The sequence below is a fragment of the Antrihabitans stalagmiti genome, assembly GCF_016482825.1.
In the GTDB taxonomy this organism is placed as follows: domain Bacteria; phylum Actinomycetota; class Actinomycetes; order Mycobacteriales; family Mycobacteriaceae; genus Antrihabitans; species Antrihabitans stalagmiti.
Window position 1 is genome coordinate 1 of the sequence record NZ_JAEMNV010000013.1, and the last position, 57,671, is coordinate 57,671.

A 57,671-nucleotide genomic window follows, 5' to 3' on the forward strand; every position below is an offset into this window, starting at 1 on the left:
TCGGTCATCTGACGCTCGACCTCACCAAGCGATACCAAGGCAAACTGCACGACGCAGCCTAAAATGTGTCTCGCATGTATCTAGACACATCTGTGCCACATGTATCTAGACAGCACAGAGGTTGGGACCTCCGAAAGGGCTCACGAGGCGCGTAGCGCCCTACAGCGAGCGAGAGATGATTTCCTTCATGATTTCCGTCGTACCTGCATAGATCTGCTGGACGCGGGAATCGACCCAGGCCCGCGAGATCGGGTACTCGGTCATGTAGCCGTAACCACCGAACAGCTGGAGGCAGGTATCCAGCACTGCCGTCGAACGCTCGGTCGTCCACCACTTCGCCATCGCAACGGTCGGGATGTCGAGTTCGCCCTGCAGATGCTTGGCGATGCAGTCGTCGAGGAACACTCGCGCGATCCGCGTTTCGGTGGCAACTTCGGCAAGCTTGAACTTCGTGTTCTGGAAGTTGAAGATCGGCTTCCCGAACGCCTGCCGCTCCTTCGTGTAGCGCAGTGTCTGCTCGAGCGCCGCCTCCATGCCGACAACCGCGCCGATGGCCACGATCAGCCGTTCCTGCGGAAGCTGCTGCATAAGCTGGATGAAGCCCTGGCCCTCGGCCGTGCCGAGCAGGTTCGCGACCGGAATACGGACGTCCTCGAAGAAGAGCTCCGACGTGTCCTGGCCCCGCTGCCCGAGTTTGTCCAGCGCACGGCCACGGCGGAAGCCCTCGCGATCACCCTCGACGAGGATCAGCGAGATGCCCGCTGCGCCCTCGTCGGCGCCGGTCTTGACGACGACGATGATGAGGTCGGCCTGCTGACCGTTGGTGATGAACGTCTTCGAACCGTTGACGACGTAGTTGTCACCGTCACGAACTGCGCGCGTCTTCACGGCCTGCAGGTCGGATCCGGTACCCGGTTCGGTCATGGCGATTGCGCCGACGACCTCGCCGCTGGCCATCTTCGGCAGCCATAGCTTCTTCTGCTCTTCGGTGCCGTACTCCAGCAGGTAGTGCGCGACGATGCCGTTGTGCAGGCTGCCGCCCCACGACGAGTCGCCGACCCGCGCCTGCTCCTCCATCAGCACAGCTTCGTGCGCGAACGTGCCGCCACCGCCGCCGTACTCCTCGGGGATCGACATGCAGAGCAGACCCAGTTCGCCAGCCTTGTTCCAGAGGTCGCGATCGACTTGGTGAGCCTCGAGAAACTTCTCGATGTTCGGCTTGATTTCCTTCTCGACGAACGAGCGTGCGAGGTCGCGCAGCGCGTCCAAGTCCTCGTTCATCCACGCGGACCGGTGTGCGGCCATCGAGATCTCCTAGTCAACAGGTGACACCCGCCACCAACTGGTGACGTAGGTCCTCACATTAGAGTTGTCCTCAGCCGTCGTCAATTTGCGGTACGAATAACGGGCTCGCTCTACGGCCCCGACCAGGAAGGAGTCGCCGGTGGAATCGACGTCAGCAGCACCAACGGAGACCCCGACCCGACTGTGGGCGGGCACGACACTCGACGAACGACGCACGTTCCGCTCGACGGCGTTGCTCGACGCCGCCCTCGACCAGATCGGGGAAAGCGGAAGCGCAGCCGTCACCGTGCGGTCGCTGTGTCGGCAGACCGGCCTCAACGACCGCTACTTCTACGAGAGCTTCGCCAATCGCGACGACCTGCTCGCTCAGCTCTATCGCCGCACGGCGGAAGCCGTGCAGACCGAGTTACTCACGGAGACAACCGATATCGAGCACGACCGCCAAGCGTGGGCGCGGGCTGTCGTCGAACGTTTCGTCGCCATGATGGTCGACGATCCTCGAAAGGCGCGGCTGCTGCTCGTCGAGCCGATGGTCGAGCCGATCCTCGGCGGTATCGGACTCGCGACAGTCCCCGTGTTCACCCGGATGATCCGTACCACCCTGCCGAAAGATGCCACGAAGACGGAACGAACTCTGACAGCAGTCACCGCGGTCGGAGCGTTGAGCGCCGTCCTCGGCGGCTGGTTCTCGGGCAAACTGGACGTCACCAGGGAAGAGTTGGTCGAACATTGCGCCAGGGTTCTCCTGCGCGGACGCACCGACGAGTAGAACGCCTCAACCCGCCCGTAGTTCGAGCGACCGCAGGGCGCTATGTTGCAGCAAACGTACGCGACCTGCGGGTACGTGCAGAACCGTCGCCGTCTGAACAACCGTCAGACCCTCGATGACCCGCAGAATCATGACCTCCTGCGCCACCGGATCGACATTGCCGAACATCGTGTCGGTCAACCCACGATCGTCCACTACCTCGGCGCGAACGACACGGACGACGATCGAGTACATAAAGGTGCGGACGGAGTCGGAATCGAGGTCCGTTTCGACGAAGGCCGCGACGGCAGCGGTATGCGCCGTTCGTGCAATCGAGTCGGCGTAGGCCCACCCGCCCGGACAACCCGGCGTACCAGGCCTGCGCCCTACTCTGGCACGGGTGTACCTGATGATGCGAGGCCACATGATCGACGTCAACCGCGCGACCGATTCACGGAAAGGCTTGGCGCACTCTGCTGTCGTCGGGTCCACAGATCGATTCTGTCGCCTGGTCCACAGCACCACATCAGGAAAAGTACCCATATTCCGGGTGGGGGTAGGTACACCTTTCGGATGACTCGCGCCCTACTTTCGGACCACACGGGCCCCGCGACGAGACCGCCTACGATGCCGGCTGTGTGTAATCGCGAGCGACACGAATCGCTTCGGCCAAAGTCGCGTTGCTCAAGATGACCTTACCGACCGCCTGCACCGTTTCCTGCGGAAACTGTTCCCACAGTTGGTAGATGGGCTGATCGTCCGTACCGGACTGCGCGAACACCAAACCTTTGCTCGCCGTGAGTTCCTGAAGTTCCGCTTCACCTGTCGCGGCCATCGCAACTCCCTCCGTCGGTCGCCGGGTACCCCGTGCCGTGTCATCGAAAACCCCGACGACATCCGCTATCGCCTTGCGGAGCAGAGCCTCGTAATCATCGACGTCGGGCATGACGTCGGGACTGGTCGTGATAGTGACCGTGACCGTGTCCCCTATCCCGTGTATTCCGTGCGTCAGGCCCATGACCGGGGACAACGACGGAAACCCTGCCGTGAACCTGACAATCCCACCGCCGAGTTCCAGGTCGCCCGCACCGCGAAACACACTGGACACGACGGTGTTTCCGCTGACAGTCGGCGGAATGTCGTCGAACGGATAGTTGGCGACCTCGTGCCGCAACATCGGCGCTGCCAGCACGCTGCCGACCCGATTCTGAGCCGCGAACAGCGGATTGTCTGCTCGTGACCGGCGCTCGTCCAATGCAGCAGCAATCCGCTTCGCACGAACGACGAGGTCGGGCTCGTCCGGAAACAAGTCGACACCTACGTTGCGAAAGTTGTTCTTCGCCTTGATTTTTCGACGCGATGCCACCGGCACCTCGGCACCCAATCGGTCGACGGTAACGCCGCGAGCGGTCAGATACGTCGCAAGCGCAGACGATATTGCAGTCAGGACCAAGATCGTGACCGTCGCGTCGGACCTACGCAGCTCCGCGGCGGGCACCACGATCATGCGAACCACACGGCGAGGGCCTGGCCGAACATTGACCTGCGTCAACCTGTGGCCGGTCGTGGGTGCGGGAAATTCGCCTGCAGCTGTCAATCGTTCGATCTCACGCTGTGCTCGAAAAGCTTGGATGCCACGGACGAACGTCATCGCAACGCGGAGCGGCAATCGAGCAAGCCCCCTGGCGACGAGGACTCCATCGGGTAGTCGAGACGATGCGCGGCGACCGGTCGGCACGGGCGGATCCTGCGAACCGAACAATGCCCGTGCGATAGTCGATGCCTGGCGCCCATCGGCCAACGCGTGCGATATCTGCAGTACTGCAATCGATCCCACACTCGACTCGCACCACGGTGCACCTTCGACGCCGCGAAACATGTGCAGCCGCCACGGTGTCGAACGGGCGTCGAGGTCGTCGGTGAGCAATTCACCCATTGCAGCAGTGAATCCACTCCAATCGGAGTCTGGAAGTTGGTGTTCGACTATCTGGTCCGGACCGAACGGCCGCGGTACCCAATAGGGGTAGTCCAGATTGCGCGGTACCTCGCGCAGCTTCACACACAGATCGGGAATCAGAGCGCTGCGACGAGCGACCAACCGGCGCAACGATTCCGGCGTTCCATGGGCACCGTCGAAGCAGTACAGCAGGTACTGATCGTTGCCGATCCTCTCGGTGAGCCAGTACATCTGGGCATCACGCGGCGCGAGCTGCGTCCATCCCGCGGTCATGTCTCGAGTCTAAGAGATCACCTGATCAGCAACCAGGCAGCCAGACCCAAGCCGAGTATCGCCACACCGATGCGGAGCACCTCGGGTGGGATCAGTTTCACGACCGGTGGACCGAACCATCCGCCGACGAGCGCACCCATCGCCAATGCCAGCGTCGCGACCCAGTGCACCGGACCGAACACCGCAAACCCCACTGCCGCGATCAGATTGGCGATCCCGAGCAGGAAGCTTTTCAAGACCGTTGCGCCCCAGACGGTTTCCTTGGTGCAGATCAAGATGAGCGACAGGAAGATCACGCCCGCACCCGCGCCGAAGTAGCCGCCGTAAATGGCGATTGCGAAGATCGAGATCGGGACCAGTCGTGGAAAGTCACGCTCCGCAACGTGTTTGCGAATCACCGGCTGTGCGAGCAACGCCAACGACGCCATCGCGACGAGAAACGGAACGATTGCTTCGAACGTGCCCTCCGGCGCGAGCAGCAGGACGCAGGCACCCGTCAGGCCGCCGAGCGCGGACGCGGCAGCCCACCACACCAGTTTCTGGCCTCGCCCGGACAGTTCCTGTGTCGAATTCGCGGTCGAGCCGACGCCGACCGCAACCATCGCGACGGTGTTGGTGACGTTGGCCGTGACCGGAGGCAACCCGGCCGCAAGTAGAGCCGGATACGAAACGAGCGACGCCATGCCCGTGACGAATCCGACGATGCCTGTGAAGAAGCCCGCGACCACAAGGAGAAGAAATACGAGCGGGCTCACGTCGTCCGACTGTACGGAGCAGCAACTACTGCGGGAAACGCTCCCTGACAGCGACCAAGGTCTCGGGTGCGCGGGCGGCCACCATTCCGGATATCGCCATCACAAAGATGAAGACCATTGCGAGTGTCATGATCAGCATTCGGAGCACCTCTTCGGTTCGGATTGACTTCGATGTTGCCGAACCGAGATTGGACGCGCCTTAGCGGAGATCGTGAGTTTGCTGTGAAAAGGGCGCAGGTCACCGCGAGATGTGCGGGCCGACAGGTGTGTCGCCTCGCAAAGTGATCCGATGCATCACTCGTCGCTGAGTGCCGTAGTCGCGGTTCGCATAGTGGATCGTGCTGCGGTTGTCCCACAACACCAGGTCACCGAGCTGCCACCGGTGCCGAACGATGTGCTCGGGCTTCGTCAGGTGGGCGTACAGGAAATCGAGGATGCCGCGGCTCTCCGCCTCCGAAACCCCGACGATATGCGACGTGAAACCCGGATTGACGAACAAACCCTTACGGCCGCTCTCCGGGTGCACACGAACGACAGGATGGGCGACCGGCGGCAGCGACGTCACCTCTTCGCCCTCCCATACGTTTCCTTTGCCTGCCCGCTTGTGCGCGAGGTAGTAGCCGAACTCGCGGTTGCCGTCGTGGATCGCCGTCAGCCCGTCGACCAAATCTCGAATCGGCGCAGACAGCGACTCGTACGCCAACTGGCTGTCGGCCCAATTTGTGTCGCCACCGTTCGGCGGCAGTACGACGGGTCGCAGTATGGAACCGAGCGGTGGGCGCGGCATGAAGGTCACGTCCGTGTGCCAGACGTCGGCAAAGCCGTTGTCCTGACTGTCGAGCGCATACACCTCAGGAGCAACCTCACCGCTGTCGTGGACAGGATGACCGACAGTGAGATCGCCGAGTCGACGACCGAATTCGATGTGCTGCTCGTCGTCGATGAACTGCTTACGCAACACGAGCACCTTGTTAGCCACCAACGCCGCGCGAACCGCCCGCACCTCGGCGTCGGAGGCGTCGGCTATCTGGAGGCCGAGTACCTCGGCGCCGAGATTGGGTCCGTAGTGGTCAAGAACCAATTCGGCGGTCTCGACGTCGTTCTCGAATGCGATGCTCACTGTTGCTCCCCTCGGACGACAGGTCCGATCGGATCGTGGGTTGCGAACCCAAGGATGGATGCTGGCTGTGGCCGGCTACAGCGCGCGAAAAGTCTGCGCGCGAGCGACGGCAGTCATCATCGACAACAAGAGTTTGCGCACAAACGACACAGGTCGACGGTGGTCCGTCGTACCAATCGGGTCGAGTGCATACGACAATTCCTACCGCAGAAGTAAGGACGCGGCAACTTTCGCCCCTGGTCGGATCGCTTGTGACGATGGCCGTCGACAGCGTCGCGCTCTACACTCGGGCAGAGTTTGCAACGCCAGGAGCCCGAGAGTATTTGACCAGCGCACTAACGACTGACTCGTACCCGCCGCAGGACGGCGGCCGTACGGATTTCCGAACCCCCTTCGACGGGGTCCGGGCCTACGTCGATATCGCGGTCGTCGTTCTCGTCCTGTTGTGCACCAATCTCATCGCCCACTTCACCACGGTGTGGGCCAGCCTTGCCGCCGTTCCAGTCGCAGCACTTGCCCTGGTTGCGCTGACCAGGCACCGCGGGTTGGGGTGGGAGGAACTCGGCCTCGGGCGCGAGCACCTACGACGAGGGGCGCTGTATGCAGTCGCCGCTGTCGGCCTCGTCGTCACCGTTATCGTCATCGGTGTCGCCCTTCCGATCACACGTCCGATGTTCATGGCCGACAGGTACGCCACGATTTCCGGTGCTTTGATCGCGTCGATGATCGTGATCCCGCTACAGACCGTCATTCCCGAAGAACTCGCGTTTCGAGGCGTTCTGCAGGGCACGCTCTCGCGCGTCTACAGCTTCCGCGGTGTAGCGATGGCCGGGTCGCTGCTGTTCGGGCTGTGGCACATCGCCTCCTCGCTCGGTCTGACCGAAGGAAACCGGGGCTTCAGCGCGATACTCGGCGGCGGTGTGGCAGGTCAGGTCATCGGCATTGCCTGCGCGGTGTTCGCTACCGCAGCCGCTGGGCTCGTCTTCACCTGGCTGCGTCGACGCAGCGGCAGCCTGCTCGCACCGATCGCGCTGCACTGGTCGCTCAACGGTGTAGCCGCACTGGCAGCGGCAGCGGTTTTCCACGCCGCGGCTTGATCACGCCAGCATTGCCCTGACCTGCTCCAGATCCGTTCGATGTCCAAGCAGGGTGACGATGTCGCCGGCGTGCAAGGCCACCGCTGCAGCGCCTGGCAACACCGAGTCGCCGCGCAGGATCGACACCACGATCACACCATCGGGAACTGCGTTGTCGCCGAGTTCTCGACCGACCGCAGTCGAGGTCTCGCCGACGCGCACATCGATCAGGTCGGCATTGGCGGACACTTTCCCGAAGCGTTCGACGTCGACCTGCACAGCCGTCCGATATCCGTGCACGATTTCGCGGACGCCGACGATGCCGCGGACCAACCGTTGGTCGTCGACCACCGTCAGCCATCGATGTCCGTCGGGCAGTGCGTCTACGGCGTCGGCGAGTGTTGCCGCCACCGCGACAGTCGGTGCGCTCGCATCCAGCCACCTACCGAGCGACGTGTCGCCCTTCCTCGTCTGGAGTTCCGTCGACAACACATCGGTGAATACGGCACCGACGAACCGCCCGTGTTCGTCGACGACGGGGGCGCCGGGTACCGACGCAGCCGACATGGAATCGAATGCTGCGGCGGCGCGTGTCGATTCGGACAGGACGAGACGAGGTTCGGTCAGCACCGACGCGACGGTGACGCCACCGAGTAGCGGCATGCCACGCTGCATTCGCGCGGCCTGTGCTTCGTCGCGATTCTGCAACTGTGCGCGGTAGATGGTGTCGCCGGAAGCGCGAACGATCAGGTAGGCGAGGCCGACCGCGATCATCGCAGGGGCCAAAATCGTTATACCTCCTGTCATTTCGGCGACCATCAGCATCACCGCAAGCGGGACGCGGGCGATGGCACCGAAGCAGGCCATCATCCCGACTATCACGAACGGTGCAGGACTGTCCGGTACAGCCGGCGCGATGGGTTCGAGCACTCGCCACACTGCTGCGCCGGTGAAGGCTCCGATCACCAACCCCGGCCCGAAGATGCCGCCGGAGCCGCCGGTCCCGATCGACAGCGATGTCGCGACGATCTTGGCGATCGGCAAAACGAGGATCAGCCAGAGTGGCATCGCGAGTAGATCGGTACGGTCGAGTCCCTGCTGCACCCAGCCATAGCCGCTACCGAGAATTTCGGGGATACCGAGTGCGAGCAGACCGACGAGAACCCCGCCGATCGCCGGCTTGATGATCGGGCTTCCCGGCAACCGATGGGTGACGCCGACCGTGAAGTAGAAGGTCCTCGCAAACAGCAGGCCGATGAAGCCCGCGAGGATTCCGATCAGTGCAAACCAAGCCAATTGCAGCGGTTCGTCGAACCGATAGTCGGAACCAGCGAAGCCGAACAACGGCTCGAAACCGAGGATCGCGCCGTAAACCGTGTAGCTCACGATCGACGTGAACAGTCCGGGGATGATGGCCTCGAACTCGAAATCGTCCTTGTAAACGATTGCACCGCAAAGCAAGGCACCGCCGAGTGGTGCGCCGAAGATCGCGCCGATACCGGATCCGATGCCGACCGCAACAGCGATACGGCCATCGCGCGGCGCCAGGTCGAGGGTGCGCGCAAGCAGCGATCCGAAGCCCGCCGAGATCTGCGCGGTCGGTCCTTCGCGGCCTGCAGAGCCGCCCGACCCGATCGTGATGGCGGACGCGACGAGTTTGACGAGCACAGCACGCATACGAATCATGCGGGGGTTCTTGTTGACCGCTTCGATCGCTGCGTCGGTTCCGTGTCCCTCCGCCTCCGGGGCGAGAGTGAAAACGATTATCCCGGAGAGCAATCCACCGAGTCCGACAACGAGCGGGATAGCCCACGGCCGCGAAAAGCCGCTGTCCCCCTTGTGGCCGCCCTCACCGCTCGGAGAAGGCGGGGTGTACCCGCCGAGGAACTCCAGAAAGAATTGGGTCGACTGAGTCAGTGCGACGAAGAAGACGACGGCACCCAGACCGGCAACGATGCCGATCACGGTGCCGAGGACCAACCACTTCTGTAGATAGCTCGCACGTCCGAGCCAACCGCCGGACTGTGTCGCCACGGATAGCAACCTGTGCCGCACCGCCTTCGGCGCGCGGAGATTCAGCGGACCGATCATGATGCACCCTAACCGGGAGCGAGAACTCCTGCGGCTGTTCCGACCCGGCCATACGCTGTCGCGAGCGATTCGACCGTGTCGTGGGCGTTGAGACCGCTCGGATTGGGAACGACCCATAGTTGCGCGCCGGCCAAGTCCTCGGCTTGACGGCCGACCGTCGCTTTACGTCGATCGAATGCGACGCGGTACGCGGTGATGCCTGCGATGGCGACGACCCGGACCTGATTGTCGGCCACCAACTTCTCCAAAGCTATTGGACCGCTTCGCAACTCGTCGGAGGTCAATTCGTCTGCCCGCGCCGTAGCCCGTGGGGCGAGGTTGCTGATTCCGACACCGCGGCGGATCACGTACTCGGCGTCCTCGGGCGACATTCCCTCGGACGGATCGATTGGACGTTCGATGATGCCTGCTCGAAACAACGCGGGCCAGAACCGATTGCCACGTCTGGCGAAATGCGCGCCCGTAGCGGCGGTCCACAAACCGGGATTGATACCGACGAACAGCAGCTTGCACCCTGGGCCGATGAGGTCGGGAACGGTCGTGTCCCGGTAGCTCTCGAGTTCAGCCTTGGTGAAGCCCATGATTCGATCTAAGCGCGCGTCGACTCCGCATCGGTGGTTGGGTCCGATGCGGAGTCGGTGTTCGGTTGTTGTGCTCAGGCAGCCACGGGACTGGCTCGGCCGTGGGCGGGGATGGGTTGTCGGCGTGGGTCGATCCCGGCGGGTGGAATGAACCAGGGATGACGGTCGGTGCCCATCACCACATCCCAGTCGGTGTGATGCATCAGCCGATGATGGAACCGGCACAGCAGCACGAGGTTGTCGAGATCGGTGGGTCCACCGTCGACCCAATGGTGCACATGATGTGCGTCGCACCAGGATTCGGGTCGACCGCAGCCGGGGAAGGCGCACCCGTGATCGCGGGCAGCGACGACTTTGCGGAGCCGTTTCGACACCACCCGAGTGGTACGACCCCGGTCGACGGGGCAGCCGTCCTCGTCCAACACGATGGTGGTGCGCACGCAGTCGCAGGCAAGACGTCGGGTGGAGCGCACGGTCAGTGGACCCATCCACGGCATCCAGCCGGTCTCGGTGTTCTCGAACAACTGCCGGTAGGCAAGGCGGTCGGGTTGCGGCTGTTCCGGGTCGGACAGGTCAGCAGCATTCGGTGCGCATGTGTCGGTGTGGTGATCGATGAGGTCGGCGGCGTTGATGTGCACCGACAGGTGTGGACGGTCCCCACCTTCGGTGGGTCCGGTGGCGGAGTCGAGGTAGCGCCGCAGAATTTCGGCGAATGCGTCGGCGCGGCGTTGCGCGGCACTGCGGGTGTCTCGGTCTCCGGTGGCGGCGTTCGGGTGCGGTGCCGCTAGCGGGGAGAGGGCGGCGAGCAGCATTTCCGCGGTTTCGGCGTCGACGTCACCTTTGATCGCCATGCGACCGTTGAGGCTGGTGGAGGCGTAGAACTCGTTGCGGGCGACATCTTCGGCAGCAGAGGTGTGGTCGGTGTCGAAGATGTGCTCGAGTCGGGCGATGGCCCGACGGACGTCGCGGGTGTCGCCGCCGGCGGCGGTGTCGATCAGGTAGTCCCGCGAGGCGGCGGCAGCTTCTTCGGGCATGCCGGTCGGGGGACGTTCCAGGAACGAGATGATCAGGACGGCGTCGTCGCCGCTGATGCGGCCGGCGTGATAGGCGGCGGCGACGCCTGCGTCGGTGGTCAGGGCGGCGGCGAGTTTGGCGGTGCGGATCGCCGAGCGGAGTGAGGTGCTGGTGGTGAGGTTGTTGAGCCAGGCTGCGGCTCCGTTGGCGCCGCGTCCTTGCGGGATGGCGCGTTCGACAGCTTCGGTGAGCAGCCGAATTCGTATCGATTCCAAGGTGTGGATCGAGGCCGACAGTGCGGGGACAAGGTTTGCGAGTTCGGTGTCGGTGAATCGCCATGGCTCGATCGGGACGTGCCCGTCGATCGTGTCGAGTAGTTCCCCCAGCCCCATGACCCAATTTTAGTTAGAACACCCGTTCGAGTCCAGCAAAATCAGGAACTATTTCCCGGGCTCAGGGGCGTGTTTCAGACCGACGCCATCTCCCGCTCGAGCCGCGCGACGATGTCGCCGGCCGCATCTTCGGTGACCGCACGCCACCCGGTTCCAGCCCACAGATTCGGCACGTCCGCGTCACCGGCTGCAGCCGCCGCAGCTTTCATCGCCTTGGTCAGGTAGAGCACCTCCGGATAGGCCGCAGGTGCGATCACGGTGTTGGCGCGGGCGAACTCGTTGAGCAGACCGCGAGCCGGCCGACCGCTGAAGGCGCGGGTCACGATGGTCTCCGAATAGGTGCGGCTAAGCAGTGCTCTCCGATGGAAATCGGGCGTACCCGCTTCGGGGCAACAGAGAAATGCCGTGCCCAGTTGGGCCGCGACAGCTCCGAGTCGTAACACCGACATCACTGCGGCACCGTCCATTACTCCGCCCGCGCCGATCAGCGGAACGTCTACCGCAGCGCGCACGTCGGTGAGAAGTGTTGCGAGACTTGATGCTGCACCGCCATACGGGTCGGCGGCGTTGTCCGTGAACAGACTTCGATGCCCGCCTGCCTCGATGCCTTGCACCACAAGCAGATCGGCACCGTCTGTAACTGCTGAAACAGCATCGGGAACCGAGGTAACCGTGACGGCGATGGACGCACCGGTGGCGCGACGGACCCGCTCGGAGAGCTCGCGACCAGGCAGACCGAAGGTGAAGCTCACGATGGCCGGGTGGCGTCGAGCGATCAGGTCGATCTTCGTCTCGAGGTAGTCGTCGTTCCACCCCGGTTGGCCTACCTCGACTCCAAGACGCTCGGCGAACGGCGCGATGGCTCGCCGATAGGCCTGCAGGCCAGCAGCATCGGCGCTCGGCGTCGACGGCAGAAAAACATTCACGCCGTAGGGCTGCGACGTCCGACGTTCGACCTCGTCGAGTGCGGTGTCGAGGGCTTCGGGCGTGGTGGACCCGGCGGCGAGGAAGCCGAGTCCACCCGCTTCACCGACTGCGGCTGCCAGGGCGGCGGTCGACGGTCCACCCGCCATCGGAGCGCCGAAGATCGGTAGCCGACATCGAAGTTCGAAGCCCATAGCCGTCTCCTGAAAGAGGTCGGAATGCTGACTACAGCAATCGTCGCACGGCGGTGCGGCAGCCTCAGCTTCGCTCTGTCTTCCGCACAGGGATGCACAGGGTAAGGACGATCGCGGCAATCGCGGCTGCGATCGAGATGCCGAATGCGGTCTGGAAACCCTCGCGCGATGGCAGGAGATGTCCGCCAAGCGAGACCGTCATGTGTGCGAGGACGACGCTCATCACAGCTGCCGACGTCGACGTTCCGACCGAGCGCATCAGCGCGTTCAATCCGTTTGCCGCAGCGGTTTCGCTGATAGGTACCGCACCCATGATCAGTGCAGGCATTGCGGCATAGGCCAATCCGACGCCAGCGGAGATGATCATTCCGGCGACGACGATCTCCCACACACTGTTCATCAGTACAAAAGCACTTACGTAGCCGATGCCGATGATCGACGAGCCGAGCGCAAGCGTGAATTTCGGTCCGCGACGGGCAGACAGTCGCGCCGAGACGGGCGACAACAGCATCATCACAAAACCGCCTGGTGCCATGGCCAATCCGGCCGCGACCATCGATTGACCCAATCCGTAGCCTGTCGCTTCGGGCGCCATCAACAACTGCGGAAACGTCAAAGACGTTCCGTACAAAGCGAACCCAACCGCAATGGATGCGCCGTTGGTGAACAGAACACGGGGGCGCGACGACACCCGAAGGTCGACGAGCGGGGCTCGTGTCCGCAATTCGTATGCGCCCCAGAGCAGAAACACGATCACCGATCCTGCGAACAGCCCGAGGATCGTGCCGCTCCCCCAACCCCAGTCCCCGCCCTTGGTGATGGCGAGCAACAGCGACGTCAGCGCGATCGACAGCCCGATCGCTCCGACGAAGTCGAATCGTGCAGGTGTGCGGATCGGCGACTCCGGCACGAACACGAAAACCAATATTGCGCAGACGATTCCGAGTGCGGCGGAGGTCACGAACAGCACGTGCCAGTTGGAGTGTTGGGCGATCAGGGCAGCAACCGGCAGCCCGATCGCGCCACCGACCCCGAGCGTTGCGCTCATGATCGCCATGGCCGAACCGACACGCTCAGCGGGCAATTCGTCGCGCATGATGCTGATACCGAGCGGAATCGCGCCGACGGCCGCACCCTGCAGCGCACGGCCGATCACCACCGGCAGCAGTGACGAGAACGCCGCGCACAGCACCGATCCGACGATCAGTGCAAGCAGGCTGACGATGAGGATGCGGCGTTTGCCGAACATGTCACCGAGTCGTCCGCTGATCGGTGTGACGACGGCGCCCGCGAGAAGTGTTGCGGTAATCACCCACGATGCGTTGGACGCAGAGGTATCGAGCAGCGTCGGCAGCGACGGGATGATCGGGATGACCAACGTCTGCATCAGCGACACGACGACGCCGACCGTTCCGAGTACCGCGATCAGCACCGACGTCGACGCGACCGGCGCTGCCGCTTCGGGGTCACCAGATTTGGGTGTCGTTGATATTGCCACGAATGTGCACGGTACACATCGTGTGTATGGTGCACAATTTAGTTATGCCCGAGACTGCGCCCGCTCTACAGACTGCCGCCGAGGACCTCGTCGCACTCACCCGACTCGAATACGAACTGACACTGTTCTCGCGGCACTACCTCGCCTCGGCGAAATACCGGCCCAACCAGCAGCTCGACCGTTCCGCGTACCTGATTCTGGTGCGCTTGGAACTAGACAGCCCGCTAAGCCTCAAAGAGCTCGCGGAGGCGTTCCGGCTCGACATCTCGACGATCAATCGCCAGGTCGGTGCCATGCGGAAACAAGGCCTGGTCGAACGGGTAGCCGATCCCGACGGGGGCATCGCACGAAAGGTTCGTGCGACGGCGAAGGGTTTGGAGATGCTTGTTGCAGACCGCACGCACAGCCGCAGCGGAGTCATCAAGGTTCTTGCCGAATGGCAGGACGACGACATCGAGAAGATGGCCTCGTTGATCGCCAAATTCAACGAATCGATCGAGAATCTGGAAGGTAACCCCTGGCCGCGGCCCGCGGGCTGACTCTGCTCGTCCGGCGTCACCATCCGAGCCCGTTTACGCTCGTAACGTGACGTCGACCGTTTCTCGCCGCTTGCTCGGCGCGCCGATTCTTGCAGCACTGCTGCTTGCGCTCGGCTGCTCGGCGCCGAATACCACGGTCGAGGGTCCAGCTGTTCCGTTCCAGATGGCAGCTCCGAGCCTGCGACTGACAGCACTCGGCGACTCGATTGCTGCCGCGACCAACTGCGACGACTGCGAGTCGTTCGTTGCACTGTTCGGCGTTCGCATCGCTGCTGATCGACAACGTCCAGTCGACGTTGCAAATCTTGGTGTTCCAGGCTGGACCAGCGATGACCTCCTCGACTCCCTCGACGTCGACAGCGACGACGCAGAGACGGTTCGAGATTCGGACGTCGTCACAATCACCATCGGGGCCAACGACTTCTACTCCGACCTCGACACTTACTTCGACGGCGACTGTGGCGGCGACGATCAACTCGAGTGCTTCGATCCTGGACTCGACCGGCTACAGACGACGCTCGACACCGTCCTGCGTCGGGTTGCCGAATTGCGGGACGGTCGACTCACCGACGTCTTCGTCACCGGCTATTGGGATGTCTTTCCCGACGGTGACGTCGCAGAGGCGCTGTACGGTCCGCAATTTCTCGTAGATTCTGCGGCGCTCACTCGACGCGCGAACGATGTCATCGCCGCGGCCGCCACCAGAGGTCATGCCACCTACGTCGACCTGTTCGACGTCTTCAAGGGTCGGACCGGGTCGGACGATCCAACCGATCTGCTTGCCGATGACGGCGACCACCCCAACCAGGCAGGCCATCGGCTGATTGCCGATGCGCTCGCCGCTGCTGCGGAGACCGCCTCTTAGCTAGCTCGGCTGGTCGGCGACCTTGATGTCGAACTTGACGTTGTCGTCGTCGTCGACCGAGGTAACCGTGACCGTTACGTCGTAGGTTTCGCCTCGCCCCGTCAGTTGACAGGTGAGAGTCGCACCCACCTCAGCCTTCAGATCATCGGGGCAGGTGACCTCGTCCGGCGCCTCACCGACCTCAGCCTCCAGTTCAGTACTGATCTGCTTGGCCAGATCGTCCTTGTCGACCTTGGCGGTTCCGACGGAAACGGAACATCCAGCAGAGACGAGTGCTGCCGAAGCGAGCGCCGCAAGGACTGCCGAAGCGGTGCGGAGTGTCATCATGATCGTTCCTCACGGATGCAGACTGGCAGGTCATTTGCTGCGAAGCTACTCCCAGCCGGAGGATTTGGAGGCAGTTCAGGCGCTTCGAACCTCGTGCGCACTTTGCGAGGGCGGGCCCTCCGAAAAGACTCACGAGGCGCGGAGCGCCCTTCTAGGCTGGCCACGGGGGCCGACGAGCATTGGGAGCAATCGATGGCCGACTGGGATGGTGCGGGGTACGCGCACATCAGCTCGCTGCAACGCACGATGGCGGAGTATTCACTTGCAGCAGTGCAGGTTCGAGGTGACGAACGTGTTCTCGACGTCGGCTGCGGCGACGGCTTCGTCACACGGTCGATCGCTGCACGACTACCGCACGGATCCGTGCTCGGCGTCGACCCGTCGCCTCGGATGATCGCAACCGCACAACTGGCGCAAGAACCGACAAATGTCGGGTTCGAGGTTGCCGACGTGACGTCGATGACGTTCGACGACGAGTTCGACGTCGTCGTCTCGTTCAACGCCCTGCACTGGGTACGCGCGCAAACGGCGGCGTACGGCAACATCGCGCGCGCCCTGCGGGCCGGCGGTCGTGTACTGGTCCAATTCGTCTGCGCCAGCGAACGTCCCAGTGTCGAGCAGGTCGCCATGGACGTCGCTGCAGACCAGCGCTGGGCGGGCGCATTCACCGACTTCGTCCCGCCGTTCGTTCATGTAGAGGTCGACGAATTCACAGCAACGGTGACGGCCGCCGGGCTCGACGTCGTCGACGTCACCGTTGCCGACCGGGAATGGGACTTCGGGTCCCGCGACGCGTTTGTGGGCTGGTGCACTGTCGGCTTCGCCGACTGGACGGCACGACTCGACCCCGCCGATGTTCCAGCCTTCGTCGACGCTGTCGTCGACCGCTACGAGGCGGTTGTCGGCCGACCAGGTTTGTTCCGCTTTCTGCAGCTTCGTGCGGAGTTGTCGGTCGTATGACAGACACCATGCGGGCCGTCGTCCTCGATGCACCCGGACCGCCCGAGGCGCTCCAGCTGCGCGCGTTGCCAATTCCCAAGGCTCGCCCAGGCCAGGTCCTGATCCAGGTGAAAGCGTTCGGGCTCAACCGATCCGAGCTACATACCAGGCTCGGTCTTGCCGATGGCGTCACCTTTCCAAGGGTGCTCGGCATCGAGGCGGTCGGTGTTGTCGCAGCGTCCCCCGGTGGCGAGTTCACAGTTGGCCAGCAGGTCGCAGCGATGATGGGCGGCATGGGCCGTACATACGACGGCGGCTATGCGGAGTACACCAGTGTGCCTGCAGCCCAGGTTATTCCATTCGAGAGCGGGTTGGACTGGGCGACACTCGGCGCCGTCCCCGAAATGCTCCAGACGTCCAACGGGTCGCTCACCATCGGTCTCGACGCGCAAACGGGCCAATCGATTCTGATCCGCGGCGGCACATCGTCCGTCGGCATGACAACCGCGATTCTCGCCAAACAGCTTGGCATGAAGGTCCTTTCGACCACCCGCAACCCGAACAAAGTCGACGCATTGAAACGCATCGGCGTCGACCACGTCATCATCGACCACGGTGACATCGCCACCGAGGTACGCGCAATCGTCGACGGCGGCGTCGACAAAGCTCTCGAACTGATCGGCACACCGACGCTGCCGGATACATTGCGCGCAACACGAGTCCACGGCGTGGTCTGCTTCACCGGCATGCTGTCCAACGAGTGGACGGTCGACGAGTTCTATCCCATCGACTACCTACCCCGCGGCGTCCGACTGTCCGCGTACGGCGGCGATGCCAGTGACCTGTCCGCCGAAGTCCTGCAGGGTTTTCTCGACGCCGTCGGAGCCGGTAAAGCGACAGTCCCCGTGCACCGGGTCTTCACGATCGACCAGATCCAGGAAGCCCACGCGTATATGGAATCGGGCAACGCGGCAGGCAAGTTGGTTGTGACGACCGCCGAGTAGTCGCGGTCCGGTCTCGATGACGCAGGCGCGAGCGTGTCTGCGCGACAGCGATGCCGCGCACGGGCTAGCTTCGGGGCTTCGCGTCGCCGAGGAGTCCTGATGGGAATACGGATCGAAGTACGCGCCGGACCCCTTCGGTGGTCACGGCCGCTCCGGATTCCGCGTGCCCAAATCAACGCGCTGAACCTCATCGGCGCACTGCTCTACCTCGCAACACTGGCCGGACTGTGGGTCGGGCTCGCATTGGCCGTGCTCTACGAATGGCGTTATGCGGTCGCCCTCTTCCTGGCAATCGGTGCCGTCCTGTCGGCAGGTCTCTGGGTACTCGGTCGGCGGGCATGGGCGCAGTGGGGACCGGTTCCACCACGGACACCAGCCAAGCGCCAGCGCACACATCGGATCCGTGCGACAGTTCCCTGATGAAGGGAAGCGTCGCGGTAATCGGGGCGGGACCTGGCGGACTCGTCGCGGCGCGATGGCTGTTGTCGCAGGGATTCGAACCGACAATTTTCGAGCAGGGCCCGATGCTGGGCGGGCAATGGACGGGGCTGTCCGGCCGAAGCGGTGTGTGGCCGACCATGCATACCAACACCAGTCGCATCTTGACGGCATTCAGCGATCTCGAGAACACGGCCACCGTCTCGCATCCATCGGCCGGTGACATTCTCGACTACCTGAATCGCTACGCCGACAAATTCGACCTGGCCGCCCGAATTCGGTTGCACACCAAAGTCGACCGCCTGAGTCGTGCCGGCACGGGATGGCTCGTCGATCACTCCGGTGGCACCGAAACATTCGATCGGGTTGTGGTGGCCAGTGGCAGATTTCACTCGCCCGCCATCCCGCCCGTGCCGGGCCTCGGGACGTTCTCCGGTTCGGAAGGAGTGTCGTCGACCTACGACTACAAGGATCCCGGACGCTACCGCGGCAAACGAGTGCTCGTGGCGGGTTGTGCGGTCAGCGCTCTGGAGATCGCTGCCGACCTAGCTCTGCTCGGCGCCGAAGTTGTTCTCACCCAACGGCGTCAGAGATACGTGCTCCCGAAGTTTGCCGCCGGTGTTCCGTCCGACCACCGGATCTTCACGCGCTACGGCGTGCTGGCGAGCGAAATACTCGCGCCCGCGGAGATAGATCGGCAATTGAAAGAGATCGTCGTCGAGGCCGGCGGCAGCCCAGAGCAATACGGCGCGCCCGCACCCAATCCCTCGCTTTTCGCGGCAGGGGTCACCCTGAGCCAGCACTACCTTCCCCTCGTCGCAGAAGGTCGAATTGCAGTGCAGCCCTGGATGGACTCGGTCGCTGGTAGCACGGTCACCTTCGCGGGAGGTCGTTCCGCGGACTTCGACGGAATCGTGTTCGGCACCGGATTCGACCTGAACCTGCCGTTTCTGAGCGACGAGATCCGCGCGATACTCGACGTGGACGAGGTCCATCTCGACGCTGACCGCTACACCTTCCACCCCGATCTTCCCTGCCTCGCTTTTATGGGCATGTGGGACCAGTCGGGCGGCTACTTCGTTCCACTGGAACTGCAAGCAAGATGGATCGCCTATACCTGGGGCGGGGCGGTTGCGGCCGTGAACGAAAGCGCGCAGCGGGTGGCTATCGAGACCTACCGGGCTCGACGCGGACTGTCGCAAAAAACGCGGATGAATTTGGCGGCCCTAGCTTTTGCCCGCGCCGCGGGTGTGGAGCCGCACCTGGAGAACTGGCCGCAACTACGTCGAGCACTGCTGTTCGGCCCGCTGGCACCGAGTTGCTTCCGACTCGAAGGAACCGACGCTCTCCCCGACGCCCCGGAACGGTTCGCTCGCGAGGCCGCGGAGTTCGGTGCGATCACGTCGAACGATCTGACCGAACGAGAACAGAACTACTGGTCACTGGTCGAAAACGAGTAGCGCACTACTCGCTACATACCGCGATCTCGCTTGCAACAATTGACGGCACGATCCTCGAAGGTTGGAGGCGCCATGTCGTCGAATTCACGTGGCTGGTTGTTCGCCGTTGTGTTCATCCTGCTGACACTTTCCGGAGCGGCAGGATGTTCTCGTGACAAAGAACCCTCGATCCCGACACCCGATCAGACGCCGAGTTCGATCGGTCTGAGCGCCCCCGACATCGACGGCACTGCGGCCGAATACCTGACACTCCCAATGACTTTGACCAACAACAGCGAGTCCACGTGCGCGCTCCCCGACATCACGGACGGCTCGGTCCACATCCTTTCGCTCGAGCGGGACGGCACACGAATCACCCCGACCTTCGACTACGCCTTCTACGGTGACTCGTTCGATGAGATCCTGCGCGCGTCGCTACGCACCGTTGCGCCCGGGGACAACCTCCCCGTGGAGCTTTCCGTCGTCCCGACTGGACGGCCCGACGAATCGGCACTCAGCGTCAACACCCCGATGCCGACGGGAGACGCTATCGCGGCGCGTTATCTATTGCACGGCGACGGTGACTATGCAGTTGCCCTTCAGTACACAAGCCCTACTGTGCGAGGCGCTGACCCACCCACGTGTGTCGGATCGAGTTCTGTTGTCATTGCGCACATTCGCATCGGCGGCGAGAGCGGGGGTGTCGGCTGGCTCCCGGTTGGTGTGGGAATCGCACTCGGCGCTGTCGTCCTCGCGGTTGTCTTTGTCGCCGTGGATATTTCGAAGTGGATCCCCCGGCGCACACTCAGGTTCGTCGGCACAGTCGCTGCCACCGTCGCTGTTATCGCTGGTGTGGGGGTTCGCTCCGCCGTCGCAGACGTGGAAATCGCCGCGCCCGTGTCCCAGTTCGACAAGTTTCAACAGGAGTACACGAAATGCGTCGACCATTTCCGCACGCCGGGAAACGATCCCGCATCCGTTCTCGAAGCAATCGAACGCGACGGTGTCCTGGTTTTGGTCAAGAAGTCGAAAGTCAATAACGCGACGAACCATCCAGGCATCGACATCCAAGTGGATTGGAACCCTGATCAGACAGCACCTCTGTCCGGCGGTATTCCGTCGGAAAAATGCGCTGAGCTGTACCACGAACTTGTCCACGCCAGCGACTATGCCCGTGGTTCCGGTGGCGAATCGTTCTGCGGCGACACCGGGGTTCGCATCCTGGAGGTGCGCGGCACCCGGGCCGAAAACGATTACCGCGCAGCCCAAAAGCCGCCGCTTCCGCTGCGGCAAACGCACGGCGAGAAAGACGCTGCGGGCAATTTTATCCCCCTACCGACCCTCGCCGACTGCGACAACGACATGCAGAAGAAGGCGCGCGAGGCAGGCAAATGCAAAGGAGTCCCGCCCGGTGGGTGCAGCGACAACGATGCCAATCCGCTGCCCGGTGAAGATACCGGCGCTGGCGGCTCCGGCAATTCGAGCGGGCCCGGCGGAACACCTTCCGGTGGTGGTGGAGCACCTGGTGGTGGCGGACCTCCTGGTGGCGGTGCACCTCCTGGTGGCGGCGCATCTCCCCCCGGCGCAGGTGCGCCTCCTGGTGGATCCGGCGGAGCGCCAGGCGATTCCGGCGACAGCTCGAGCGACAGTGCCGGCGGACCTGGCCTACCCAACAGTGACGGCGACCGAACGCCGCCGAGCGACAGCAACAGCGTCAACGACAGCGCAGGCGGGCCGGGCCGACCGTCCGGTGGTGCATTCGGTGAACCCCATCTTCTGACCTTCGACGGCTACGGGTACGACTTCCAAGCCGCCGGCGAGTTCGTGCTGTCGAAGACGGACGCGGTCGAGGTGCAGGTGCGGTTCTCGCCGCGCTACGCATCGACGACGGTGTCGGTTGCAACGGCCGTCGCGGTGCGGTTCGGAGCCGAGACAATCGAATTCGCGTTGGACAACAAGAATGGCATCGCAGTCCGTCGCAACGGCGAACCGACAACGTGGCAGAACGGTACCGCCGACCTGACCGACGGCGCGACGGTGCAACGCGGACGGTTGATGTACAGCCCCCCGTATGCCATGGATGGCTACACCGTCCGTGCGCCGGGAAAATTTGCGCTATGGGTCGACACGTACGGACCGTCCTTGTCGGTATACGTCGGACTTGCTGCAGAACAACAAGACTCGGTCGGATTGCTCGGCACACGCGACGGCACGAAGGGCAACGACCTGGTTGCGAGCGACGGGTCGTCGATCGAGTCTCCAGCAGGCGGAGCACCGGAATTCGACGCCGTCTACGGCGACTACGCCGACAGTTGGCGGATCACCGACGACACCTCACTGTTCACCTACGCAGACGGTCAGAACACGAAGACGTTCACCGACAAAGACTTTCCCGAGCATCCGGCCGTGTTGACCGATTACACGGAGGACCGGAGAGCCAATGCGAAGGCGGTGTGCACAGGCCTCGGCATTCGGGATCGGTTTGCGAACGAAGCCTGCGCCCTGGATCTGTTGGTCACGGGCCAACCCGCGATCGCGCTGGCCGCCACCGAGACAGAAGCTGTCATCGTCAACGCTGGGCAAGCGAGCGGCACGTCGGTCGCTGAAGGGACACTGTCGGTCGACAAGCCCGGCGCCGAAGCAATATTGACGTTCGACGGCAAGGTAGGCCAGAAGATCTTCGTCGATGCCTCGTCTGATCTGCCCGAGCAATGTGGTGTGCTGAAACTGAGGGATCCCGGCGGTACCCAGATCAACAGCGGCTGCATCATTGCCGGCAAAGGCTCGATCGATGTCACCGAATTGCCTGTCGCAGGCCAGTATTCGATCGTTGTCAGCCCTGCCGCCGGCGCGACTGGGAAGACGCAGATCAAGGTCATCACGGCCCTCGACCAGAATGCGCAATTCTCGATAGACGGAGCAGCAGCGACGGCATCCGTCAGCCGAGCCGGTGCGATCGCAGAAGTTGCCTTCGACGCACGTGCCGGGCAAAAGGTTTTCGTAGATGTACCGAACTCCGATCTGGCGGATCAGTGTGGCGTCATCAGCCTGCGTGGCCCCGACGGCAACGCTCTAGCTAGTGGTTGCATCATTTCGGGAACAGGATTCATCGACGCGACGCGCCTGCCCACCGACGGCCGCTACAGCGTCGTCGTCGATCCGGAGGACGCTCGAACAGGTTCCGCCACAATCGAAGTCACAAGCGCGATCGACTCGACATCGCCGATCTCTGTCGATGGCAATTCAGCGACCGTAAAGATCGGCCAACCCGGCGCCGTCGCCACACTGACCTTCGACGGGAAGCCCGGGCAGAAGGTGTTCATCGACGTTCCGCAGTCGAATCTCGCCGACCAGTGCGGCGTTGCATCTCTGCGGGGTCCGGACGGAAACTCGCTGAGCAACGGCTGCATCATCGGTGGGAATGGATTCATCGACGGCACAACACTTCCGGCCGGCGGACGCTACACGATCGTCATCGACCCGGAGGTCCGCAATGTTGGCAACGCGGCGGTGAAGCTGACCAGCGCCACCGACCAGAATGCACCGTTGTCCATCGGTAGCGAGGCGACATCGAGGATCGGTCAAGCAGGTGCGGTGTCGACCTTCACATTCACCGGCTCGGCAGGTCAGCGCGTCGCTGTCGAAGCGAAAAACTCCGATCTACCGGATCAATGCGAGGTTCTGATTCTCCGCGGACCGGACGGCAGCCGCCTCGCGGGCGGATGCATCATCAACGGAGAAGGCGCAATCGACACGACAGCCTTGCCAACGTCCGGGCCATACACACTGGTCATCGATCCGACGCGGGATGGCCTCGGGACAAGCACAATTCGGCTCGTCGGTCGGTAGCTACACCGTCGCGACGCCCTTGATACCGCCGAAGAATGCCTCCGATTCGATCAGGCCTTCGTCACTGGGTGCTTCGTGCGATCCGAAGACACGCTCTTCCTGTTTGCGGCGCAGGTCCATGTGCGCTTCCGCCGGAATGTCGTAGCCGTACAGCTTCTGCGCCTCGCGTGGCGTCATCGTCACCTCCGACACCGCGGGTATCCCCAACACTGCCGGCATCATGATCGGCGCAGTCCCAGGAACCAGCCACGACCAGACCGCATCGTAGAGATGCATGTTGCTGTTCACAGCTGTCATCAGCGCACGCATCGCGGTCTGAACAACCTTGTCTTCGACAGCCGACTGCTGGATGCCGAACATTTGGCGCATGTATTGCGGGTACGTCGAAATCGTTGCCGACGCAACGAATCGACCGATCAGGCTCATGATCGGTCCGGTGATATCGGGCAGGTCCTGCGGCATAGCCAGCTCGGGGTGCAAGATCATTCGGGTCATCGACTGGGCGAGCGCGGATGCTGCCAAACGGGGTCGCCAGGATTCGAAGAACTCGATCACAGCTTCGCGGCTGCGCGGAACATCGTCGGGGTTGATCGTCTGGCATTCCGCAGCGATGGCGCACTCCGCCCAATACTGCGTCTCTTCCTCCTCGGTCAGCTTGCCTGGACCGAAAATCTCGTAGCAGTAGAGGATCGAATGCCACGCAGTCATGTGAATCCACAGCTGCGATTCGGGCGAGTTGGAGTCGTATCGGCTGCCCGTAACAGGGTCTATACCGATACCCTTCGAGTGAACCTTGACGAGGATGTCGGAGGCCTTTGTCGCGCTGGCCGTTTCACCGACAGCCACCAGAGCGAAGTACCGCATCGTCCGTTCATAGCGGGTGCGGGTACGCGCTCGGACACCGCCCGACGCTTCGACGGACGCATTCAGGTTCGGGTCGAGCTGCTCGATCGTCACAGCCCGCATAAAACCCATCAGGGCCGAACTGGGGTAGGTCCACACTTTCCAGGTCATCGACCCGGGACCGAAGAAGCCGTAGTCCGCGGCTGGTTCGTACTTCTTCTTGATCAGGTCGAGGCGAACATCGCCGACCTTGCCGAGCTTGTCGATCGCGGTGAAGACGGTGTTGATGTCAAGAAGAGCAGCCATGGGACGACTCCTAGGAGTGTACAAAAGGACGGCTTTGTCCTCTATTGGAGCGTACGCACCTGTCGCCGAAACGAGGGCTGAATTCGGTCAGCGAGAGCCGGGCGAATCCCGCCGCTCATCGAAGTACGCAGCGAGGTTGGCCAGCGAGGACTCCATGCCTTCCTTGTGATCTTCCGCCGAAATACCGACCGGCACATCGTCTGCGCGCATATCGACGCATGTACCGTCGGCAACCGTCGAGACCGACCACGTCATTGTCATAGTCCCGTCGAACGACGGATCGTCCGACGCGAAGTCGACAGCCGAAACGACACGATCGTCGGGTGAAATCTCGATGAAGCGCCCCTCGACGACGTCGGAGTCTTCGTCGGTCTTTCCGCCACCGTCAGGAACTGCGTCGTAGGTCAGGATCATCCGGTACGTGCCACCGGGCCGGGGCTCGAAATGTTCGAATCGGCCTGTCATGCCTTGGGGCGGAAGCCATTCGACGAGTGCGGTCGGGTCGACCAGCGCCGCGTACACGCGAGAGAGTGGAGCATCGACTACGCGTGACGCTTCGTCGGTTCGTCCCATTCCGCCACTCTATTGCGCATGGCAAAGGGCCGACGCCAATCGGCGCCGACCCTTCACGATCCTCTCGGGTGTTCTAGTGCACGCTCGCGGCCGCACCTTCCTGCTTGGGCGGAAGCAGCAACGACAGCGCGACGACGATCACGCCGAGCACAGCGCCGGCAATGAACGCCCATTGCAGGCCGCCGACGAATGCTGCATCGGCCTCCGAGCCACGTTCGACGAGAGCACTCGACCGATTCTCGAGAATGACGATCAGGGCCGCGGTGCCGACCGCTCCCGCGACCTGCTGCAACGTACCGAGTAGCGAACTGCCGTGCGAGTAGAGCTCCGGTGTCAGATCGCCGAGACCGAGTGTGAAGACCGGCGTGAAGATCGCCGCCAGACTCACCATCAGAATCACGTGGACAACCAGGATCAGCGCGTACGGAGTATCCGCTTGGATCCGGCTCAGCGCACCGAGTGCAGCAACCATGACGATCGCACCCGGAATAACCAGGACGCGTGCGCCTTTCAGGTCGTAGATCCGGCCGACACGCGGACCGAGCAGTCCCATCGCGATACCACCCGGCATAACAAGCAAACCGGTCTGCACAGCGGACAGACCGCGGATGTCCTGCAGATACAGCGGGAGCAGGATCATCGAACCGAGGAATGCCATAAATGCGATCGACATCAGGACCAGCGTGACGGCGTAGTTCCGGTGCTTCAACGTCCGCAGATCGAGCAACGGACTCCCCGACGACTGCAACCGCAGCTGGTACGCGACGAACGCTGCGACGAAAACCACGCCGATGCCGATGATCACGCCGAGCTGGCCGCCGCTGCGCGCACCGATCTCACTGAGTCCGTACACGAGCGCAGAGAACCCGATACCTGCCAACGCGACACTCGTCCAGGACACCGGACCGACCTTCGTCTCACCGACATTCTTCAGGTGACGCAATCCGAACACCGTCACTCCGGCCGCAACGGGCAGCACGAAGGCGAAGATCAGACGCCACGACCCGAGCTGCAGGATCAGGCCCGAAATTGCGGGACCGAGTGCCGGTGCGACCGAGATAGCGAGCGTCACTTGGCCCATGACCCGACCGCGATCTTTTTCGGCAACAACCTGCATCAAGGTCGTCATCAGCAGCGGCATCATCACCGCGGTGCCTGCGGCTTGAATACCGCGCGCCGCGAGCAGCACCTCGAACGTCGGAGCCAACCCGGCGATTGCGGTACCTGTTCCGAACACCACCATCGCGACCGTGAACGCGGTGCGAGTCGTGACGCGCTGCAGAAACCAGCCGGTGATCGGGATGACGGCTGCCATGGTCAGCATAAATATCGACGACAACCACTGTGCGGTACGAGCGGTGACCTCGAAGTCGACCATCAGGCTCGGCATCGCGTTGATCATGATCGTCTCGTTGAGAATCACCACGAACGTCGCCGCGACGAGCAGCTTGATGATCAGCGGCGTCTTTCCGGTGGTCTTCTCGGCGGATTCTTCGAAATCGGCTGGATCGACTACATCGGTGGCGACAGTCATAGGACCCCCTCGGATCGGTGTTCGGTGCAGCCCTTGTGACCACCCGCTTATAGATACGTCGAACGCGGTGTAGACGATTCGACACGAGACGGGCAAAAATATCGAACGAATTTTGCCGGGGCCGAGGGATAACGCCGAGCTGGGTGAGCAGCCTCACAGAATCAGGGGGCGATCTCCCCGCCGAACGTCAGTCCGTACTTCTCCAGAAGTGGACCGGTTTGGGCCATGTCGACGTCGCACTGCGCGGCGGCCGCGAGCCTGTCGAGTTCCTCGTCTGTTACGCCGAGGTCGATCTTGCGGAAGAAGTCTTCGAGACCACCTGGCGTAATCAGTTCGAGGACACGGGTGGGTTTATCGCTCGGGTTCCAGAAGGTGTGCCACTCACCGCGTGGCTCGAGGATCAAGTCGCCAGGTTCGGCAAACACCTCGACTCCGTCGAAGATCGCTCCGAGCTTGCCTTCTGACGCATTCGAGACAACGAAACACGCACTCAGGAAGGTAAGCCGATTCGCGGCGGGCATGCGCGGGGTTCGATCCGCTGAGCTGGCGCACTCGTAGAGTCGGCGCAATGGACAACGACCGCGTCGGACGCAGCTACTCCGCCATCGCCGACACCTACATCCGCCTGTTCGGTGAGATCGGCGCAACCGATCCCGACGACCTCGAGTTCATCGAACGACACCTCGGCACGTGCGCCGGGGTCGTGTTGGACGCCGGCTGCGGTCCAGGCCATCTCACCGGATTTCTGGCCGACCTCGGTCGCGATGTTCGGGGTATCGACCTGGTACCCGAGTTCATCGACAATGCCCGATCGAATCGGCCGGATGTCACGTTCGACGTCTGCTCGATGCTCGATCTGGATGTACCCGACCGATCGCTCGGGGGAATTCTCGCGTGGTACTCGCTGATCCACTGCGCCCCGGACGAATTGGCGACGCCCCTGAACCACTTTCGAAAGCTGCTGTCGGACAGCGGGACTCTTGTCGTCGGCTTCTTTCACGGCGACGCAGTCGAGCCTTTCGCGCACAAGGTGACTACCGCCTACCGCTGGCCGATCGACGAGATGTCCAAGGCTCTGGCTGCTGCGGGCTTCGACGAGATCGAACGAGTCCAGCGACCAGGCACCGATCCTGCTCGCACGCACGCCGCTCTCGCCGCGCGGGCGAACTAGGCGTCGCAGCCGCAAAGCCCGGAGCGAATGTGACAGTGGTACCGCTATTCGGGTCGAATGTCGCATTGGCTCCACGCTTTTGAGCATTTCTCGACTACAAGCCCCGCTTCAGCCCGACGTGGGCGGAACGATAGCCGAGCCTGGTGTAGAAGGCGCGCGCCCGTTCGCGGGCTTCGTCGGTAGTCACCTGCGCAAGCTGCGCCCCACGCGCACGCCCGTAGTCGTGTGCCCATTCGAGGATCGCGGTGCCGAGCCCTTTGGAACGTTCGGCCTCCGCAACTCGTAAACCCTCGACTTGTAGCCGGATGGAACCACCTCGGGAAAGCCCAGGAATGACGGTCAGTTGCATTGTGGCAACGATGCGATCGGAACCATCGCGGACAACCCCGAGATAGTTGGAGTTGTCGCGAGCAACCACGTCGTAGGCCGCCTCGTACCGTTCGAGCTCGACGCACTCGCGGTCGCGTCCGAACTGATCGTCGGACAGCAGCGCGGCGATTGCTTCGACGTCGTCGCGACTCGCACGCTCCAGCCTGAAGGTCCTGCCCGCGACCCGCAACAGTCCTCGAACAGAGGACCGCGCACTCGTCTGCAGGCGGTCGACCAACAGATCGAGCCATGCACCGACGTTGACTCGAGCTTCGGCGGTGTCCGGATAGCGACAGCGCAGATGCAGACCGGACTCGTCGAGGATGAACCACAGCATGACGCCGTCGGTGTGGATCATCGCGCTCACGTACTGCGCGTCGAGTCCGACGGAGTCGATTCGCACCGGCAGTCGCCGTAGGTCCAACCACGAAATCGCGAACATACCCGGAGCGACGGGCATGCCGCCCCATGGCGCGAGCACGTCTGCCAACGGCCATGAGCCAAGCTGCACAGCCTGTTTCACCGCAGCCGCAGCCGCGCGCGGCTCGGCGACCGCGGACTCGAGTACCGAGTTGGTGATGAACCAGCCAACCGAGTCGTGCCAGTTGTCGTCGTAGCGGCTATGCACAGGAAAGACTGCTCGCAGCGGGGTTCCCGCCAACTCGCGGGTCACCGCGGTCATCGCGACAACGGCGAGCGCAAGCGTCGAGACACCGTCTTCACGGGCCTGCGCGGCAAATGCCGCACCGTCGTCGAGATCGAAAACGTCGCGGACTTCGACACGCTCGCGCTGCGGCTCGGGTGCGCCGAGCGACAGCGGGAATCGTGGCATGACGCCGCCGCTGTCATCGATGATCTGCGCCCAGCGGTGCCGAACGTGATCCGGCGCTGCAGACCGATCCAGCAGTAGTTGGGTGTGTTCGACAAAGGCCGGCGCACGCCCCGGCAAGGACGAGGCGCCTGATCCTCCAGCAGAGAGCAACGACAGCAGGTCGCGCGCGATCACCAACATGGACCACATGTCGACGTGGGCATGGTCGGCCCCGATCAAGATGGTCAGCCCGGCGGCGGTCTCCAACACGCACAATCGGTGTGAGGGCTGTTGGTACGGCGCGCACGCGGCATCGAGAACCTCTCGCACGGCGTCGTTGACGGCCTGACCCGGCAAGATCTGATGCTCGACCCAGGCGCCGGGAAGAATGTCGAGGTCGCGTAGCTCCGGCTTACCATCGGCGCCCGGCACAAATGCCGTTCGCAGCGTGCCATGACGGGCAATGACGGCCAGCCAGGCGTCGGCGATCGACTCGCGGCGAATCGGTTTCGGCAACCGAAACGACAATGCCATCCATGAGCCGGCACGCTCGCCGGCCCCCACATGAGCCCGCTGGTCGAAGGACACCGGAAGACGCTGGTCGAGGGCAGACGCAGTGACGTCGTAGCCCCACAGCCGTCCGAACGGCAGGCGCAGGTGCGTGACGTTGGTCAGCCGCATGGCAGTACCCTATCGCTCCGGTTAACCTCGATCAGCGCGGCCATTAGAGGAGACGCGGCCGGTCACGAAACAAGGAGCCTGATGCCAACTTTCGAGGTTCCCGGAGCCGAGCTCGCGGTCACTCTGAGCGACGAAGGTGGACACCCGGTTGTCCAACTGCATGGCCTCACCTCGAGCCGCGCACGCGATCGGGTGCTCAACCTCGATCTCGGTCGAGGGCTCAGCGGGACTCGACTACTGCGGTACGACGCACGCGGCCACGGCCGGTCGACAGGACGGAAGGTCCCCGAGGACTACCGATGGCCGAACCTCGCCGACGACCTCCTTCGGCTGCTGGATCGCTGGTTTCCAGGCGAACAGGTGCACGGAGTAGGTCCGTCGATGGGAACGGCGACCCTCTTGCACGCCGCTGCCCGTGAGCCGGACCGTTTCGCTGGGTTGACCCTGATGGTGCCTGCAACGGCGTGGGAAACCCGACCTGCGCAAGCTGCGAACTACCGCGTGGCCGCCGCGCTCATCGAGACCGAAGGTGTCGATGCGTTTCTCACCGCCGCACGCGCAATAGCGGCCCCGCCTGCCACGATCGGCGCGCCCGAAACCGTGCCCGACGTCCCCGACGCCCTGCTGCCGTCGTTGCTACGAGGCGCGGCACTGAGCGATCTACCTGCTCCTGACGACGTAGCGCGAATCGACGTTCCGACGACGATCCTGGCGTGGGTAGACGATCCTGGCCACCCGTTGTCGACGGCGGAAGCCCTTGCGGCACTGCTGCCTCAGGCAACTCTGACGATCGCGCACACACCGGCAGACGTCGATACCTGGCCAACCATCTTGCGCGAAGACGTCGCCCGCCGCGGCTGATCTGCCGTCAGCGCGGCAGATCCGCAGGGCCGATCGGCGCATGGGGATCTATCCGCGAATTGGGCGGCTCCGGCGCCGAAAACGCGATGCAGTCCAGCGGCCGGAGCGACTCCCAATACGAGCCGGACCTCGGCAGCGCACCGCTCAGCAGTTGCGTGCCGTGCCGCACGAGCCCATCGGGGCCCAAGATGCCCGAGAAGTTCCAGATGTTGTCCGGCTTGTTGTTCCACTTGATCCTGAAATCGATGACGTGCCGGTTGATTTCGCCATCTGTGATGGTTCCGTTCACAATGCCGCCGTCGTCGAATTTGACGCGTGCCGGCCCGCCAGGCACCAGCCCGGTCGAGGTGAAGGTGACCGTCCATCGATGGTCGATCCCGTCGCCTCTGGCGATGAACTCACCGTCGAACGCGTATTGGGTGCAATTGGCGCTGGGAGGCGCCGCCAGCGCGGACGGGGCGACAGTGAGCGTCGAGACTGCGGCTACAACAGCCACGGACAGCCGGACTTGCATCGACAGGTTCATCGCGGCACGTCTCCTGGACCGATCGGAGCATTGGGATCCACCCTCTTGCTTCCCAACTCCGGCGCAGTCGATGCGGTGCATTGCAGAGGACGCTCGGAATACCAGAGGGCCTCGTAGCCACCCTCCGCCTGCCGCCTCTGGTCACCACGAGTGACGAGGCCGTCGTCGCCGACGAAGCCGAGAAAGCGCCAATAGTTGTTGGGTTTGTCCTTCCACTTGATCGTGAATTCGATTTGTCGTCCGCTGATCGCTCCCCCGCTCACGGTCCCGTCGACGAAGCCGCCGTCGCTGAATCGCACCCGAGCGGGACCGCTCGGGAACTGCCCGGTCGAACTGAACGTCACTTCCCAGTCGATCGGGCCCGACGGATAGCCGCGAGCCCGAAACTCCCCATTGAAGGCGTATTGGGTGCAGTAGGAGCTCGGTGGCGCGGCCTGCGCGGGTTGGGCGACAACGAGCATCGACAACGGGGCAAGCACAGTCGCCGCAATGGAAATCCACGCTCTGACAGACCTACGAGACATTTCGGTCCCCTTCGCATCCTGAACTCGCCGATGTCTAGAGGATGCGGCAGCGTTTCAGGAGAAAACAGTGGTCAGAGGGGTGGCATCAGCCCACCCTCACGAATGTCGCGGTCGAACGCGGCTACGGTGGAGGGATGCCAGGTCGAGCAGCAACTGCGAACGTTGTCGAACTTTCCGATCTACTCGAATTCATCCGCCCACGTCACCGGATGGTGCTCACAACCTTCCGATCGGACGGAACATTGCAGAGTTCACCGGTCACAGGCGGCGTCGACGGCGAGGGTCGTATTGTCGTCGCGACTTATCCGCAACGAGCGAAATCCGTCAACATCCGCAGAACCAACAGCGCGAGTGTGGTCGTATTGTCCGACGACTTCGACGGGCCATACGTTCAGGTCGACGGGAGCGCCCAGGTCCTCGACCTGCCGGATGCGATGGAGCCGCTCGTCGAGTACTTCACGGTCATCGCGGGCGAGCATTCCAACTGGAACGAATATCGGCAGGCAATGACCGACCAGGGTAAATGCCTGCTCCGCATCACACCGCAGCGTTGGGGTCCAGTCGCAACAGGCGGTTTCCCAACTCGCTAGCACGCAACACTGGCTCGAATGGAATGCCTACGCGCCTGTGCTGGTTGACGAGATTCATGACAACCATTGGATTTATCGGGGCAGGAAACATCGGCGGCACAGTCGCACGACTCGCCGTGAAGGCGGGCTATGACGTGGTGGTCAGCAACAGTCGAGGGCCCGAAACACTAGCAAGTCTCGTAGCCGAACTCGGTGCGCGCGCACGCGCCGCAACTCCTGCCGGCGCCGCGAGCGGCGCGGACATCGTCGTTGTCACCATTCCGCTCAGGAACATCGATCAACTGCCGGTCGAGGACCTCGCAGGCAAAACGATTATCGACACGAACAACTACTACCCCGCTCGCGACGGACAGATTCCGCGACTCGACTCCGGCGAAGCCACTGTTTCCGAGCTCCTGCAAGAGTTGCTTCCATCCGCGCGAGTCGTCAAGGGATTCAACAACATCTACTTCGGTCACCTCGCAACCCTCGGCCGCCCGAACGCCGCCGCCGACCGATCGGCACTTCCGATCGCGGGAAACTCCGATGACGCGAAGACCGAGGTGACCGCGTTCCTGGACGCCATCGGCTACGACGCCGTCGACGCCGGACCCCTGGCAGAGGGCTGGCGCTACGAGGTCGACCGGCCAGCCTACGGTCTGCAGTACGCCGCGGAACCACAAGCGTTCCAAGGTGTCCCGGGTTTCTCGCTCGAAGCCGCGCGATCGGCCGGTGTCGACGAGGTAGCCGCGCTCGTGGCACAGGCTACTCGCTGACGTCGTCGAGGCATCAGACGTTGAAGCGGAACTCCACCACGTCGCCGTCGGACATGACGTAGTCCTTGCCCTCCATGCGAACCTTGCCCGCCGCCTTGGCCTTTGCCATGGACCCGGCTTCGATGAGGTCGTCGTACGCCACGATTTCGGCCTTGATGAAGCCGCGTTCGAAATCGGTGTGGATGACCCCCGCTGCCTTTGGTGCGGTGTCGCCCTGGTGAATCGTCCACGCGCGGGCCTCTTTCGGGCCTGCGGTGAGGTAGGTCTGCAGTCCGAGCGTGTGGAAACCGGCACGCGCAAGTCCGTGCAGACCGGGCTCGAGTTGGCCGATCGATTCGAGCAACTCGGCTGCTGACTCGGCGTCGAGTTCGAGCAGTTCCTGCTCGACCTTGGCGTCGAGGAACACCGAATCTGCCGGTTCCACAGACGCTTTCAGCTCTGCGACACGAGCGGCGTCGGTGAGGACCGACTCGTCTGCGTTGAACACGTACAGGAACGGCTTGGTGGTCAGCAGCGAAAGTTCGCGCAGCAGTTCACCATCCAGCTTGTCTCGAGCCGAGAACAGCGTCTTGCCTTCGTCGAGCACGGCCTGCGCAGCGTTCGCGGCATCGAGGACAGGCTTGCGATCCTTCTTGACCCGCGCCTCTTTCTCCAGGCGCGGGATCGCCTTCTCGAGGGTCTGGATGTCGGCGATGATCAACTCGGTCTCGATCACCTCGATGTCGGCGGCCGGGTCGACGCGACCGTCGACGTGGATCACGTCGTCGTCGGCGAAGACGCGGACCACCTGGCAGATCGCGTCGGCCTCACGAATGTTCGCGAGGAACTTGTTGCCGAGCCCGGCACCCTCCGATGCGCCCTTCACGATGCCAGCGATGTCGACGAACGACACGACAGCCGGCACGAGGCGCTCCGAATTGAACACCTCGGCCAGCTTGTTCAGCCGCGGATCAGGCAGCGGCACAACACCGACGTTGGGCTCGATCGTGGCGAACGGATAGTTCGCCGCAAGCACGTCGTTATTGGTCAGGGCGTTGAAAAGAGTGGACTTGCCGACGTTTGGCAGTCCGACGATTCCGAGGGTAAGGCTCACGGTGTAGAGAGTCTACGGGCCGCAAGGGGTCGGCTTCGACGACGGATCACGCGTACGCCTCCTCCAACTCGCTGAGGGAGGTTTCGAGGTGGGTCAGGATGTGCTGGAGATGCGGGATGGATTTACGGTCTCCGATGACGCCGAAGTCGAGCGTTCCTGCCGTGTTGGTGAGCGTGATGTTGAGCGCCTGACCTTCGGTCACCACCGACACCGGGTACAGACCGTCCAGGCGCGCACCGTTCCAGTAGACCGTCTCGCGAGGGCCCGGCACATTGGAAATGATGACGTTGAACGACTGTCGCATCAGCGACAGTGCGCCCGGAATGCGCGAAGCCAACAGTGGCGACGCCGCCGTTCCTGACCACGCCAAACCGGCGAGGGAGCCGACGTCGACGAACATGTCCTTGCCACTGGCCATCGATTTGTGCACGACGGCAAGCCGCTCGACCGGATCCGCTTCGTCGGTACCGAGGTTGCAGATGATCATTCCAACGGCGTTGCCCGCTGCGTCGATGTTCTCGGGAGAGCGCGTCGAGATCGGCACCATCGCTTTGAGCGAATCGTCGGGCAGTCCGTCGTGTTCGAGGAGGTACGCACGCAGCGCGCCCGCACACATCGCAACAACGACGTCGTTGACGCTGACGCCTGCGGCTTTGCGGACCTTGTTGATGCGATCGATGTCCCACGATTGGGCGGCGAACCGACGAGCGCCGCCGATGGGGACGTTGAACATCGTCTTCGGCGCTTGGAACGGACCTTGCAGACCGCCCTCGCTGAACGAGCGCCTGGCCATCTTGACGGTGTCGGGAACGAGGCCGGCGATTTCGGACACAACTTGCCCGCCCGTCTTGACGAGCGCTCCCAAGCTGCGGTCGGGCGGTGGCTTGCGAGGACGCTTGCGCTGCGATTCCGGCAACCGCTGCCACGGGGCGACGCAATCTCTGGCGTCGGGGTCGGTCGTCAGCCTGTTTTCGAGCAACCGCAGTGCGCTCACGCCGTCGACGAGCGCGTGGTGCACCTTGGTGTAGACGGCGACGCGACCGTCCGCGAGACCCTCGATGATGTGCACCTCCCACAGCGGGCGGTGTCGGTCGAGAAGGGTTCCATGCCAACGGGATACGACGGCAAGCAGTTCTCGGATGCGGCCGGGCGACGGCATCGCGACGCGGCGGACGTGATACTCCCAGTCGATCTCTTCGTCCTGCACCCAACCGAACGAGCCGACGCTGCCGAACGGCGTCGCGAGTCGCTTCAAGAAGGTGGGGTGGACGTCGTTACTGGCGATCATCTGCTCGTACATCTGGTACGCGTAGTCCGGACCGGCGTCGGCCGGCGGTTCCAGCAGCATCAACGAGCCGACATGCATGGGATGCTCGCGCGACTCGGCGAGCAGAAACGCCGCGTCCAATGGCTGAATAATTTCCATATTGCGGACCTCCGCGGTGCCATCGGCCATTCCGATCTGGATGCCCTCGCCGATCGTAGCGCCGACGCGACCGTGCGGCACTGTTCTCTCGCATGAGGCCGAGTGGTCTGCAAGAGTTGATCGGGTGGCCGGCAAAAGCGACGAAACGCGAGCAGGTGTACCGCTCACCAATCTGGACCAGCCGTTGTTCGACGCAGCGGACGCGACCAAACGTGATCTGGTCGACTACCTCGAGGCGGTAGCCGACCGAATGATCGTCGGACTTCGGGACCGCCCGCTCTCGGTGATCAGGGTCCGCCCGGGCCAGGAACCGTTTATGCAGAAGAACGTGCCGAAGTACACCCCGGAGTGGGTCGAGACGACGAAGGTCTGGGCGGAAGCCTCCAAACGCGAAGTGTCCTACGCACTGTGCAACGACGTCCGCACCCTCGTGTGGTTCGCCAATCAACGCGCCGTCGAATATCACCCGACCCTCACGCTGACGCAGCGGCCGGACCGCGTCACCCATCTCGTTCTCGACCTCGACCCGCCCGCTGGTTCGAGTGAGTTCACCTTGGCGGTCCGCGCGGCGCAGTTGGTGCGTCAGGCGTTGACCGACGCAGGCCTGTCGGGTGCGGTGAAGACGAGTGGGGCAAAAGGGGTCCACGTGATCGTCCCCATCGATGCGACGTCGACGATCGAAGAGGCGGCCGCGGCGACCCGCGCAATTGCGGCGCGAGCGGAACGACTCGACCCGGATCTCGCGACGACCGCCTACGTCAAAGACGATCGGCACGGAAAGGTCTTCGTCGACTCGACGCGCGCTGGAGGTGCGACTGTTGCCGCGGTCTACAGTCCGCGGATCCGGCCGGGAACGCCCGTCTCGTATCCGGTCGGCTGGGACGATCTCGACAGCGTCGCGCCTAGCGACTTCACGATTCGGAATGCGATCGAGCGACTCGGTGACGGCGATCCGTGGGCCGACCAACTCCCTGCGCCGCAGTCGCTTCCAGCCGAATTGATCGAGGAGGGGCACACGATTCCGGTTGCGCGGGTCCTTGCGATGCACGAGGGAAAACGCCGGGCGCGGGCCCGCAAAGAGTGAGGGCGCTCCGCGCCTCGTGAGTCTTTTCGGAGGTTCCGCCCGCCGAAAGTGCGCACGAGCGGCGGAGCCGCCAAAATCTTTCCGGCAACATCGGTGTGAAACGGGTCACTTTCGGAAACACTGTGACGATGACGGTCAAAGATGTTCCGCGTGGTGGCGACGGTAGTGGTACAGGTCGAGCTGATCCGAACATCGAGTACCTGAAGACCGATCCCGATCTGCCACCCGTCGGGGTGATCGACCGATCACCGATCACGCCCGCGAAGAAGGCATTGTTCGCCGGCATCGCTTTGGTTGGCGCGGTTGCGTGGGCGATGATCGCCATCGTTCGCGGCGAGAACATCAGCGCGGTCTGGTTCGTCCTCGCGGCTGCATGTACGTATGTGGTCGCCTACCGGTTCTACGCACGGCTCATCGAGTACCGGATCGTCAAGCCTCGTGACGACAACGCGACGCCCGCGGAGATTCTCGAAAACGGCACCGACTACATCCCGATGGATCGGCGCGTGCTGTTCGGACATCACTTCGCTGCGATCGCCGGAGCGGGACCACTGGTCGGGCCCGTGCTCGCCGCGCAGATGGGTTACCTGCCCGGCACGATCTGGATCATCATCGGCGTCGTCGTCGCAGGCGCGGTGCAGGACTACCTGGTGCTGTGGGCCTCGACTCGGCGACGTGGTCGCAGCCTCGGGCAGATGGCTCGCGAGGAACTCGGCGTGGTCGGTGGCACCGCCGCACTGATCGCCGTGCTCGTCATCATGACGATCCTGCTTGCCGTGCTTGCGCTGGTCGTTGTCAACGCGCTGGCCGAAAGTCCATGGGGTGTCTTCTCGATCGCGATGACAATTCCGATCGCGTTGTTCATGGGGGTCTACCTGCGCTTCATCCGACCTGGCAAAGTGTCCGAGGTTTCGCTGATCGGCTTCGTACTACTGCTGTTCGCCATCGTCTCCGGCGGCTGGGTCGCTGAAACCGGCTGGGGCACAGACTGGTTCACGCTCTCCAAGGTGACGATCGCCTGGCTGTTGATCGGCTACGGGTTCGCCGCGTCGGTCCTACCGGTCTGGCTACTGCTCGCTCCTCGCGACTACCTGTCGACGTTTATGAAAATCGGCACCATCGGGCTCCTGGCAATCGGCATCCTGATTTCCAGGCCGAACATCCAGATGCCCGCCGTGTCCGAATTCGCCACTGCAGGCGACGGACCCGCGTTCGCCGGATCGTTGTTCCCGTTCCTGTTCATCACTATCGCCTGCGGTGCACTGTCCGGATTCCACGCACTGATCTCGTCGGGTACTACGCCGAAACTGCTGCAAAAGGAGTCCCACGCACGAGTCATCGGCTACGGCGGCATGCTCACCGAGTCGTTTGTCGCGATCATGGCTCTCGTGACGGCGGCGATACTCGATCCGCACCTCTACTTCGCGATGAATGCACCCGCGACCCTGACCGGCGCGACGCCCGACGACGCCGCCGCGTACGTCAACAGCCTTCCGATCGGCGGCACACCGACGTCGGGCGCCGAACTGGCGGCTGCCGCAGAGGCGGTCGGCGAGGAGAAGATCATTTCGAGGACCGGTGGCGCTCCGACCCTTGCGGTCGGCATGTCCGAAGTGCTGCACGGCTTTCTGGGCGGTGAAAGCCTCAAAGCGTTCTGGTATCACTTCGCGATCATGTTCGAGGCGCTGTTCATCCTCACCACCGTCGATGCGGGTACTCGCGTCGCACGCTTCATGCTGTCGGATTCGCTCGGCAACTTCGGTGGTCCGGTAGCGCGATTCAAGGATCCGTCCTGGCGAATCGGCGCGTGGATCTGCTCGTTGATCGTCGTCGCTGCGTGGGGCTCGATCCTGCTGATGGGCGTGACGGATCCGCTCGGTGGCATCAACACCTTGTTCCCGCTGTTCGGAATCGCCAACCAGTTGTTGGCCGCGATCGCGCTCACGGTTGTTCTGGTGATCGTGGTCAAGCGAGGGCTGCTGAAGTGGGCGTGGATCCCCGGAATCCCGCTCGCCTTCGACCTGATCGTGACGATGACGGCATCGTGGCAGAAGATCTTCTCCGGCGACCGAGCGGTCGGCTACTGGACGCAACGCTCCCTGTTCGTGGAGGCGAAGGAAGCGGGACTGACGTCGTTCGGCTCTGCGAAGACGCCCGAAGCGATGGACGCGGTGATTCGAAACTCGTTCATCCAAGGCACGTTGTCCATTGTGTTCGCCGTCCTCGTTCTCATCGTCGTCGGCGCCGGTGCTGCCGTGTGTATCAGGTCCATCCGGGCAGGCGGACTGCCGACCACAGAGTCGCCAGAGGTTCCGTCGAAGATCTTCGCGCCGAGCGGGTTCATTCCGAGCCCCGCAGAGCGTGAGGTCCAGGCCGAGTGGGACGTGCTTGTCAAGGAAGGCAAGGTCAGGGCACCTGGCGCAGCGCATGACAGGGGCGGGCACTGATGCGGGCGGTCCTTCGCTCTGTGATGTGGTGGATCACGTCGGTGATGGGCGACCACGACTACGCCCGCTACGTCGAGTATCTGCGGACGCATGATCCGGACGCGGACGTCCCGACCGAACGCGAGTTCTGGCGGGCACGGTACCGAGCGCAGGACACAAATCCGGGCGCTCGTTGCTGCTGAGGGCGCTCCGCGCCTCGTGAGTCCTTTTGGTGGTTCCGCCCTCCGAAAAGACGCACGAGCGGCGTAGCCGCATTGGTGTCCGATTTCCGCTAGCTTCTGTCGGCGGGTGCTGCCAGGGTGGAGTTTGTGACCACAGCAACCGCGCTACCCCACCTCGATTTCGAGCGGTGCTACCGAGCGGTGTCCTCGAAGGATTCCCGTTTCGACGGGCAGTTCTACACCGCCGTGCGCACGACCGGAATCTATTGCAGGCCATCGTGTCCCGCGATCACACCGAAGCCGGTCAACGTCACCTTCCTCCCGACCGCCGCAGCGGCCCAGCACGCAGGCTATCGCGCGTGTCGGCGCTGCCTACCCGATGCTGCACCCGGTTCGCCGCTGTGGAGAACGCGGTCCGATCTGGCGGCCCGCGCCATGCGACTGATCTCGGACGGAGTCGTCGAGCGTGGCGGCGTCGACGCTCTCGCGTCGTCGGTCGGATATTCGTCACGACAACTCACCCGGGTATTGACGGCCGAACTCGGCGCCGGACCCCTTGCCCTCGCCCGAGCACACCGCGCCCACACCGCTCGACTGCTGATCCAGACGACTCGAATGCCGATGTCGGACATTGCATTCGCCGCAGGATTCGCGAGCATTCGGCAGTTCAACGACACGGTCCGCACCGTATTCGTCGTCACCCCGACGCAGATGCGGACCGAATCACAGCGCCGACCCAACGTGTCGACGGCGCCGGGCACGGTCTCGCTGCGACTCCCCTACCGTGAGCCCCTGGACGCGACCTGGTTGTCCTGGTTTCTCTCGGCCCACGTCGTCGACGGCATCGAATGCTGGCGCGACGCAACGTACTTCCGCAGCCTGCGCCTGCCGCACGGCCACGGCACAGTCGGACTCGGCATCAAGTCGGGCTACGTCGACGCGAATCTGTCGCTGACGGATATGCGCGATCTCGCACCTGCGGTTGCTCGGTTGCGTCACCTGCTCGACCTCGACGCCGACCCCCGAGCAATAGACGACGCCTTGTCGACCGATCCAGCGTTCGAGAAGGCGGTGGCCACCACCCCCGGCATCCGGGTCCCGGGAAACGTCGACGCCGAGGAACTGCTCCTACGCACGATGATCGGACAGCAGATCTCCCTTGCGGCCGCCGCCACCCACACGGCTCGGCTCGTCGCCGCCCTCGGCGAACCGATCGCCGACCCGAACGGCGCAGTGACACACCTGTTCCCCACCGCCGAATCGATCGCCGCCCACGGAGCCGACATCCTGACCGGACCGGCGCGACGAATCGAGGCAATCGTCGACATCGCCGACCGGTTGGCGACAGGGAAGCTGACGTTGCACTGCGGTCTCGACACCACCGAGGCGCAACGAGAACTGCTTGCATGCAAAGGAATCGGTCCGTGGACCGCGGACTACGTCACGATGCGACTCCTCGGCGATCCCGACATCCTCCTCGACACCGATCTCGTTGTCCGACAAGGGGCTGCAGCGCTCGATATAGACCTTGCGGCAAGCGACGCCTGGAAACCCTGGCGATCCTATGCATCCATGCACCTGTGGCAGACTGCCCTCTCCCGAAGGAACTCGAAATGACCTATTTCGCAACGCAGTTGACTCCGATCGGCCCGTTCACGACCATCGTCGACACCGACGACGTCGTATTGGCTTCCGGCTGGACCGCCGAACCGGAGGACCTCCGGCCCCTGATCCATCCTCGGATTCGACCGACCGAACTCCACGTTCGCACCGAGCTCGGCAACGTCACCCGGGCAGTCGCCGCCTATCACGACGGCGCTATCGATGCCATCGACGACATTGCTGTACAACAGCATTCGGGTGAGTTCCTCGAACACGCCTGGAAGATCCTGCGCGCGGTACCCGCTGGGGCACCGATAACCTATTCCGCGTTCGCGGAACTGTCCGGTCGCCCGGCAGCGGTGCGCGGCGCGGCGAGTGCTTGCGCGCGCAACGCAGCGGCGTTGTTCGTCCCGTGTCACCGGGTACTGCGGATCGGCGGAAACCTCGGCGGATTCCGTTGGGGCCTACCAGCCAAGCGATGGCTGCTCGATCACGAGAATGCGGCTGCCACACGGGTGTGACGGGGAATCGCTGTCCACTGTTCGACGGTCGAGTTTCGAACTGCGGCCGACATCTTCCGTCGCTAACCGAAACGCACGGATAGTCTGAATCCGTGACCGAACCGGACGATAAACCAGCGGAGGCTCTCGCAGGCACTTTCGACGTCGATCGCGGTGACGTCATCGGGAAAGGACTGCTCTGGCTTGCCAAGTGGTCGATCTGCATCGTTGCGATCGCTGCGGGCGCGTGGGTCACCGGCTACGTCATCTCGAAACTCTGGGTCATCGCACTGCCGGTCCTGATGGCGATCGTCATCGCGACCGTGCTGTGGCCACCGACCCGGGCGATGACCAAGCGCGGCGCGCCACCCGCGGCAGCCGCAGGCATAAGCCTGCTGACGTTTTTCGCAGTACTCGCGGGCATCATCGCCGTGATCGTCCCGTCCGTCGTCGATCAGGCCCCAGAACTCGCCGACAAGTCCACCGACGGCGTCAACCAGGTCCGCGACTGGTTGCAGGGTCCACCGCTGAACATCCGCGACGAGCAACTCGATTCCGCGGTCCAAGCCATCGTGACCAAGGTCGAGGCCAGTGCCGAAGCGATCGCGACCGGTGTGTTCAGCGGAGTCAGCGCCGCAACGTCGTTCCTCGTCGCGTTCGTTCTCGTGCTTTTCCTGACCTTCTTCTTCATCAAGGACGGCCCCCGTTTCATCCCGTGGCTGCATTCGGTCACCGGCCGAAGGACCGGCCATCATCTGGAAGAACTGTTCACGAGAGTGTGGGCGACCCTCGGCGGCTTCATCCGAACGCAGGCGCTCGTCAGTCTCATCGATGCCGCGTTCATCGGCATCGGACTTGTGATCCTCGACGTTCCGCTTGCTTTGGTCCTCACCGTCATCACGTTCCTCGGCGGGTTCATCCCGATCGTCGGAGCTTTGGTCGCCGGTGTGCTTGCGGTGTTGGTCGCACTCGTCGGCAACGGTTTCACAACGGCCCTGATCGTTCTCGGCATCATCCTCGCGGTGCAGCAGATCGAGGGCAACGTCCTGCAGCCGATCCTGCAGAGCCGCAGCATGAACCTGCATGCCGCGATCGTGCTGCTCGCGGTGACCGCGGGCGGATCGCTGTACGGCATCGTCGGGGCGTTCCTCGCGGTGCCGGCAGCCGCAGTGGCTGCCGTCATCATTCGCTATCTCGGCGAGCAGATCGACGCCGCGACGGTCAGCCTGCCACCTGCGCCTCGAGACGCGAGCCCGCCCGACCCCGAATGACGTGTAGGCGGTTCGGAATTCGCTGTCGCATTTCGTCGACGTGGCTGACGACGCCGACAACCCGGCCGCCTGCGCGCAGCTCGTCCAGGACGCCCATCACCGAATCGAGAGCTTCGTCGTCCAGACCGCCGAAGCCTTCGTCGATGAAGAGTGTGTCGAGTATCAGCCCGCCTGATTCCGCTGCGACCACATCGGCGAGGCCGAGCGCGAGTGCAAGCGCCGCAGTGAAACTCTCGCCACCGGACAACGTTTTCGCAGGCCGCACCGAACCGGTGTAGTCGTCACTGATGTCGAGGCCGAGGCCGCCACGCTTGCCGCGGGACCCCCGCGCGTCGGTATGCACGAACTCGTACCTACCGCCCGACATCCGACGCAGCTGCGCAGAGGCAGCGATAGCGACTTCCTCCAACCGCGCCGCCAAAACATACGAGCGCAACGACATTCGACGAGAGTTCTGCCCGCGTCCGGCGACCAGTTCGGCGACGCGCTCCAGTTCATCGTGGTCGTCCTGCATCGGTGCGAGCCGGTCGAGCGCTGACCACAGATGGGCGGTCAACTCCTCCAACTGCTTCGAACGCTGCGCTGCTTCGGTGTGCGCGACGAGGGCGGCGTGTAGGTCTGCTGCTGCGCGGCGATTCGCTTCCGAGAGTGCCTCGAGATCGGCTGGCGGCAGATCGCGAACAGCGATGATATCCGGATCCCCCAGAACTGCTTTCGCGTGAGCTCGGAGGTCGGCGGCGTCCGCCAGCACCTGCTCGATCGCACGTTGCCTCTCGTTCGACCGCCTCGCCGCCCCGGCGGCCGCTGCCGACTCGAACCCGTTGTCTGCGGCCAGCCGCTCGACTCGATCGGTCGCCTGCTCGGCCGCCGCGGCAGCACCGCTTGCCTCGGTGCGCACGTCGCGCCAGCGCAGCGCCCTGTGCACGAGCAGGTCGAGCTTCGAGAGAGCTTCTTCGGCCGTCCCGTCGGCCCCCATCGCCGTTCCGGCCCGATCACGCAGGGTGGCAATACGTTCGTTCGTCGTCTCGATTCGTTCGGCCAGCGCGCTGAGCCGTCGCTCCGCGTCGCGTATGACACGGTCCAGGTCGTCGGCGCGCTTACGCTCGTGAATCAGCTTCTGCTCCAGCTGTATCGAGTGTCGCTGCGCCGCAGTCGCATGTGCCACAGCTGCATCAGCGGCTGCCAATTCTTCCGCAAGTTCGGTCGTTGCTCGATCCCCACCGCGCCCGACCAGCGCATCGATGCCACGCTCGACCGACGCGAGCACGGCAACAGCCGCGTCTCGCTCGGTCACTGCGGCGGCCTCGGCTGCCGCGGCGAGCCGCTCGTCGGCTTCCGATACCGAGTCGTCGACAGGCTCTGCCCGCGACGGATGTTCGGCGGAACCACACACCTGACACGGCTGACCATCGACCAACGCACCCGCAAGTTCTGCCGCCATACCCGCGAGGCGGCGCTCCCGGAGTGCAAGTACGTGCTCCTTCGCCTCGAGCTGGCGCGTCCGCAGCGCATTGACCCGCTCTCGCGCACCGGTCAAAGTTGCTGTCTGTCTCCGATATTCGACGGCTGCCGCGTTCGCGTCCCCCGCATCGTCGCGCCGCTTGATGCGGGCGGGCAGTGTCGCAGCAGTCTCGACGGCGCGCAGAAGGTCGTCTTCCAACGATCGAAGAAGGTCCGGAAGCAGCTCACGTTCGGCGTTGTGGGCGGCCGCCTTTGCAGACAGGTCGTCTCGTTCGGCAACCAGGGCGTCCCGAGCGGTTTGCAGGCGCAGGCACTCCCTCGAATCTGCGACGATGTCGTCGAGCCTGCTGATCTCTTCGGTCCACCGCCGGACCGCAGCATCGATCACTGCGGAATCCGCCGGACCCGCCGGCCACCCGACCGCACCGGCCAGTTCGGCACCCTCGGGCAGGTCCGCGAGTTCGGCCGAGGCGTGCTCGAACACCGAATACGTTTTTGCCGCATACTCTTTCGCCGTAGTGGTTGCGGTCAGCGACGCAGCGACCGACTCCGCCCGACGAGCCCACGCAAGTTCGTCGGTGACGTGCTGGCGGTCCGCGGCGGAGGACTCGTACGCTTCGAGTTGTGCCGCGGCGGTTGCCATCCGACGCTGCAGATCCGCGGTACGACGGGCGTCTGCCAACCGTTGTGCAGCATCCGTCGACACGCCTTCGCAGGAGCGCAAATGTTGCTCGCTCGCGGCCTTGGCGGTCCGCGCGTCGGCCAGCAGCTGCTGTGCCCATTCGAGCGCATCCGGCTCCGGCTCAGCGACCCCGGCCGCCGTGCATATCTGCGCGAGCAGGCGATCGACAGCCTGCAGACGATCGGCGAGTCGGTCGGCACTCGAGCGGCGCCGGTTCGCGAGCCAATCCTCCGCGCGGCCGAAACGTTCTGTGTCGAAGAGCCTTTCGAGGAGTCGCTGGCGCTCGTCGTTCTCAGCGCACAGAAAGCGAGCGAACTCGCCCTGCGGGAGCAGCACCACCTGGAAGAACTGATCGGCGGACATTCCGAGCAATTTGTTGATCTCGTCGCCGATCTCCGGGATCCGCGTCAGGTTCCGACCACCGTCCAACCACGTCAGTGTCGCTTTGGCGTTCTCTACCCGGACTCCGGTGCTGCGCAGCTTCGGGCGCTCGTGTTGGGGACTGCGGACCAGCCGCAGACGACGCCCACCGATCGTCGCTTCCAGGACAACCTGCGGCACCACACCTGCAGGCGCATGATCGGAGTGCAGTCGTTTGCATTCACTGCGCGCGCCCGGGACAGTGCCGTACAGCGCAAATGCGATGGCGTCCAACACCGTTGTCTTGCCGGCTCCGGTGTTGCCGTGCAGTAGGAACAGCCCATCGGTGCCGAGTGCATCGAAATCGACCGTTGCCGTGTCGGCGAAAGGCCCGAACGCAGTGACCTCGAGCTTGTGCAGCCTCACGCCGTTTCCTCCAGCGGCACTTCGGGATCAGCGCGGTTCTCGTCGATGGCTGCGGCCAATGCCTCTCGCAGCCAGCCGAGCTCGCGTGCGGACGGTTCGGCGTAGACGTCGGTGAAGAAGCTGCGGGCAACATCGATGTCCGTGCGACCACGCACGCGAGCCCGGTAGGGAAGAGCCGAATCGGATTGCAGCCGTTGCCATTCGACGTGTACCGCGTGGGGAAATCGTGTCTGCAGCCTGCGCATGGCGTCGACCGGACGGACGACGTCGGTGAGTACCGCGCTGACATAGTGTCCGCGCACCGCATCGAAGGTCGGATCGGTCAGCAGTTCGTCGACAGTCCCCGTCAGTCGACTGAGCGGCCGAACGACAGGCAGATCGCGCCGCTCGACGCCGACCAAACCATGTGGGCCGAGGTCTGCCAACCACACCGCTTTGCGATGCGTGCGTTCGCCGAAGGAGTACGGCAGCGGGGAACCCGAGTATCTGACACCCTCGGCCAGCGTCTGGGGCGAATGCAGGTGACCGAGTGCGACGTAGTCGATCCCGGCGAACGCGTCGAGCGGAACGGTTTCGACGCCGCCGATCGAGATCGACCTTTCCGAACCCGTCGCCGTACCACCGACGACGAAGGCGTGGGCGAGCACAACGCTGCGCAGCGCGCCGCGCGCAGCAATGTCGGCGTTGATCCGAGCCATTGCGGCATCGAGCACCTGGGCGTGCGAACGAGCCTGTGGCACGCCGAGTTCCGCGCGCGAGGTTTCCGGCTCGAGGTAGGGAATGCCGTAGATCGCGACCGGCCCATGCTCGTCAGACAGCACGACAGGCCGATCGACCGAACCGATACGAGTGATCAGGTGCAATCCACCAGCAGCAGCGAACGTGGCTGCTGCACCGAGGCGAGCCGGCGAATCATGATTGCCCGACGTCGCGACGATGACGGCGCCCGCTGCCCTGATCGCCTCGAACCCTTTGTTGCACACGTCGATCGCATCAGCATTCGGAATTGCACGGTCGTACACATCGCCGGCGACGACCACGACATCGACGCGACATTCGGCAACGAGTTCGGCAATGGCTTCGAGCGCACACGACTGATCGGCGAGCAGGTCCACACCGTGGAAGCTGCGTCCGATATGCCAATCGGAGGTGTGCAAGATCCTCATGTCGCCGACGGTAGGCGTATCCACCGACAGTTTCGGTGAGCCGGGCCAGCGTTTCGCAGTCGGATCCGCTCACATCCGCCGACAGCGCAATCCGTGCGGCGAACTTGTCGGTGACCTCGTGCACGATCACCGCCATGACAGCGATGACAGCACTCGGGCTCCTGCTGGCGGCGGCATTCGGAACCGCCTTCGGCTGGTTGCTGCATGCCTCGCGCTCCGATCACCGCGCCGCACGAGCCGAGGCCGCTCTCGCAGCAATGCGCGAGAACGAGCATCTGCTTCGACAGTCCGTCAGCGCAGCCAGCGAGGATTCGGCACGCAGGCAGTCCGGCGCGATCGGCGAGCAGATCTCCCAGGTCGTCACCCCACTCCGCGAGGCGGTCGGCGCGCTGACCCAGCACGTCAATCAGGTCGAGAATCAACGGGCTCACGCGTATTCGGGCCTCCGCGAACAGGTCGCCGGGATGCATCGAACGTCACAGCAGCTGACAACGCAGACGAGCCAATTGGTCGGCGCGCTCAAAGCTCCGCAGGTGCGCGGGCGGTGGGGCGAGATGCAGCTGGAGCGAGTCGTCGAGCTCGCCGGGATGGTTCGGCACTGCGATTTCGATACCCAGGTCACGCGCGCTGGTTCCCGCCCTGATCTGTTGGTGCACCTTGCAGGCGGTAAACAGATCGTCGTCGACTCGAAGGTCCCGTTTGCCGCGTATCTCGATGCGATGGAGGAAGACGATCCGCGCGCAATCACCGCACACCTCGTACGCCACGCCCGCCAACTCCGCGCGCACGTCGACCAACTATCGGAGAAGGCCTACTGGGAGAACTTCACTCCGACCCCTGAGTTCGTGGTGCTGTTCCTGCCGGGCGATCCGTTCCTCGACGCTGCCCTGTCGACCGATGGCGAGCTGCTCGAGTACGCATTTGCGCGGAACGTGATCCTTGCGACACCGACGACGCTTATCGCTCTACTCCGTACGATCGCCCATACGTGGCGCGAGGAATCACTGTCGAAGGATGCTGCCACGATCCAGCAACTCGGTCGCGACCTCTACTCGCGTCTCAATGTTGCCGCCACCCACCTGGATCGCCTTGGGAGACAACTCGGTAAGGCCGTCGAATCGTTCAATCAGACGGTCGCATCGATGGAGTCACGAGTGCTGGTGACCGCACGGAAATTGAACGACCTGCCGTCGTTCGAAGGCGATGTGCCCGAGGTCGACCAAGTCGAATCCTGGCCGCGCGCCGTCGGCTTGGCCAATATCTCCCCTACTAACGGTCATGCCAACGATGCATTCTGATTTTCAGCGGTTAATGTCGTTATGTGTCTGGTTACCAACGCGCTCGCTCCTCCGTGCCTCTAGCGCAACGGTCGGCGTTGCCGACGGTACCCGGCGTGTCGGCCGCGATCGCAGTGCTCATCGCCGTTGGAGCGACGTTCGTCGGCTTCCTGATCGATGCCTCGCGTGGCTCGGAACTGACGGGCGCGTTCTCCGTGCTCTACTTCCTCGGTTGCATCGCAGCGGTCATCGCGGTTCGTCATCGTGGCTTGTTCACCGCGATGGTCCAGCCGCCCCTCATCTTGTTCATCGCAGTGCCGCTGGCATCCCAGTACTTCACCGAAGAACCCGGCAAGTCACTCAGGGACATCCTCCTCAACGTTGCGCTACCTCTGGTCGACAGATTTCCGACCATGCTGGCGACAACTTTGCTCGCGCTGATCATCGGCCTCGTTCGGATGTTCCTCGTGAGCCAGCAACGCAGCACACTCCCGCGTCGAACTCGCAGCGCATCGGCAGCGGAGGACGAGCCTCGTCGACCACGGCCCGGCACTCGTCCACGCCGGCCCGCGAAACCCGACGCGGAGGCGGGACCCACCCCGCCGCGACGCGACGCCCGCAGTACCCGTCGCGAGCCTCCGATCGGACGCGAGACTCCCCCACCGCGCAGTGCCTACCGGGACGATCCGATTCGGCAGAAGCGTTACGACGATCCGCCGACGCGCGACCGCGCCCCGCGCGAAGCACCGCAGTCCGAGGCGCCCGGCACCTATCGCTACCGGTACCCGAAGCCACCGGAGGATCCGCCGGCGACGCGTTCGACGCCCCGCGCGGAACGGTTGGTCCACGACTACCCCGCTCGGGACTATGCGGCGCGGGACCACGCGACTCGAGATTATGCAGCTCAGGACTACGCAGCGCGAGATTACGCAGCTCAGGACTATGCGGCTCCGCAGGCACGAAGGCAGGCGTCAGAGGGGCGAAGGCGTGCCGATGTCCCGGCCCACCCGAGCCCGCGAGTGCGTTATCGAGATCGCGAAGAGTAGTGACTGTGACATTGGCTCGCTCCGCTCGCTGGGCTTCGGGGCCTTTTGCGTGTGAGCTTCCCTCCTCCTTCGGTCGCTGCGCTCCCTCAGTCGTCAGTCCAGCTCACACTGGCCCCTCCGCGATCTTCGTTCGCGTTAACCCCGGTTAGGTCCGGCTCCCACGCAGTTCTCTTGGCAGCGAGAAGACCAAGGTCTCATTGGCTGTCGTCACAGGCTGCACGTCGGCGAAACCGTGCTCGGCGAGTAGGTCGATCACGCCGCGGACCAGCACTTCGGGCACCGATGCACCCGAGGTGAGGCCGACTGTCTGGCAGCCGTCGAACCAGGTCGTGTCGATCTCGCGGGCGTAGTCGACCAGGTACGAGGCGCGGGCACCCGCTCCGAGTGCTACCTCGACGAGCCGCACCGAGTTGGACGAGTTCTTCGAGCCGACGACGATCACCAAATCGCATTCGGGCGCCATCGCTTTGACGGCGACCTGCCGGTTCTGGGTCGCGTAGCAGATGTCGTCGCTCGGCGGATCCTGCAGCGTGGGGAACTTCTCGCGCAGCCGGGCGACCGTTTGCATGGTCTCGTCGACGCTCAGGGTGGTCTGCGACAGCCAGATGACCTTGGCTTCGTCGCGGACAGTGACGCGGTCCACCGAATCGGGTCCGTCGACCAACTGGACGTGATTCGGTGCTTCGCCGGCAGTTCCTTCGACTTCTTCGTGGCCTTCGTGGCCGATGAGAAGAATGTCGTAGTCGTCGCGCGCGAACCGCTTGGCTTCCTGGTGCACCTTGGTCACCAGCGGGCACGTGGCGTCGATCGTGCGCAGGCTGCGACTTGCTGCGGCGTCGTGCACGGCAGGCGACACTCCGTGCGCGGAGAAGACGAGCAGCGAACCCTCCGGAACTTCGTCGGTTTCGTCCACGAAGATGACGCCCTGGTCTTCCAGCGTTTCGACGACGTGGCGGTTGTGGACGATCTCTTTACGCACGTAGATGGGGGCGCCGTGCTTCTCGAGTGCTTTCTCGACGGTTTCGACAGCGCGGTCGACCCCGGCGCAGTAACCACGTGGTTCTGCCAGCAGGACTCGCTTACCGGTCGCGGTACCGACGCCACCTCGACCCGCAGATCGTGTGATCCCGACATTGAGTGGTACAGGCGCAGACATACCTCGAGGATACGTGTCGATGGCGCTCCATCCGCCCTCACAAGGACGGATCACACTCTCAACTACCAAATCTGCCGCTCGTCAGGCACCCTATGGTTATGATTCGACCTCCTTATCTGGCGCGGGTTGCCGCTGGTGCCGCGGTGTACATACTCGAAGAGACCCGTAAGTTCCCTTCGACTGCTGTGACGCTGCCGATGACCGCGTTCAGCCAGATGCTCCAGACCGGGATGCATTTCCAACAGTTCCTCACGAGCTTGGCCATCAAGGGCGATCGGGTTTTCAGTCCGCTGCTCGGCCCTGATCAGGACCAACCGGAGTGGGCGACGTTCGACGAGGACGAGACCGAACTCGATGTGCCCGATATCGCCGAACGCTCGGAAACCCCGGGTCGCTTCGCGTTGTACTCGATGCCGCCGAAGGAGCAGCGCGCAGGCGTGAGCACCCCGCGATCGACGAACGCGTCGTCGAATGCGGCTCCAGCGCCTGAACCGGCAGCCGAGCCGGAGATTGCTGCGTACCTCGATTACGCCAACCTGACGCTTGCACAGCTGCGCGCACGGTTGCGGAACTTGTCACTCGAAGAGTTGACGGCACTGCTCGACTACGAAGAGGGCAGCCTTGCGCGCGCCCCGTTCGTGACGATGCTGTCCAACAGGATTGTTTCAACGAAGGCGAAGTGACTGCTGCCCAGCAACCACGGACCTCCAACTCTGCCGAGAATCCGTGGCCGGTCCGGTCGGTGTCGACGAAGGTCACCCAGTGGATCGATCGCCTCGGCAGCATTTGGGTCGAGGGCCAGATAACTCAGATCAACGTTAGGCCCGGCACGCGGACCGCATTCGTCGTATTACGTGATCCCGCCGCCGACATGTCGTTGACGGTGACCTGTACACCGGAACTGATCCGAGATTCGCCCGTGGCGTTGACCGAGGGCAGCCGCGTGATCATGTTCGGCAAGCTCGCCTTCTATCCCGGCCGGGGCACGATCTCGCTGCGCGTCACCGAAATTCGCGCAATCGGCATCGGCGAACTCTTGGCCAGGATCGAGCGCCTGCGGGCGCTGCTCGCGGCGGAGGGGCTCTTCGATCCTCGCTTGAAACGACCGATTCCGTTCCTGCCCAGGACGATCGGGCTGGTAACGGGCAGGGCAAGCGCCGCTGAACGCGACGTCGTTTCGGTCGCGCAAAGCCGTTGGCCTGCAGTGCGATTCGTGATCAAGAATGTTGCCGTCCAAGGTCCGACCGCTGTTCCGCAGTTGCTCACCGCCATCGCAGAACTGGACGCCGATGCCGACGTCGACGTCGTCATCCTTGCGCGCGGCGGCGGCAGCGTCGAAGATCTGCTGCCGTTTTCGGACGAGACGCTGTGCCGTGCGATTGTCGCGGCGCGAACGCCGATCGTCAGTGCGATCGGCCACGAACCAGACAGCCCGCTGAGCGACTATGTCGCGGACCTTCGTGCCGCGACGCCGACCGACGCAGCCAAACGCGTCGTTCCCGATGCCAATGCCGAGCAAGCACTGGTCGCCGACTATCGAGGTCGTGCCGTGGCTGCGCTGCGCGGGTGGGTCGAACGCGAACTCCGCGTGATCGGCCAGATTCGAAGTCGTCCAGCACTGGCCGAGCCGACTCGCGACCTCGCAGGTCGTGCGGACGAGATTGCCATGCTGAGGCAAGCCGCCCGGCGCGACATCGTTCGCGCGCTCGATCTGGAAGGCACGCGGGCCGCTCATCTCCGAGAGCGCCTGACGACACTCGGACCAGCGGCGACACTTGCGCGTGGATACGCGGTCGTCCAGCGAATGAACGGAAGCGCGGACCCACACGTGCTACGTTCTGTTGCCGATGCCCCGCCCGGAGCGCAGCTTCGGATTCGGGTTGCTGACGGTGCTGTCAGCGCTGCATCGCTCGGGCCGCATCGATAGGATCCCCCGATAATTCCCACTGTCGCTCCGCTCGCCCTCGGCGCGACGATCGAAGTACTTGATGGAAGCGACGGAACATTGCCGCACAGTGACGACACCCCAACAGAAATCTCGCAGATGGGCTACGAAGCGGCCCGCGAAGAACTCGTCGACGTCGTTCGAATCCTCGAACAAGGCGGATTGGACCTCGATGCCTCGCTCGCTCTCTGGGAGCGTGGGGAGGCGCTTGCCAACCGTTGCGAGGAGCACCTCGCCGGTGCACGCGGTCGAGTCGAAGCAGCACTCGCGGCCGCGGAGGCCAACCGAAAGTAGTCTCGCTTTGCTCTTCGATCACAGCTCCGACGAGGACTATCGTCGGTTTTGTGGATGCGTCATCTACTGTGCCGGGCGATCCCCCTGCGTCGGCGCCGATTCTGTTCGGCGCCCCTTCGACGGGTTCCAGTTTGCTGCCGTGGACATGGGCAATCGCGCGCCTGTCGCTGGCGAAGAATTACTGGATCTCGACCAACCGCCCCGACGGTCGTCCGCATACTCGCCCCGTTTGGGGTGTCTGGCTCGATAATTCGTTGTGGTTCAGCACGGGCTCACTTGCTCGGCACAACCTCGTGGGCAACGCTGCCATCAGCGTGAATCTCGAGGACGGCGATGCGGCGGTGATCATCGAGGGAACCGCGCGACCGGCGATCGCAGCCGGCGAACTGCGCAGGATGTGCGAGCACTACGGATCGAAATACGACTGGCCGATGCACCCGACCGCAGTCGGAATCGAGGACAGCGACGGCTCCGGCGGACCAGTGTTCCGAGTGTTTCCCCAGGTTGTCTTCGGCTGGGAATCGAATCTGCACGCACCGACCAGGTGGCGGTTCGACTACGTCGGCCCCAGCCACCCCTAGTCATCCCCGAGGTCACCGCGGCAGCGGCGTCGCGTCCCCGATGGCCTGTGCGACTTCGGCGAACTCCGCGGCCGTCGCTCCACCGGCAATCAGGATGGAGGCGTCGCCGAAGTTCGCGAACCATGCCCGTTTCTCACCTTCGCCGCCGTAGACAACCCACTTGCGAGTGCCGATCGTTTCGGTGCCGACCGCGGTGCTCTCGCCGACGACCTTGCGGACCAACGCGTCTTCGCTCGCATTGCTCTGGTGGATTTCGACGTAACGGCCGTTCGGAGAGACGTAGCCGATTCGACTCGACACGCTGCCGCCAGGAACTTGGACGCGCTCGGCCGAGTTGGGTTGCCAACCGTCCGGCAACACCGGCTTTCGTATCGGGAATCCGAGCTCACGCGCATCGACCTGGGAGACCGCGTCGACGTCGATCGTCGGTACCGGCCCAGGTTTCGGACCGCCGGGGCTGAAGCTGCACTGGCTGGCAATCCCCGCGATCGCCAAGCACAGAAGCACGAGCGGGATGAGCGAGAGAGCCATATCGCGCGAGCTGTGAAATATGCGGGGTTTGTCGGAGGCCACGCCGAAAAGTATCCCAGCCCCGAGTTCGGCCGTCACACTGGCAGGCGTGGCACAGGCCAAAGCACGGCTGCACAAGCCGTTCTGAAAGAATCACCCATGTTCCCGACGCCGGCACACGAGGCCGCCGCGTGACGTAACCAGGAGGCACTGCGGATGACGTCCAGCATCAAACCCAGTCGACGCGAAGCACCGGACCGCAACCTCGCCCTCGAACTCGTACGAGTCACCGAGGCTGGAGCTATGGCGGCCGGACGCTGGGTCGGACGCGGTGACAAAGAGGGCGGCGACGGTGCCGCGGTCGACGCGATGCGGCAACTCGTCAGCTCGGTATCCATGCGCGGCGTCGTCGTCATCGGCGAAGGCGAAAAGGACGAAGCACCGATGCTCTACAACGGCGAACTCGTCGGCAACGGCGACGGACCCGACTGCGACTTCGCTGTGGATCCCGTCGACGGAACAACGCTGATGTCGAAGGGTATGCCGAACGCCATCTCGGTGCTCGCGGTGTCCGAACGCGGTTCCATGTTCGACCCGTCGGCCGTGTTCTACATGGACAAGATCGCCGTCGGACCCGACGCTGCGGACGTCATCGACATCACCGCGCCCGTCTCGGAGAACATCCGTCGCGTCGCGAAGGCGAAGAAATCGTCCGTCTCCGACATAACCGTGTGCATTCTCGATCGGCCACGGCACAACGACCTCATCCAGAAGGTGCGAGACACCGGTGCCCGCATCCGGCTCATCTCCGACGGCGACGTCGCGGGAGCGATCGCTGCCGCACGGCCCGAATCGGGTACCGACATTCTCGTCGGCACGGGCGGCACACCCGAAGGCATCATCGCCGCCGCCGCGATGCGTTGTATGGGCGGGGTTCTGCAGGGTCGTCTTGCCCCGACCGACGACGAGGAACGCCAGAAGGCGATCGACGCAGGCCACGATCTCGACCGCATCCTGCTGACCGAAGACTTGGTCTCCGGCGAGAACGTCTTCTTCTGCGCAACCGGCGTGACGGACGGCGACCTGCTGCGCGGCGTTCGCTACAGCGGCGGCGGAGCAACAACGCAGTCGATCGTGATGCGCTCCAAGTCCGGCACCGTTCGCATGATCGACGCCTACCACCGCCTCACCAAGCTGCGTGAATATTCGGCAGTCGACTTCGATGGTGAAGACGGCGCAGATTTTCCGATGCCTTGATCTCCGGCCGCCCGCTCCCCGACCCACAACTGGCAAGGTTTACCTCATGACCGAGAGCACAGAACAGCAATACCGCATCGAGCACGACACGATGGGCGAGGTCCGCGTCCCCATCGATGCCCTGTGGCGTGCACAAACGCAACGGGCCGTCGAGAATTTCCCGATCAGCTTCCGGCCACTCGAGCGCACCCAGATCCGCGCGATGGGCCTGCTGAAGGGCGCGTGCGCGAAGGTCAACAAGGACCTCGGCCTGCTCGACGCCGACAAGGCGGACGCGATCATCGCGGCTGCGAACGAGATCGCTGAGGGCAAACACGACGACCAGTTCCCGATCGACGTCTTCCAGACCGGGTCGGGCACCAGCTCGAACATGAACGCCAACGAGGTCATCGCCAGCATCGCGAAGGCGAACGGCGTCGACGTGCACCCCAACGACCACGTCAACATGTCGCAGTCGTCCAACGACACGTTCCCGACCGCGACGCACGTCGCCGCGACCGAAGCCGCTGTCACCGATCTGATTCCAGCGCTCGAATACCTGCACGAGGCGCTCGCCGCGAAGGCGACCGAGTGGAAGACCGTCGTCAAGTCGGGCCGGACCCACCTGATGGACGCCGTTCCCGTCACCCTCGGTCAGGAGTTCGGCGGCTATGCCCGCCAGATTCAGGCAGGCATCGAGCGCGTGCAGTCGACGCTCCCCCGCCTCGGTGAACTTCCCATCGGTGGCACCGCGGTCGGCACCGGTCTCAACGCACCGGACGGCTTCGGCCCCAAGGTCGTCACCGAACTCGTCGCCTCGACCGGTGTCGACGCACTCACCCCCGCCAAGGACAGCTTCGAGGCCCAGGCCGCGCGTGACGGCCTCGTCGAAGCATCGGGTGCGCTGCGCACCATCGCCATCTCCTTGACCAAGATCGCCAACGACATCCGCTGGATGGGATCGGGTCCGCTGACCGGACTCGGCGAAATCCAGCTTCCCGACCTGCAGCCAGGCAGCTCGATCATGCCCGGCAAGGTCAATCCGGTTCTGCCGGAAGCGGTTACGCAGGTCGCAGCGCAGGTCGTCGGTAACGACGCCGCAGTCGCATGGGGTGGCGCTGCCGGCGCGTTCGAGCTCAACGTCTACATCCCGATGATGGCGCGCAACCTCCTCGAATCGTTCAAGTTGATCGCCAACGTCTCGCGGCTGTTCGCCGACAAGTGCGTCAGCGGCCTGATCGCGAATGTCGATCACCTCAAGGAACTTGCGGAATCGTCGCCGTCGATCGTGACTCCGCTGAATTCGGCGATCGGTTACGAAGAGGCAGCTGCCGTCGCCAAGCAGGCGCTCAAGGAGAAGAAGACGATCCGCCAGACCGTCGTCGACCGTGGCCTCATCGGCGACAAGCTGTCGGAGGAAGAACTCGACCGTCGCCTCGACGTCCTCGCAATGGCAAAAGTGAAGTAGGGCACGGCCACATCGTCACAGGATTTCCGACAGCGGGGATCGCAGCATTCGTGCAGCGGTCCCCGCTTCGTGTCCGGGTGAGCGGCGCGCCAACTCGTCGCTGCTAGCACCTGAAAGGGCGTCGTTCAAGATCTATCCGAGGCGCTGGCCGAGGACTACGGTTTGCCCATGACTCGGCACAGTCGGCGCGCGACCATGATCGCCGCGACCGTATTTTCGATCGTCGGACTCGTCGGCGGTTGCACGACAGTGACGCCCGAGAACACAGATACGACCGATACCGCAGCCACCGACCCGGCCGCGGCCAGTGCGCCCCCGAATGTCGTTGCGGGAGTGCCCATTCCCGATGGCCGCGTCGACGAAGCGGTCGGTAAGTTGGACGGAATCGTCGACGAGCTCATGGCGTCGTCCGGCATACCCGGCATGGCAGTAGCAGTGGTGCACGGCGGGAAGACCGTGTACGCAAAAGGTTTCGGTGTTCGCGATGTCGGCAGCGGCGACTCCGTCGATGCGGACACGGTGTTCCAGCTGGCGTCGGTGTCGAAGTCGTTGGCCGCGACCGTGGTCGCTCATCAGGTCGGAACGAAATCGATCGACTGGACCACGCCGATCGTGTCGAAGCTGCCATGGTTCGCATTGCGCGACCCGCTCGTCACCCAGACCGTCACGATCGGGGATCTGTTCGCACACCGATCCGGACTACCGGAACATGCGGGAGACAACCTGGAAGACCTCGGCTACGACCGCAGGCAGATCCTCGAACGCCTGCGCCTGGAACCGCTGGACCCGTTCCGAATCAGCTACAACTACACCAACTTCGGGCTCACCGCCGCCGCGGAGGCAGTCGCAACAGCGGCGAACACCGACTGGGCGCAACTCTCCGATCAGGTGCTGTATCAACCGCTGGGGATGTCGTCGACGAGTTCACGATTCGCCGATTTCAAGGCAAGGCCGAACCATGCTGTCGGGCATGTGAAGGTCGACAACGAATGGGTCGCCGAGTACGTCCGCGAGCCGGACGAGCAATCGCCTGCTGGCGGTGTCAGTTCGTCGGTCAACGACATGTCCAAGTGGCTGACGATGATGCTGGCAAACGGCCGTTTCGACGACAAGGAGATCGCTCCAGCCGACGCGATCCTCCCGGCAATATCCGTTCAGTCGGTATCCTCGCCGTCGACCTCACCTGACGCTCGCGCCGGGTTCTACGGGTACGGATTCAACGTCGGTACATCGCCGGCCGGACGCACCGTGTACAGCCATTCCGGAGCGTTCGCACTCGGCGCGGGAACCAACTTCCTGGTGATTCCGTCCGCAGACGTTGCCATCGTCGCGCTGACCAACGCCGCACCGATCGGGCTTCCCGAAACGTTGACCGCAGAATTCAGCGACCTCGTTCAGTTCGGTGAGGTTCGGGAGAACTGGCGCGACCTGTACCGAGACGCCTTCTCCGCACTCGACGATCCGGCAGGGTCGCTGGTAGGCCAGACCGCACCGACCAACCCCGCTCTCCCGCCGCCGTTGCAGTCCCTGGCAGGCCGCTACGACAACGAGTACTGGGGTCCGGCGACAATCGCCGAAACCAACGGCAATCTGGTGCTGACGATGGG

At 63.8% G+C, this 57,671-nt stretch carries 52 protein-coding genes and 1 pseudogene (1 of these 53 running past the window's edge); 28 read left to right on the plus strand and 25 right to left on the minus strand.

The features are described from left to right. Positions 1 to 159: 159 nt before the first annotated feature. Positions 160 to 1,305 (minus strand): acyl-CoA dehydrogenase family protein, encoded by a 1,146-nt coding sequence (locus JGU71_RS27565; protein ID WP_199708342.1) that lies wholly within the window; start codon positions 1,303 to 1,305, stop codon positions 160 to 162. A gap of 139 nt (positions 1,306 to 1,444) precedes the next feature. Between JGU71_RS27565 and JGU71_RS27570 the strand changes: the two genes are divergently transcribed. Further along, the gene (locus JGU71_RS27570; RefSeq protein WP_199708343.1) at positions 1,445 to 2,074 is read left to right on the plus strand and encodes a TetR/AcrR family transcriptional regulator; all 630 of its coding nucleotides are present in this window, start codon (positions 1,445 to 1,447) and stop codon (positions 2,072 to 2,074) included. A 6-nt stretch (positions 2,075 to 2,080) separates the two neighbouring features. Here JGU71_RS27570 and JGU71_RS30485 read toward each other — a convergent pair whose 3' ends face one another. From JGU71_RS30485 to JGU71_RS27590, 4 genes are all read right to left on the minus strand, one after another. Continuing rightward, a complete protein-coding gene (locus JGU71_RS30485) occupies positions 2,081 to 2,545 on the minus strand; it encodes a sigma factor-like helix-turn-helix DNA-binding protein (RefSeq protein ID WP_199708344.1) in 465 nt (154 codons plus the stop codon). 130 nt (positions 2,546 to 2,675) lie between these two features. Continuing rightward, positions 2,676 to 4,283 (minus strand): wax ester/triacylglycerol synthase domain-containing protein, encoded by a 1,608-nt coding sequence (locus tag JGU71_RS27580; RefSeq protein WP_199708346.1) that lies wholly within the window; start codon positions 4,281 to 4,283, stop codon positions 2,676 to 2,678. 17 nt (positions 4,284 to 4,300) lie between these two features. Continuing rightward, positions 4,301 to 5,038, minus strand: coding sequence for a sulfite exporter TauE/SafE family protein (locus tag JGU71_RS27585; RefSeq protein ID WP_199708347.1), 738 nt, complete (start codon positions 5,036 to 5,038; stop codon positions 4,301 to 4,303). 238 nt (positions 5,039 to 5,276) lie between these two features. Beyond that, positions 5,277 to 6,158 carry a TauD/TfdA dioxygenase family protein gene (locus JGU71_RS27590; RefSeq protein ID WP_199708352.1) on the minus strand — a complete coding sequence of 294 codons (882 nt, stop codon included), beginning with the start codon at positions 6,156 to 6,158 and terminating at the stop codon, positions 5,277 to 5,279. Between the two features lie 419 nt (positions 6,159 to 6,577). On the opposite strand from JGU71_RS27590, the gene JGU71_RS27595 reads away from it, so the two are divergent. Further along, positions 6,578 to 7,255 (plus strand): CPBP family intramembrane glutamic endopeptidase, encoded by a 678-nt coding sequence (locus tag JGU71_RS27595; protein ID WP_307829952.1) that lies wholly within the window; start codon positions 6,578 to 6,580, stop codon positions 7,253 to 7,255. Here JGU71_RS27595 and JGU71_RS30090 read toward each other — a convergent pair whose 3' ends face one another. From JGU71_RS30090 to JGU71_RS27620, 6 genes and pseudogenes are all read right to left on the minus strand, one after another. Further along, positions 7,256 to 7,909 (minus strand): TrkA C-terminal domain-containing protein, encoded by a 654-nt coding sequence (locus JGU71_RS30090; protein ID WP_307829954.1) that lies wholly within the window; start codon positions 7,907 to 7,909, stop codon positions 7,256 to 7,258. 3 nt (positions 7,910 to 7,912) lie between these two features. Beyond that, a pseudogene (locus JGU71_RS27600) lies at positions 7,913 to 9,325 on the minus strand (chloride channel protein); the annotation flags it as partial. A gap of 8 nt (positions 9,326 to 9,333) precedes the next feature. Then, positions 9,334 to 9,906 (minus strand): mismatch-specific DNA-glycosylase, encoded by a 573-nt coding sequence (locus JGU71_RS27605; protein ID WP_199708354.1) that lies wholly within the window; start codon positions 9,904 to 9,906, stop codon positions 9,334 to 9,336. A gap of 74 nt (positions 9,907 to 9,980) precedes the next feature. Further along, a complete protein-coding gene (locus tag JGU71_RS27610) occupies positions 9,981 to 11,312 on the minus strand; it encodes an HNH endonuclease signature motif containing protein (RefSeq protein ID WP_199708355.1) in 1,332 nt (443 codons plus the stop codon). 74 nt (positions 11,313 to 11,386) lie between these two features. Beyond that, positions 11,387 to 12,430 (minus strand): NAD(P)H-dependent flavin oxidoreductase, encoded by a 1,044-nt coding sequence (locus tag JGU71_RS27615; protein ID WP_199708357.1) that lies wholly within the window; start codon positions 12,428 to 12,430, stop codon positions 11,387 to 11,389. Positions 12,431 to 12,494: 64 nt separating this feature from the next. Further along, a complete protein-coding gene (locus tag JGU71_RS27620) occupies positions 12,495 to 13,922 on the minus strand; it encodes an MFS transporter (protein ID WP_307829955.1) in 1,428 nt (475 codons plus the stop codon). A 50-nt stretch (positions 13,923 to 13,972) separates the two neighbouring features. On the opposite strand from JGU71_RS27620, the gene JGU71_RS27625 reads away from it, so the two are divergent. Further along, on the plus strand, positions 13,973 to 14,467 hold the full coding sequence (locus tag JGU71_RS27625) for a MarR family winged helix-turn-helix transcriptional regulator (protein WP_199708358.1): 495 nt from the start codon (positions 13,973 to 13,975) through the stop codon (positions 14,465 to 14,467). Positions 14,468 to 14,513: 46 nt separating this feature from the next. Then, positions 14,514 to 15,332 (plus strand): SGNH/GDSL hydrolase family protein, encoded by an 819-nt coding sequence (locus tag JGU71_RS27630; RefSeq protein WP_307829937.1) that lies wholly within the window; start codon positions 14,514 to 14,516, stop codon positions 15,330 to 15,332. Here JGU71_RS27630 and JGU71_RS27635 read toward each other — a convergent pair whose 3' ends face one another. Further along, on the minus strand, positions 15,333 to 15,659 hold the full coding sequence (locus tag JGU71_RS27635) for a DUF4333 domain-containing protein (RefSeq protein WP_233530207.1): 327 nt from the start codon (positions 15,657 to 15,659) through the stop codon (positions 15,333 to 15,335). It abuts the gene before it with no gap. Positions 15,660 to 15,851: 192 nt separating this feature from the next. Between JGU71_RS27635 and JGU71_RS27640 the strand changes: the two genes are divergently transcribed. The 5 genes from JGU71_RS27640 (at position 15,852) to JGU71_RS30290 (ending at position 23,328) form a co-directional block, all read left to right on the plus strand. After that, positions 15,852 to 16,619 (plus strand): class I SAM-dependent methyltransferase, encoded by a 768-nt coding sequence (locus tag JGU71_RS27640; RefSeq protein ID WP_199708360.1) that lies wholly within the window; start codon positions 15,852 to 15,854, stop codon positions 16,617 to 16,619. Beyond that, positions 16,616 to 17,602 (plus strand): zinc-binding alcohol dehydrogenase family protein, encoded by a 987-nt coding sequence (locus tag JGU71_RS27645; RefSeq protein ID WP_199708362.1) that lies wholly within the window; start codon positions 16,616 to 16,618, stop codon positions 17,600 to 17,602. Before JGU71_RS27640 ends, JGU71_RS27645 begins: the two co-directional genes overlap by 4 nt. Before the next feature lie 99 nt (positions 17,603 to 17,701). Beyond that, entirely contained in the window at positions 17,702 to 18,022 is a 321-nt protein-coding gene (locus JGU71_RS27650; RefSeq protein ID WP_199708364.1) for a hypothetical protein, read from the plus strand. Further along, a complete protein-coding gene (locus tag JGU71_RS27655) occupies positions 18,022 to 19,500 on the plus strand; it encodes a flavin-containing monooxygenase (protein ID WP_199708366.1) in 1,479 nt (492 codons plus the stop codon). The genes JGU71_RS27650 and JGU71_RS27655 overlap by 1 nt, the downstream gene beginning before the upstream one ends. 72 nt (positions 19,501 to 19,572) lie before the next feature. Continuing rightward, positions 19,573 to 23,328 (plus strand): VWD domain-containing protein, encoded by a 3,756-nt coding sequence (locus JGU71_RS30290; protein WP_199708368.1) that lies wholly within the window; start codon positions 19,573 to 19,575, stop codon positions 23,326 to 23,328. On the opposite strand, the gene JGU71_RS27665 is transcribed toward JGU71_RS30290, so the two are convergent. The 4 genes from JGU71_RS27665 to JGU71_RS27680 all read right to left on the minus strand — a co-directional run bounded on the left by JGU71_RS27665 (position 23,329) and on the right by JGU71_RS27680 (position 27,105). After that, positions 23,329 to 24,477 carry an oxygenase MpaB family protein gene (locus JGU71_RS27665; protein WP_199708369.1) on the minus strand — a complete coding sequence of 383 codons (1,149 nt, stop codon included), beginning with the start codon at positions 24,475 to 24,477 and terminating at the stop codon, positions 23,329 to 23,331. It abuts the gene before it with no gap. 87 nt (positions 24,478 to 24,564) lie between these two features. Continuing rightward, a complete protein-coding gene (locus JGU71_RS27670; protein WP_199708370.1) occupies positions 24,565 to 25,050 on the minus strand; it encodes an SRPBCC family protein in 486 nt (161 codons plus the stop codon). Positions 25,051 to 25,123: 73 nt separating this feature from the next. Then, positions 25,124 to 26,584, minus strand: coding sequence for an MDR family MFS transporter (locus JGU71_RS27675; RefSeq protein WP_199708371.1), 1,461 nt, complete (start codon positions 26,582 to 26,584; stop codon positions 25,124 to 25,126). A gap of 161 nt (positions 26,585 to 26,745) precedes the next feature. Continuing rightward, positions 26,746 to 27,105: a cupin domain-containing protein gene (locus JGU71_RS27680; RefSeq protein WP_199708372.1), complete on the minus strand. Its 360-nt coding sequence runs from the start codon at positions 27,103 to 27,105 to the stop codon at positions 26,746 to 26,748. Between the two features lie 47 nt (positions 27,106 to 27,152). On the opposite strand from JGU71_RS27680, the gene JGU71_RS27685 reads away from it, so the two are divergent. Further along, positions 27,153 to 27,755: a class I SAM-dependent DNA methyltransferase gene (locus JGU71_RS27685; protein WP_199708373.1), complete on the plus strand. Its 603-nt coding sequence runs from the start codon at positions 27,153 to 27,155 to the stop codon at positions 27,753 to 27,755. 94 nt (positions 27,756 to 27,849) lie between these two features. Here the strand turns inward: JGU71_RS27685 and JGU71_RS27690 are convergent, their stop codons facing one another. After that, positions 27,850 to 29,616, minus strand: a complete 1,767-nt coding sequence (locus JGU71_RS27690) for a GNAT family N-acetyltransferase (RefSeq protein ID WP_199708374.1) — start codon at positions 29,614 to 29,616, stop codon at positions 27,850 to 27,852. Between the two features lie 81 nt (positions 29,617 to 29,697). Here JGU71_RS27690 and JGU71_RS27695 point away from each other — a divergent pair, with 81 nt between their 5' ends. Further along, entirely contained in the window at positions 29,698 to 30,477 is a 780-nt protein-coding gene (locus JGU71_RS27695) for an alpha/beta fold hydrolase (protein WP_199708376.1), read from the plus strand. 7 nt (positions 30,478 to 30,484) lie between these two features. Here the strand turns inward: JGU71_RS27695 and JGU71_RS27700 are convergent, their stop codons facing one another. Both JGU71_RS27700 and JGU71_RS27705 read right to left on the minus strand, forming a co-directional pair. Next, on the minus strand, positions 30,485 to 31,003 hold the full coding sequence (locus JGU71_RS27700; protein WP_199708377.1) for a hypothetical protein: 519 nt from the start codon (positions 31,001 to 31,003) through the stop codon (positions 30,485 to 30,487). After that, positions 31,000 to 31,527 carry a hypothetical protein gene (locus JGU71_RS27705; protein ID WP_199708378.1) on the minus strand — a complete coding sequence of 176 codons (528 nt, stop codon included), beginning with the start codon at positions 31,525 to 31,527 and terminating at the stop codon, positions 31,000 to 31,002. Before JGU71_RS27705 ends, JGU71_RS27700 begins: the two co-directional genes overlap by 4 nt. A 134-nt stretch (positions 31,528 to 31,661) precedes the next feature. On the opposite strand from JGU71_RS27705, the gene JGU71_RS27710 reads away from it, so the two are divergent. Further along, positions 31,662 to 32,117, plus strand: coding sequence for a PPOX class F420-dependent oxidoreductase (locus JGU71_RS27710; RefSeq protein WP_199708379.1), 456 nt, complete (start codon positions 31,662 to 31,664; stop codon positions 32,115 to 32,117). A gap of 56 nt (positions 32,118 to 32,173) precedes the next feature. Continuing rightward, positions 32,174 to 32,872 (plus strand): NADPH-dependent F420 reductase, encoded by a 699-nt coding sequence (locus JGU71_RS27715; protein WP_199708380.1) that lies wholly within the window; start codon positions 32,174 to 32,176, stop codon positions 32,870 to 32,872. Between the two features lie 13 nt (positions 32,873 to 32,885). On the opposite strand, the gene ychF is transcribed toward JGU71_RS27715, so the two are convergent. Next, positions 32,886 to 33,965, minus strand: coding sequence for a redox-regulated ATPase YchF (gene ychF, locus JGU71_RS27720; protein ID WP_199708381.1), 1,080 nt, complete (start codon positions 33,963 to 33,965; stop codon positions 32,886 to 32,888). Positions 33,966 to 34,011: 46 nt separating this feature from the next. Beyond that, entirely contained in the window at positions 34,012 to 35,391 is a 1,380-nt protein-coding gene (locus JGU71_RS27725) for a WS/DGAT/MGAT family O-acyltransferase (protein ID WP_199708451.1), read from the minus strand. A gap of 124 nt (positions 35,392 to 35,515) precedes the next feature. On the opposite strand from JGU71_RS27725, the gene ligD reads away from it, so the two are divergent. From ligD to JGU71_RS27755, 6 genes are all read left to right on the plus strand, one after another. Further along, on the plus strand, positions 35,516 to 36,475 hold the full coding sequence (ligD, locus tag JGU71_RS27730) for a non-homologous end-joining DNA ligase (protein WP_307829941.1): 960 nt from the start codon (positions 35,516 to 35,518) through the stop codon (positions 36,473 to 36,475). Between the two features lie 128 nt (positions 36,476 to 36,603). Next, complete coding sequence (locus JGU71_RS27735; protein WP_199708383.1) at positions 36,604 to 38,922, plus strand: carbon starvation CstA family protein; 2,319 nt, start codon at positions 36,604 to 36,606, stop codon at positions 38,920 to 38,922. Beyond that, positions 38,922 to 39,104, plus strand: coding sequence for a YbdD/YjiX family protein (locus tag JGU71_RS27740; protein ID WP_199708384.1), 183 nt, complete (start codon positions 38,922 to 38,924; stop codon positions 39,102 to 39,104). The genes JGU71_RS27735 and JGU71_RS27740 overlap by 1 nt, the downstream gene beginning before the upstream one ends. 126 nt (positions 39,105 to 39,230) lie before the next feature. Then, on the plus strand, positions 39,231 to 40,700 hold the full coding sequence (locus tag JGU71_RS27745) for a DNA-3-methyladenine glycosylase 2 family protein (RefSeq protein WP_199708386.1): 1,470 nt from the start codon (positions 39,231 to 39,233) through the stop codon (positions 40,698 to 40,700). Beyond that, positions 40,697 to 41,206 (plus strand): methylated-DNA--[protein]-cysteine S-methyltransferase, encoded by a 510-nt coding sequence (locus tag JGU71_RS27750; RefSeq protein WP_199708388.1) that lies wholly within the window; start codon positions 40,697 to 40,699, stop codon positions 41,204 to 41,206. Before JGU71_RS27745 ends, JGU71_RS27750 begins: the two co-directional genes overlap by 4 nt. Before the next feature lie 92 nt (positions 41,207 to 41,298). Continuing rightward, positions 41,299 to 42,456 (plus strand): AI-2E family transporter, encoded by a 1,158-nt coding sequence (locus tag JGU71_RS27755; RefSeq protein WP_199708389.1) that lies wholly within the window; start codon positions 41,299 to 41,301, stop codon positions 42,454 to 42,456. Here the strand turns inward: JGU71_RS27755 and JGU71_RS27760 are convergent. Both JGU71_RS27760 and JGU71_RS27765 read right to left on the minus strand, forming a co-directional pair. Then, positions 42,407 to 45,385 carry an AAA family ATPase gene (locus JGU71_RS27760; protein ID WP_199708390.1) on the minus strand — a complete coding sequence of 993 codons (2,979 nt, stop codon included), beginning with the start codon at positions 45,383 to 45,385 and terminating at the stop codon, positions 42,407 to 42,409. The genes JGU71_RS27755 and JGU71_RS27760 overlap by 50 nt on opposite strands. Next, positions 45,382 to 46,551 carry an exonuclease SbcCD subunit D gene (locus JGU71_RS27765; protein WP_199708391.1) on the minus strand — a complete coding sequence of 390 codons (1,170 nt, stop codon included), beginning with the start codon at positions 46,549 to 46,551 and terminating at the stop codon, positions 45,382 to 45,384. The genes JGU71_RS27760 and JGU71_RS27765 overlap by 4 nt, the downstream gene beginning before the upstream one ends. Before the next feature lie 134 nt (positions 46,552 to 46,685). On the opposite strand from JGU71_RS27765, the gene JGU71_RS27770 reads away from it, so the two are divergent. Together JGU71_RS27770 and JGU71_RS27775 are read left to right on the plus strand one after the other, a co-directional pair. Further along, a complete protein-coding gene (locus JGU71_RS27770; protein ID WP_199708392.1) occupies positions 46,686 to 47,849 on the plus strand; it encodes a DNA recombination protein RmuC in 1,164 nt (387 codons plus the stop codon). A gap of 95 nt (positions 47,850 to 47,944) precedes the next feature. Beyond that, positions 47,945 to 48,874, plus strand: coding sequence for a DUF6542 domain-containing protein (locus JGU71_RS27775; protein ID WP_199708393.1), 930 nt, complete (start codon positions 47,945 to 47,947; stop codon positions 48,872 to 48,874). 145 nt (positions 48,875 to 49,019) lie between these two features. Here the strand turns inward: JGU71_RS27775 and JGU71_RS27780 are convergent, their stop codons facing one another. Next, complete coding sequence (locus JGU71_RS27780; RefSeq protein ID WP_199708394.1) at positions 49,020 to 50,030, minus strand: 4-hydroxy-3-methylbut-2-enyl diphosphate reductase; 1,011 nt, start codon at positions 50,028 to 50,030, stop codon at positions 49,020 to 49,022. A gap of 98 nt (positions 50,031 to 50,128) precedes the next feature. Between JGU71_RS27780 and JGU71_RS27785 the strand changes: the two genes are divergently transcribed. The 4 genes from JGU71_RS27785 to JGU71_RS27800 all read left to right on the plus strand — a co-directional run bounded on the left by JGU71_RS27785 (position 50,129) and on the right by JGU71_RS27800 (position 52,850). Further along, positions 50,129 to 50,713, plus strand: coding sequence for a lipid droplet-associated protein (locus JGU71_RS27785; protein ID WP_199708395.1), 585 nt, complete (start codon positions 50,129 to 50,131; stop codon positions 50,711 to 50,713). Then, a complete protein-coding gene (gene xseA / locus JGU71_RS27790) occupies positions 50,710 to 51,957 on the plus strand; it encodes an exodeoxyribonuclease VII large subunit (protein ID WP_199708396.1) in 1,248 nt (415 codons plus the stop codon). The genes JGU71_RS27785 and xseA overlap by 4 nt, the downstream gene beginning before the upstream one ends. Positions 51,958 to 52,035: 78 nt before the next feature. Next, positions 52,036 to 52,269: an exodeoxyribonuclease VII small subunit gene (locus JGU71_RS27795; RefSeq protein WP_199708397.1), complete on the plus strand. Its 234-nt coding sequence runs from the start codon at positions 52,036 to 52,038 to the stop codon at positions 52,267 to 52,269. A gap of 50 nt (positions 52,270 to 52,319) precedes the next feature. After that, entirely contained in the window at positions 52,320 to 52,850 is a 531-nt protein-coding gene (locus JGU71_RS27800) for a pyridoxamine 5'-phosphate oxidase family protein (protein ID WP_199708398.1), read from the plus strand. Positions 52,851 to 52,862: 12 nt separating this feature from the next. Here JGU71_RS27800 and JGU71_RS27805 read toward each other — a convergent pair whose 3' ends face one another. Next, a complete protein-coding gene (locus tag JGU71_RS27805) occupies positions 52,863 to 53,423 on the minus strand; it encodes a DUF4245 domain-containing protein (protein WP_199708399.1) in 561 nt (186 codons plus the stop codon). Between the two features lie 153 nt (positions 53,424 to 53,576). Between JGU71_RS27805 and glpX the strand changes: the two genes are divergently transcribed. The 3 genes from glpX to JGU71_RS27820 all read left to right on the plus strand — a co-directional run. After that, complete coding sequence (gene glpX, locus JGU71_RS27810) at positions 53,577 to 54,617, plus strand: class II fructose-bisphosphatase (RefSeq protein WP_199708400.1); 1,041 nt, start codon at positions 53,577 to 53,579, stop codon at positions 54,615 to 54,617. Positions 54,618 to 54,663: 46 nt separating this feature from the next. Beyond that, entirely contained in the window at positions 54,664 to 56,064 is a 1,401-nt protein-coding gene (locus JGU71_RS27815) for a class II fumarate hydratase (protein WP_199708401.1), read from the plus strand. Positions 56,065 to 56,232: 168 nt separating this feature from the next. Beyond that, a protein-coding gene (locus tag JGU71_RS27820; RefSeq protein WP_199708402.1) for a serine hydrolase crosses the window boundary here: on the plus strand, positions 56,233 to 57,671 show its 5' portion. Its footprint extends 169 nt past the window's final position; 1,439 of the gene's 1,608 nt are visible here — the first part of the coding sequence; its start codon is at positions 56,233 to 56,235; its stop codon lies beyond the right edge, outside the window.

Bases quoted from the DNA above. Each gene is read 5' to 3' on its own strand.
- JGU71_RS27635 (WP_233530207.1), bottom strand. From the start codon at position 15,659: ATGATGACACTCCGCACCGCTTCGGCAGTCCTTGCGGCGCTCGCTTCG.
- JGU71_RS27645 (WP_199708362.1), top strand. From the start codon at position 16,616: ATGACAGACACCATGCGGGCCGTCGTCCTCGATGCACCCGGACCGCCC.
- JGU71_RS27655 (WP_199708366.1), top strand. From the start codon at position 18,022: ATGAAGGGAAGCGTCGCGGTAATCGGGGCGGGACCTGGCGGACTCGTC.
- JGU71_RS27665 (WP_199708369.1), bottom strand. From the start codon at position 24,477: ATGGCTGCTCTTCTTGACATCAACACCGTCTTCACCGCGATCGACAAG.
- JGU71_RS27815 (WP_199708401.1), top strand. From the start codon at position 54,664: ATGACCGAGAGCACAGAACAGCAATACCGCATCGAGCACGACACGATG.
- JGU71_RS27695 (WP_199708376.1), top strand. From the start codon at position 29,698: ATGCCAACTTTCGAGGTTCCCGGAGCCGAGCTCGCGGTCACTCTGAGC.
- JGU71_RS27670 (WP_199708370.1), bottom strand. From the start codon at position 25,050: ATGGGACGAACCGACGAAGCGTCACGCGTAGTCGATGCTCCACTCTCT.
- JGU71_RS27680 (WP_199708372.1), bottom strand. From the start codon at position 27,105: ATGCCCGCCGCGAATCGGCTTACCTTCCTGAGTGCGTGTTTCGTTGTC.
- JGU71_RS27690 (WP_199708374.1), bottom strand. From the start codon at position 29,616: ATGCGGCTGACCAACGTCACGCACCTGCGCCTGCCGTTCGGACGGCTG.
- JGU71_RS27650 (WP_199708364.1), top strand. From the start codon at position 17,702: ATGGGAATACGGATCGAAGTACGCGCCGGACCCCTTCGGTGGTCACGG.
- JGU71_RS27685 (WP_199708373.1), top strand. From the start codon at position 27,153: ATGGACAACGACCGCGTCGGACGCAGCTACTCCGCCATCGCCGACACC.
- JGU71_RS27625 (WP_199708358.1), top strand. From the start codon at position 13,973: ATGCCCGAGACTGCGCCCGCTCTACAGACTGCCGCCGAGGACCTCGTC.
- JGU71_RS30090 (WP_307829954.1), bottom strand. From the start codon at position 7,909: ATGCAGCGTGGCATGCCGCTACTCGGTGGCGTCACCGTCGCGTCGGTG.
- JGU71_RS27735 (WP_199708383.1), top strand. From the start codon at position 36,604: ATGACGGTCAAAGATGTTCCGCGTGGTGGCGACGGTAGTGGTACAGGT.
- JGU71_RS27705 (WP_199708378.1), bottom strand. From the start codon at position 31,527: ATGTCTCGTAGGTCTGTCAGAGCGTGGATTTCCATTGCGGCGACTGTG.
- JGU71_RS27610 (WP_199708355.1), bottom strand. From the start codon at position 11,312: ATGGGGCTGGGGGAACTACTCGACACGATCGACGGGCACGTCCCGATC.
- JGU71_RS27785 (WP_199708395.1), top strand. From the start codon at position 50,129: ATGATTCGACCTCCTTATCTGGCGCGGGTTGCCGCTGGTGCCGCGGTG.
- JGU71_RS27580 (WP_199708346.1), bottom strand. From the start codon at position 4,283: ATGACCGCGGGATGGACGCAGCTCGCGCCGCGTGATGCCCAGATGTAC.
- JGU71_RS27715 (WP_199708380.1), top strand. From the start codon at position 32,174: ATGACAACCATTGGATTTATCGGGGCAGGAAACATCGGCGGCACAGTC.
- JGU71_RS27565 (WP_199708342.1), bottom strand. From the start codon at position 1,305: ATGGCCGCACACCGGTCCGCGTGGATGAACGAGGACTTGGACGCGCTG.
- JGU71_RS27640 (WP_199708360.1), top strand. From the start codon at position 15,852: ATGGCCGACTGGGATGGTGCGGGGTACGCGCACATCAGCTCGCTGCAA.
- JGU71_RS27700 (WP_199708377.1), bottom strand. From the start codon at position 31,003: ATGAACCTGTCGATGCAAGTCCGGCTGTCCGTGGCTGTTGTAGCCGCA.
- JGU71_RS27750 (WP_199708388.1), top strand. From the start codon at position 40,697: ATGACCTATTTCGCAACGCAGTTGACTCCGATCGGCCCGTTCACGACC.
- JGU71_RS27675 (WP_199708371.1), bottom strand. From the start codon at position 26,584: ATGACTGTCGCCACCGATGTAGTCGATCCAGCCGATTTCGAAGAATCC.
- JGU71_RS27725 (WP_199708451.1), bottom strand. From the start codon at position 35,391: ATGGAAATTATTCAGCCATTGGACGCGGCGTTTCTGCTCGCCGAGTCG.
- JGU71_RS30290 (WP_199708368.1), top strand. From the start codon at position 19,573: ATGTCGTCGAATTCACGTGGCTGGTTGTTCGCCGTTGTGTTCATCCTG.
- JGU71_RS27740 (WP_199708384.1), top strand. From the start codon at position 38,922: ATGCGGGCGGTCCTTCGCTCTGTGATGTGGTGGATCACGTCGGTGATG.
- JGU71_RS27765 (WP_199708391.1), bottom strand. From the start codon at position 46,551: ATGAGGATCTTGCACACCTCCGATTGGCATATCGGACGCAGCTTCCAC.
- JGU71_RS27615 (WP_199708357.1), bottom strand. From the start codon at position 12,430: ATGGGCTTCGAACTTCGATGTCGGCTACCGATCTTCGGCGCTCCGATG.
- glpX (WP_199708400.1), top strand. From the start codon at position 53,577: ATGACGTCCAGCATCAAACCCAGTCGACGCGAAGCACCGGACCGCAAC.
- JGU71_RS27770 (WP_199708392.1), top strand. From the start codon at position 46,686: ATGACAGCGATGACAGCACTCGGGCTCCTGCTGGCGGCGGCATTCGGA.
- JGU71_RS27780 (WP_199708394.1), bottom strand. From the start codon at position 50,030: ATGTCTGCGCCTGTACCACTCAATGTCGGGATCACACGATCTGCGGGT.
- JGU71_RS27710 (WP_199708379.1), top strand. From the start codon at position 31,662: ATGCCAGGTCGAGCAGCAACTGCGAACGTTGTCGAACTTTCCGATCTA.
- JGU71_RS27605 (WP_199708354.1), bottom strand. From the start codon at position 9,906: ATGGGCTTCACCAAGGCTGAACTCGAGAGCTACCGGGACACGACCGTT.